This window comes from Microbacterium psychrotolerans (assembly GCF_031085295.1).
Classification (GTDB): Bacteria; Actinomycetota; Actinomycetes; order Actinomycetales; family Microbacteriaceae; genus Microbacterium; species Microbacterium psychrotolerans.
Window position 1 is genome coordinate 1 of the sequence record NZ_JAVFWO010000009.1, and the last position, 57,671, is coordinate 57,671.

The window sequence follows — 57,671 nt, forward strand, 5'->3', positions numbered from 1 at the left end:
GCGCGTCCCGTTCGAGTCTAAAACAGCTCTATATGAGAGCTATAGGTGCTCTATGCGTTCTGTAAGCTGTCTGTCAGAAACCCCTCAGCTGCTATGGTTCGGGTATGGCTCGCCCATATGGAGATCCCGTCGAGATAATCACGGCGCCCGTGCCCGCCGAATCGCCGTTCATCCCGACCGACGCGAAGATCGTCGTGGGCGCAGTGGCGCCCGCATCGCCGGATCCGATCCCGATCGTCCTGCTGCCGGGCTTCGAATATCGGATTCACGAGTGGCGACACCCGACCACGCACCAGATCCACTGGAGACTCGAACGCAGGAAGGCTGGTCGCCCGGGCGACGAATAGAGCGGCGCCGGCGCCGCCCGTAGTGTGGTGCGCCGGTCTCGGCGTCCATGAGTCCGGCGTACGTCACGGTGTGTGTGGCGGCGGGAGTCCTCGGCTACGTTTGCGGGCTGGGCGAGCAACACTCTCGGCTTCCTGGCCGGGTTCGGCTTCCGCTTCATTCGTCGGCCGGTCGATCTCCAGCTCCGCCACCAGCGTCCGCGCAGGTTCCGCGGCGCCGGTCGGTTCGACCTCCTCCCATTGCGACTCACCCGCTCGCCCGCTCGTCGACGCAGCGGTGCTCCACGCGAAGTCATGGTCAGCCTCGGCGGCAATGGGTGCGCGTGGGGGAACATCCGCGTTCGCGACGTCGTCCTCGGTCGGGCGGGTGGGTGCCTTGGCGGGGGCGTAGTCGTAGCGGGCGTCTTCTCGGGAGCGGGACATGTTGAACACGGCCCCTTCGACCGACGTCCCGAGGGAGGTCAGTCGGTCCAGTGCTCGCCGCAGTTCGCGCACGCGGAGCACGCGGGCGCCGATGACGAGGATGACGCCGCCGAGCATGCGCGCCACCACGGCGCCGTCCGGTACGGGGTTGATGGGTGGGCAGTCGATGATGGTCACGTCGAAGCGTTCGCGTATGCGTTGGAGTGCCGCGCTGGCCGCGGTCGACTCGAGCAGTTCGCTGGGGTTGGGGGGTCGGGAGCCGGCGAGGAGGACCTTGAGGTCGTCGGGGCCCCAGCTGACGATCGCGTCCTCGAGTGCGATGTCTCCGGTGAGCACGTCGGTGAACCCGGAGTACTCGGGAAGATCGAGCAGGCCGCTCAGCGTCGGTCGGCGCAGGTCGGCTTCCACGAGGCAGACCTCGAGGCCGGACGCGGCCAGCGCGGCGGCGATGTTGGCCGCTGTCGCGCTCTTGCCCTCGCCGGGGCGGGACGAGGTGATCGAGAAGACCTTGTGGACCTCGCCGGGCTGGAGGAATCGGAGGTTGGCGCGCAGCTGCCGGTATTCCTCGCCGCGCCGGGAGCCGGCCTTGAGGACGGCGATGGGGTCTCGTTGTGCGCGGCGGTCGAACGAGACGACTCCGAGCACGGGCAGCCCGGTGATCTCGGTGATCTGCTCCTTGTCGCGGACGCGGGCGTCGACGACGCCGCGGAGCACGACGAACACCGTCGCGGCGACGAGGCCGGCGAGCAGGCCGGTCAGCAGCAGCAGGGGGACGTTGGGTGAGGATGGCGCCGTCGGGGGCTTGGCGGACTCGATGACCTGCAGTCGGACGGGCGACTGGCCGTCCACGCGCGGTGTCAGCGATGGCACGACCTCGGCGAGGAACTTCGACACCGAGTTGGCGATCGCGGCCGCCCGGGCGGGGGACTCGTCGGTTGCCGAGATGGTGATGACACTCGTGTTCAACGGCACCGATGTGGTGACCTGCCGGCGCAGCTGCGAGATCGTGACGTCCAGATCGAGGGAGTCGATGACGGGGGCGAGCACCACCTCGCGGGTTGCGACCGCACTGAAGTTCCGAGCCTGCAACTGCGAGAAGTTCGACGTCTCGACAAGCTCTCTGGTGCTGGCTCCACCGGGCAGGGTCACGAAGACGTCCGAGCTTGCCGTGTACTGAGGGGAGGCCGCGATTGCCAGAGCCCCGCCGCCCAGCACCCCGAGCAGCATGCAGGCAACGACGATCGTCCAGTAGTGGCGGACGAGTCGCAGCATGGTTCTGGCGTCCATTGCATCGTTCCCGATCACACCGAGGTGATGACACCGTCGAGCTCGCGCCCGTGTCGCAGCATGGATTGACGCAGGAACTGATGCCGCATCAGTTCGATTGCTCCGCTCCGGATGGCGTGCCGCAACTCTGACTCAGCTCTGCGCCGCCGCCTCGGGGACATCGCCAGGACCGCATTCCACCGAGCGCTTCGGGTATACGTGGCTTTGGCGCTCGTCAGCGACTGTCCGCGCCGCTTGCGTCGTCGTCTGACGGCTTCTGTCAGCTGTGACGTTGTCGCGTAGCGTCCAGGGGCAGCGCCCAACGCGCGGCTGAACGGCTCCTTCGACGTGACGCTTCGATCCCACTCGAGCATCGGTTCCCTCTCCCGGAACCGATCGTCCACTGTCGTGTGCGGCAGCGGAACCCCTTGACATCTGTCGGCCCGCGTGCGCGGCTGACCGAACTCGCCGTCGGATGCCGCTCCGGGCCGTCCGCGCCGCCGGAACACGGCGTGGGCAGAAGAGACTGTGCGGGGGAGCAGCCGAAGCGCTGAGCTCGATCTCGTTGGACGGGTCGTCCCGCGTGACTTCGCAACAGCCGAAGACGGCGTGGAGGAGCTTCTGGTCCAGCTCTACCTGAACTCGCGGGCATAGGGCGTTCGGTGTCGAACGCTCCCGGCCTTTCGTGACGTGCCGGCCATCTCGCGGCATACCCAGGGAGACGGTAGCCCCGCGCTGCTCGGAGGTGCAGAGAGGTTGAGAAGCCCTCGCGTTCTGTGAATCCGCGCCGCTCGTGGTCGGCTACCGCAGCCTCGACAGGAGTGTCAACCCCTCACGCCTTGTTGCGCAGTGCGTCATGATCGCCAGCGGGCTGAATGCCCGACAAGGGGAGGGCGCGTCGTCCTGCCCGGAAAGGAACACCAATGAGTATCGGAGCTGGAATCGCGCTCTTCGCGATAGGCGCCATCCTGGCGTTCGCCGTCAACGTCGACATCGGGTGGGTGAGCCTTGACGTCGTCGGCTACATCCTCATGATCGCCGGCGCAGTGGTCTTCCTGACAGGCATCGTCTTGCTGTTCCGGCGTCGCCGGACCGACTCCGTCACGCGCACGGTAGCCGATCCCGCGGTCGCGCGGCCGGTCGATGCGGGGGTGACGCAGCGCGTCACGCGCGAGACGGATGACACCGTCGGACTCTGACCCAATCGCGAGAGGGGCGCAGCAGCCTGGCGGCGTCCCTCTCGCGAGCACTCGCGGGGGATCTCCGAGAGGTGTCACCGCAGTAGGCGTGATTCTTCACTCCTACTCGGCCTTCTTCCGCTCCTCCTGGGCCCGCTTGCGCTGCTCCTCGTCGAGCTTTTTCTGCTCCTCCTTGATCCGCTTCTGAGCCTCCTCCGCGGCCTCCCGCTCCTCCTCCGATAGGCCACTCTGGTCGTCCACAACGACATCCTCGTCGCCCGGGTCTTCGACCTCAGTCGGCGCCGGTGGTTCGGACGGCACCGTGTCTGCCGGCGTGGTCGCTGCCGGCACCGGCGCCTGATCCGGTCCACCCATAAAAGAGAAGCCGATGATGGCGGCGCCCGCGATCACTACGGCGGCGATCGATGCACCGACCACTGCAACCAGCCCGGTCCGACGCCCGGTACGCCCGGAGGATGGGGCGGGGTCCTCGGGCGCTGGGAGGAGTCGGGTGCGCGTGAGGGGCTCACCCTCAGTCGAGTCATAGACGTCGGTGGCTCCGGCATCAGCGCCGGCCTCGGCGGCCGCGGCAAGTGCGACGGGAACGGTAGCCCGGGTGCTCGATGCCGGTTCGGGCTGGCTGGGCACTGCGAGCCTTCCAGCTTGTGTCGCCACTTCGGCCGCAGTCGGCCGCGCGCCGGGGTCCGGGTCGAGCATGCGGGTCAGCAGTCGCGTCCAGCGCCGATCCACCGAGTCGGGGATGGTCGGCGGGTTCTGCAGCCGTCGGAGCGCCACCTCGGCGCCCTGCCCGCCGGCCTGGTCCCGGCGCCCTGTCAGCGCTTCGAGCAGCACGAGGCCGAGCGAGTAGACGTCTGCTGGCGGCGCCGGGTCTGCTCCGCGGACCTGCTCCGGCGCGAGGTACGCGGCGGTGCCGATGACCATGCCAGGGGAGGTGATGCGAGACGCGTCGAGCAGGAGCGCGATGCCGAAGTCCGCCAGCTTGGCATGAGGGCGCGCGCCGGGCAGCTGGGGAGGGGTGAGAAGCACGTTGGACGGCTTGATGTCGCGATGCACGATCCCAGCGCTGTGGACCACGTGCAGCGCCTCGCCGAGCTCCGCGGCGAAGTGGCCGACGATCTCAGGCGGAAGCGTCCCTTGGGCAAGCCGTGCGGCCAGCGTCGGGCCCTCGACGAACTCCATCACCAGATACTCGGGACGTTGCGGCACGAGACGCGCGTCGTAGAGGGTGACGAGCGAGGGATGATTGAGCGAGGCCAGCACGGCCATCTCGCTGCGCGCGCGTTCCGAGGAAGCTCCGTCTATGCCGGGACGGATGACTTTGATCGCGACAGTGCGGCCGAGCACGACGTCCTCGCCTCGGTAGACCCGGGCCATTCCGCCTTCACCGACGCATTCCCCCAACCGGTAACGACCGTCGAGAAGCGCGGCTGTCGATTCAGCCTCCACGTTCGCCATCCGCTCCTTCCGTGGGCCCGCGAAGGAGCGGATCCGATTCGAAACTAACCCCTCAACCTCCCGGCTGATGCGCCTTGACCATAGCCGGTTGACGTGCAGTCGTCGCGCGCTGCGGCTGCAACTGCGCGGCGATGCGTACCGGTCGGTCGTCATCCGCGTTCCCCTGACCTTCTCTGCGTCGGTTCACTTCGATCGGGTGCTGACTCCTCGCGTGAGGTCGACGAGGCCCAGCCGCCAAGGAGCTGGAGCGCTTCATGGTCGGGTGATCCCGGTTCCTGCGGTGAGAACGGTCAGTTGCACCCCTGATTCACCCACCAGGTCGAGCCCGTTGAAGTGGAGAGCCAGGGCACCGACCGCGCGGTGGTGAAAACGCTTCCCTCCGGACTGGTGCTCCCAGACGTCGTGGCGGCGGCCCCACAGGGTCAGGAGATGATCGCTGCGTGTGGACAGCTCTCCGACGAGGTCGTGCAGCGGTTTGCTGTGCGGGTCGCGTCCGGCTTCGGTGCGCAGGTGGGCCACGTTGATGCCCGCGATCGCGGATCGGGTGTGGCAACTCACCGTGACGTGCGGGTCCAGGCGGCTCAACCGCGGCCGCGAGCTAACGCCGGGATAGAGTGCCGCGCAGGAGGATGCCCGTGGTTGCTGCAGGTTTGGCTGTCCGGTCTTGAGCGTCACTGACCTCGCCGCCGTGACGGCGCTCGTCGCCGGTGGGGTCACGGTTGCGCTGGTCGCGATCCTTCATGTGCTCGAGCCGGAGTATGACCCGTCTTGGCGGATGATCAGCGAGTACTCCTTCGGGCGATATGGGTGGGTCATGCGCCTGGCCTTCATCACGATGGCGATCAGCCCGGCGGCGTTGTGCGTGGCGTTGTGGCCGTTCGGTGGCGCGTGGACGGTCGGCCTTGCCGCTGTCGCGCTGGGTGCGCTTGGTGCCGCGTTCATCGATGCCGATCCGATCATGACTCCGCGCGCTCAGGGGACGCGTGTCGGCAGGGCGCATACGGTGCTGGGCGCCGTGTTGCTCGCAGGCTTTCCTCCTGCCGCGCTATTGGCAGGGTTCGGGGTGGCGCCCGCGTTCGGATGGGCGCTGGCGGTCGCCTCCGTTGTTCCCTTCGCCGGCCTGGTGTGGTTCCTTGTCGCTGCTGCTCCCGCGCACGGGCGGGGCGGTTCCCCTGAGATTCGAATCGGGTGGCCGGACAGGTTCTGTCTTGTCGCCTACCTGGGATGGGTGGTGGTTGCCGCTCTGGACGTTCTTACGTTCGTGTGATGCAAGAGCGCCGTTTCGGAGGCCGAGGCTGCACCGAGCGCTACCTCGCGGCATCTACCGCCCTGTTCTCGTTCACGAAGTAGCAGAGCGCACGGCAAATGCGGTGTGTGGTCTCTCGGCCGCACACCGCATTTCGCCGCGTCCCCCCTACGGTTCGGCGCGCGCATGTCGCGGTGATCACCACGCGGTGTCAGGGAGGAACTGTTCCCACGCCCGTCGTCGGGCACGGCGGGGATCGTGTTCGACGCGATCCGTCACGTCGATGATCAACGTGGATCGGTCGGGCTCGCGGTAGGACGGCCACGTCTCCTCGGGTGGAGCGCCCGCTGCGAATCGCAGCCACATGGTCCGCATGCGCTGGCCGGCGGCCGCGTACTCCTCCGCCCCGCCGAACGCAGTGATGAGCCGTGCCATCGCGAGGTCAGTGCGCGCGAAGAGGGCGAACATCTCGACGCCATGGGTGGCGTCCAGGCCGAGGATCTCCAGTAGCCGCGGTGCCACGTCGAAGCGGTAGGCCCACGTGGGCGCGAAGCGCGAGTGGTAGTCGGTCACGCGTGTGCTGGGGAACCAGAAGCCGAAGTCCCCTCCGAAGTCCGCGGCGGCCCGTCGTGTGGGCAGTCCGGGATAGACGGCGCGCATGCGCCGTCGCGAACCGGCGGGGGCGCGTGCGAAGAGCGCCTCGATTCGCGGGGGAGTTCGGGGCAGGATGTCGACGCGGCCCCGGAAGATCGCCCCTTCGCGATTGTTCGTTCCGATGATGAGCGGAACGCGGTGCGCAGTTCCCGCGCGGAACGCCCGCAACGGGTGGTGGGGCAGGAAGTCGCCGTCGATGACCGGCGCCAGGCAGAAGGTGCCGGGGTAGGCGTCTGGCGTCCGGATCTGGAGTACCGTGCACGCTGCGACGAGATCGCTCGGCGATGCGGTCGTCAGCAGCTGGTGCGCCGTACGGGGGACAGGGAGTGCTTCCGCGGACTCCTCTGCGTCGTGTCTCCCGCGAGACTCGAGCGTCTGGCGGAGGATCTGGACGTACTCGCCTGCCCATCGCCGACTCATCGAGGGCGGGTAGACGGCGCCCGGTGGCGGGCTCTGGGCGATGGCCCGAGCGAACAGCCCGCGCGCCGACGGCGTTGCCATCAGCGTCGTCACCGCGTTGCCACCCGCCGAGGCGCCGAACACCGTCACGTTCTCGGCATCGCCGCCGAAGGCACCGATGTTCTCTCGCACCCATCTCAGCAGTGCCACCTGGTCGCGGAGCCCGAGATTGCTCGTCAACGGTCGATCAGGGGTCGAGTAGTCACTGAAGTCGAGGTAGCCGAGCGGCCCGAGGCGATAGTTGAAGCTGACGTACACGACATGGCCGTCGCGGACGAATCCCTCGCCCTGCCCCGAGAAGTCTCGCGACGATCCGACGCTGTAACCGCCGCCGTGGATGTACACCATGACGGGCAGCGGGTTAGAGCCGTGATCGTCCCAGATGGGCGCGTGCACGTTCACCGTCAGGCAGTCCTCGTCCGCTGCGATCACCACGGATGGTGGATGGACGAGCGGATTGCGGAACGCCTGCGGGGCGGCCGAACCGAAGTCGATCGCGTCGCGGGTGCCCTCCCACGGCACCACAGCGGCGGGACTCGCGAATCGCCGTCCCCCTACGGGCGGCGCGGCATACGGGATTCCGCGCCAGGCAAGCAGCCCGCGTTCCCGCACGCCGCGTACCACGCCACCGACGACCCGCACGTCGACCGTCTCGTCGTCGTGCCGCCGGCGGCGGCCGATCACGATCGCACGCTGCTCACTCCTCTACCTCAGCCTGATCGGGCGGTATCCGCAATGGGCAGCGTCGACGGCCGCCCGGCGGGCACACGGGTGCGAATGCGGAATACTGCCCCGAGCGCCGGTCAATCCCCGGCACGGTCAGGTGACCGCGGAGGTGGGGGGCGATGCCGGGCGAGTGAGCGGCATAGCCGCGAGCGGATCCTCACGCTGCTCGTTGAGGCACTCGGTGGCATCAGTCCACGCCAGAACTAACACGAGGACCGCCGCAACCGCCGGGGCTCCCGCCCGATCCTTCAAAGGAACTCGCTACGACTGGCCTGTCTCGGGACGGCGGTGGCAGTTCTGCATCAGGACATCGGCGACGCTGGGCGTCACGAAGCCGCCTATGAACCGGGGGCGGATGTTGCGCAATAGTCCGCTCGTTCGTTGCACGGTAGCTGTGCCCACGCTTACGGTCGGTCGCTGTTCGGCATCCTTCGAAGCTGGGGAGATGCCGTTCCGCCACAGAAGTCGTGGCACACCCATCGAAGACGCTGGAGGAGCCCCGTGCCCAAACCACCCCTCGTGCGCCGTGCGCCCATCGCGCTCGGCGCCGTCGTTGCGCTCACCGCCGCGCTGCTGCCGGCTGCCCCTGCCATGGCCGAGTCGGCACCGTGCATCGACCCCGGCTTCGGCAAACCGATGCAGGTGACCGCCGACTGCAACGATCAGACCTACGCGGATCCGGTCATCGACGCCGAGACCGACGAGACCTCGCCAGTGCCGCATCACCGGCTCGCGGGTCACTTCGAAGGAACTGACATCCAGTTCACGATCTACCTCCACGCAGAGGCGGACAAGAATCAATGGGAGGGCCGCTTCTTCCAGTACACCTACCCGACCGTGTTCACGCCGGGCGTGAACCTCGCCGAGGCGACGGACCGCGCAATCGGGTTCGCGCCGGCCAGTGGCGGATACGCGGTGCAGGCCGGCAACACCTCCCTGTCGCTCGGTTACCGCCACGCGGCAGCGGCAGCCAAGTTCGCCGAGACGGTCGCGGCCGAGTACTACGGCACTGATCGCGTCATCTACGGTTACCTCTACGGTCCGAGCGGCGGGTCGTTCCAGACGGTCGGCGCGGCCGAGAACACCGAGGGCGTGTGGCAGGGCTTCGTCCCGATGGTGCAGGCCGTGCCGACGCCGAACAGCTACAACTTCAACGGGCGCGCGGCCGCTGAGTTGATCCTCGGCGAAAAGGCCGCTGAGATCCGCGACGCGCTTCTGCCCGGAGGGAGCGGCGATCCGTACGCGACGCTCGACGAGGCGGAGCGCGCGCTGCTCACCGAGGTGCACAAGCTCGGCATCCCCTGGAAGGGCTGGGAGAACCCCGACTACCTGCTCGGCAGAGACCCGCAGTTCTACGGAGCGGGGCTCGACTCCGACAGTCCCTTGTCCTACGACCCCACCTACGTCGACGACTTCTGGAACGCGCCCGGCCACCTCGGCACGGAGAACACCCCGCTCGGGCAGCGGGTTCGTGCGGAACTCGCCGAGATGGGAGACACCGTCGGCCACCGCTGGAACATCGCGAAGCGGTTCGCGTACCGCTACCAGCTCCCCCCGGCAAGCACCGGGTGGATAGCACTGGACCAGTTCCGCGTCGCCGACGGCACCCCGATCTATCCGCAGCGCCCGGTCGCCGAGCCCGGCTTCTCAGGCTTCGTCTCCGGCTTCGCGGCGTTCGACGGGTCGATCAACGGGAAGGTGATCGTGGTGTCCAACCTCTACGACACCGACGCGCTGCCGATCCACACCGACTGGTATCGAAAGCAGGATGCCGCTGCGATCGTGGTGTCGTCGTACGGCGGGCCCTTCGGGCCGGCGGCTGTCGCCGACGTGCTGTTCGGAGCGGTGAACCCGAGCGGAAAGCTGCCCTACAGCATCCCGCGCCATACGGGTCAGATCCCCGTCTACCACCACCAGCGGGCAGGCACTGGCTACCGCAACCCGCTGCCGCCTGACGTCGATCGGCACTACCTCGACGTGCCCGCTACGCCGCTCTTCACGTTCGGGCACGGCCTGAGCTACACGAAGTTCGTGCTGTCGGACCTGGTTGCGGATGCCGAGATGACGACCAGCGGATCGGTGCGGATCGCGGCGACCGTGGAGAATGCGGGCGAGCGCAGCGGAGACACGGTCGTGCAGCTCTACGCCCGTGTGAACACCGTCGGGGCCACGCGCCCTGCTCAGCAGCTCGCGGGATTCGCACGGGTCTCGCTCGATGCTGGGGAGGCGCGGCGGGTGACCTTCACGCTGGATGCCGCGCAACTCGGGTGCACGGACATCGGGGGCGAGTTCGTCGTTGAGCCGTCGCCGGTGAACGTGTGGGTGAGCTTCGACGCCGCGTCGCGACCGCTCGAGACTGTGGTCGACGTCATCGGACCCCGCCGTCGGCTGAGGAGTTCCGAACGGACCTTCCTGTCGGCGTCGGCTGTCTCTGCCAGCTGACTCAGGAACATGGATGACCGGGCCCGCCTCGAGATAAATCCCCGGTCAGAATGAGAAAATGCACCAATGCCCCTGGAGGGACTCGAACACGACTGAGCATAATGCTCAATCGGACCCGAACCTGCAAGAACCGCGGAATTACGCGGATCTTCGAGGGCTCAGGCAACACTGACCGACCATCGAAGACAGTGTGCCGCAAACAGTTTGCGGGCAAAATGCGGGCAAGAACCGTTGAAAAATCAGGGGTCGCGAGCATCCAAGACGTGAGCCTGGCGAGCGTTGGAGGTCGACCCTACGGCAATGAGCGGCAGATGAGCACATTGCTGAATGCATGTCGCCACACCGTCGCCTAGGTGAGCATTATGCTCAAAACCAAGTTTTGGCGACGTTGTCCTCCGAGTGGGCCGTGAAGCGGCAGCGCCGGCAGGCCGCTCAGCGTCCGATTGACGGGCCTCCGGGCTGCGTCGGTCCCTGGTGGGGCGCCGCAGGGTCGTTTGGCTTGCCCGGGTTGTAAGGGTCAACCGCCGGCGCCCGTCGGGGTTCCTGAATACGGACTTCTGGAGCCAGACCCGAGTCGCGCGCGCGACTCATGAGGCGGGTCGCGGTGCTCTGGCTGATCTGGAGAGTGTCGGCGACGAGCTTCAGTGGCGGATAGCTGATTGCGGTCGCGACGCGATAGACGGAGATCGCGGCGTGGAGGGACTCCAGGGGCTCGCGCTCCTCACGTGCCCGCACGCGACTGAGAAAGTCGCGCACCGGTATGCGGTCGCGCTTGTCGCCATTCTCCGTGCCGACGTCGACGGTCACGACATCGAGAGCAGACCTCGTCATGATCCAGTGGGTTCGCACCTCGCGGAGCGCCTGGCTGGTGATGTCGACGCCCTCCGCTTCGCGCTCCAACGCAGCGAAGACCACCGCGGTGCGTCCAAGCGTGTCATCCCACTCCACGCGGACGGTGATCGTGCCGGGCACATCCTGCTCACCCGACACGCGCGCGCGCCAGGACTTCGGAAGCGTCACCCCGCTGCCGAGATCTATGCGTTCGTCGCTGAAGTCGTAGGTCTCGACGTCTGCCATGGAGCCCACTATTCCAGGTCATCGAAGAATCGCGAAGAAGACTGTCGATCTTGGCTCACGCGTGTGGTACCTTCCCACGAAGGGAGAGTGACACTGCTGGCTCAAAGAAGGGTGGGACCATGAACCGGTCACAAGATTCTCTGGCACTGACGATGAAGGATGCCGCAAAGCTCGTCGGTGTCGACTACCGCACGATCAAGCTCGGCATCGAGAGCGGGACCATCCCCACAGTCCAACTCGGCCCGCGCCGGATGATCCCTCGCGTGCCGCTCCTGCGCGCCTTCGGCGTCGATGCCTGATAGCGGCGCCACGGGCGGCGCTGCCCATCGTCCAAATAGCCGACAGGCACGGCGTGATCCCCAGGCGTGTGGTGAACGAAGACGCTCCCTCGTCGGGCTTTGCTCAAGGCGCTGGCCCCAGCCAACGCATCCGCCCCTGCGAGCGGAACCAACGGTCAGCGCGGGGTCGTAAGCGGGATGTGCCCGTCGAGGGCCTGGATCTGTGGCATCGATCTGGTCACGTGCGGATCGCTCAGCTAGCAACACGACGGAGAATCCAGTCAAGTCGGCTCGGCACCGGCGCAGACCGGCGCCGCTCATACTGCCGAACCCACTCGTGATGTGGCCTCGGTCCGGCAAGCCACAGGCCCTCTACTCGCTGCGACCGATCCATGCGCTGACGCAGTCGATGTACGCGATGGCGGCGTCCCACCCGTCTTCGGCGGGTTCGCTCAGCGGCGCCGACGCCCAACGCAGGTAACTGTGCGCGCCGGCGACAACACCGAATTGCTCCGCGCGAGTGTCGACGATACTCCGCCGGATGTAGCACGTCGTCCCGACCGGGCGCCGGCGCTCCATACCGCTAGAGTCATGGGAATTGGCCGAATCCTGGGGGATCAGTTGATCGAGAAGACCACGCTCAAGGGCGAAGACCTGTGGAAGCTGCGTCTCGACGAGGAGAATCCGCGACACGAACCGAAGTCGCAGCAGCAGGACGTCATCGACTACCTGGCGGCGAACGAGGATGTGCTGCCGCTGCTCGAGGACATCGCCGATCTACGCTCGCTGAGCCCGTTCGACCGCTTCGGCGCGGTCCGGTCGGGAGAGATTCTCATCGCGCTGGAGGGTAACCGTCGGTTGTGCTCGCTCATCCTGCTGAACGACCCCGAGCTCGCGCCTGCGAAGTACCGGGCTCGGGTCCGCACGGCCGCCACCGGATGGAATCCCGGTGACATCGAGATCGACGTCGCCGTCTTCGAATCCCGCGAGGAGGCTGACCCGTGGCTCGAGCGGCGACACCAGGGCGCACTGGCGGGAAAGGGGCTGCGGCAGTGGTCGCCCGCGGCGAAGGACCGTCACTTCGGCGTATCCGCGAACGCGCTCGCGCTGCGGCTCCTCGACGACGGGGTCAGGTTGAACCTCATCACGCCCGAGCAGCGCCGCAAGCGGGTCGTCACGACGGTGCGCCGGTTCTCCGACCGGGTCCCCTTCCGAAGGGGCTACCTACGGATCTCCACGGCCGCGGACGATCCCAACTACATCACGGATCTCGATGGCGACCTCTACAAGGAGCGACTGCGTGTCTTCCTCTGGGGGTTGTTCGCGGACGAACCCACCGTTCACTCCCGCATGTCGGCGCGAGACATTCAACAGTGGGTTGACGACCAGTTGAAAGACCCGTTGCTCGGCGATGGAGCTTCGGCGGGAACCGCAGGCTTCGTCGAAGATCCGCGCGACGAGGCGGGAGCCGAGAGCTTCGAAGCTGAACAGGGCGCACGGACGGCGGGGATCAACGGCGCTGAAAGCGGTGGCTCGGGGCGCGACTCGTCGGCGGAGAACGCCCCGACCGGGGGCGACACCAAGGTACCGAAGCCCCCGGCGCCGTCCAGTCGTTGGACGCTCGTGGACGGCGGCTCGTTCGCCACCCCAACTGCCGATTCCGTCCGTCGCCATGTGATCTACGAGCTCTCACGGGTCACGAAGAACACCCCGCTAGCGGCGTCCGTCGTGGCACGCGTGTTCCTCGAGGGCATATACGTCGACATGTGGCAGAGGACCTGCGTGGGCAAGGCCGAGTCGAAGCTCCACGTGAAAGTCCTCGACATCGTCAAGGTGATCGGCGCGTGGCCGGACCTGACTCGCGCCGAGAAGAACGCGCTCAACGCACTGCAACGGAGCGCCCAGAACCCCGGCCAGCTGCTCAGCCCCGCAGGACTGGGGGCGGCCGCGCACGGGGCCGCCATACCCGCCTGGGCGACGTTGGTCGCGGAATGGGATTCACTGCTCCCGATCACCCGGAGGATTTTCGCGTTCGTAGAGGACGTCGCTGGCCAAGAGCTGTTCTGACCGCTAGCGTCACAGCTGGAGGAAACAGCAACGTGCCCAACACCTACTCACCGCTCCGATATCCCGGCGGAAAGAGCGTCCTGCTGAAGGCAGTCGTCGACGTCATCGAACGCAACGACCTACGAGGGCACCGGTACGCCGAGCCGTACGCCGGCGGCGGCGGCCTAGCGTTGGCGCTGCTGTACGGACGCCATACCCACCGCATTGCCCTCAACGATCTCGACCCTGCGATCTACTCGCTGTGGTGGTCAATCCTGAATGCGAACGACGAGCTCCTCTCCAAGATCGAGACCACCGCCATCACAGTCCCGGAGTGGCATCAGCAACGCGAGACTTACTTCCTCGGCGACGCGAGCGATCCTGTGTCGCTGGGGTTCGCCGCGCTCTTCCTGAACCGCACCAACCGCTCGGGGGTCATTAAGGGTGGTGTGATCGGGGGCCTCGATCAAACCGGCAACTACCTGATCGACTGCCGGTTCAACCGGGAGACGCTCGCACAGAGAATCGAACGGATCTGGAAATACCGGGCCCAGATCGAGATATCGAGCCTGGACGGGCGTGCATTTCTCGAGCAGCACGACGAGCGAGCAGAGCCGACCCTGTTCTTCGTGGATCCGCCGTACTTCGTGAAGGGCCGGGGGCTCTACTCGAACTACTTTGAAGAGGATGACCACGACCAGCTAGCCGAGCAGGTGCACGCCCTGAAGAACCCATGGCTGCTCACCTACGACGACGCCGAAGCCATCGCCGCCTTGTACGGCACTGACCCGTTGTACAGATACTCGATCAAGTACTCGGCGGCGGTGAAACGCACCGGCACCGAGTTGCTCGCCACGTCCAAGGACCTCGAGGTCGAGTTCCCGAACATGACGCGCGTCGTGCATCCCGAGCGGTTAACCGCCTGACTGTACTGAGCGAACGAATCGTGGCGTGCTCAGCGCGCGCGTGGCTCCTGCCCGCGCAGGAAAGCAGCCCGCCGGCTTCACCCCGTCCGATCGAGACCTGCTCGGCGGGAATCGGCCGGCGTCCTCAGGCGGCAAACCGACCTCGTGGAGCATCAGCGTCTTGCGTATGGCGAGGATGGAGTCCTCACTGATGTCATCGGCCAGCTGTAGAGCGGCCTCCATGGCGCGGACGTTTCCAACGACGGTGAGCGCGTTCGCCTTTCGCCCTCGTCGATTTCGGCCCCGTGAGACTGCTTGGGCGCGCGGTCCGCTGCCGCGGTGGATTGTCTGAGATGCTTAGCGATCTGCGCTTGCAAACTTACATCTAGGTGTAATATTAGAAGCGCCGATGAGGGGGTGTGGTGATGCGTGCTGTTGATGCTCTGGAAGTTCTCGAACTGCTCGGTTCGACGCAACGTGGTCTGGTGACGACCGCTCAGGCTCGCGAGGCGGGTCTGTCGGGCGTGGACCTGACGCGCCTTGCCGCCTCCGGGAAGGCACTCCGTGTTCGCCACGGAGTATATGCACTGCCCTCGGCGGGCGTAGACCGGCTGCAGGACCTGCGTGCGGCGTGGCTGGCGGCCTCTGCGAATGGCGATGTCGTCGTCTCTGGCGCTTCGGCGGCCGCCGTGCATGGTCTCGGTGACCTCGTTCCCGCGGCCCACGACTTTACCGCCCCGGTGCGCCGCCAGAGCACGCTGCCGGACGTCCGATTCCACCGCGCCAAGCTGAACGACAACGACGTGACCGTGGTCGACGGGCTTCCGGTGACCACGGTGGTGCGCACGGCCACCGACCTCGCTGCGTCGTCGCTGGATTCCGGTCACCTCGCCGGCTTTCTCTCCGCCGCGGTCGAGGATCGGGATGTGGATGTCGAGGAGCTCGCGCAGGCGCTCTCCCCACACGCCGCGCACTACGGGTTCGACACGGGACGAGCGCTTCTCGCGGGGTTCGCTCCCGAATATCTGACGGCGGCGCTCCGTAGCGCGGTTCGCACGGCGGTCACGCGCTCCACCAAGTTTCGGAAGCAGGCTCTAGAGCTTCTCGAAGAACCCGACGGCGCGAAGACGCTACTGTCTCTCCTCGAGAAGCGTCTCGCGTCGTAGCGGGCCGCAACCTCGAACGGGGGAACAATGGCGCTCACCACGCTGCAGCTGGCAGCCCTCGCCCGGTCGCTTCAGGCCAGGCTGAACAACGAGGCGCGCAGGCGCGGCGTGACTGCGGATGTCATCCGCAAGCAGTACGTCTTCACGCTCTTCCTAAGCAGGCTTTTCGACACGGACCCGCAGCCGCCGTGGGTGCTCCTCGGCGGGAACGCGTTGCTGATTCGCACCGGCGGCGGACGGTTTACGCAGGACATCGACTTGGCCCGCGAGAGCGAGTGGGAATCGACGGAGGACGTGCGCGCCGAGCTGCAGTCGCTCGTTAACGCCGGCGCGGACAGGGACCCGTTCACCTTCGTGGTCGTCTCCGTCGAACCGCACTCCGAGCCTGACCCGTACGGCTACGGCGCGAAGACGGCGAACGCGAAGGTGCAGGCGAGTCTCGGCGCCCAGGTCTTCGACACATTCACCATCGACCTCACCGAGAGGCGTCACCTCGACGTTCCTGTCGACCAGGTCCCGCTACGTGCCGTCATCGAGCACGACACGCTCGCCGACCTACCGTCGGTGCCAACGACTCCGCTCGAGAACCACCTGGCCGACAAGGTGTGCGCGATGTACGAGCGACACGGGAGAGGCGGCGAGTCGCCCTCCACCCGGTACCGTGACCTCGCCGACATCGTCCGCATCCTGGACGCCGGCCCCATCGACGCCGCCCGCCTGAAGGAAGTGCTCGCACGCGAATCGGGTCGGCGCCGGGCGACGCTGCCGAGCCGCATGGAGGCGCCCGCCGAGGAGTGGCGGGTTGCGTTTCCGCGCCAGGCGCGGACATTTGCGGAGTACCCGAGCAGACTCTATGAACTCGACGCATCCCTGGACGAGACCCGGCCCTGCCTGGACCCCGTCCTCTCCGGAGAGCGGATGTCCGGCACGTGGGACCACGAGGAGCGGTCCTGGTCTGACTAAGGGGACGCCTCTCGTCCGAGGGGCGATGGGGGTGGCATACGTCTTCTGCACGCCGTCGACGCTCGCATCGACCTCGACGTCCACGGTGGTCCGGAGGCTCAACCCAGCAGTCGCCCGGCACCTCGCCGAGCAGGCCGTGGAACTGGGCGAGAACGCGTTGGTCTCCTCCGGTGACGAGTTCCGCAGTGGGAGCCCCTCCAATGAGGCGCTGCTCATGCCGCCGACGCGCTGACGCCCTTCGCAGGCGCCCGCAAGGCGGTCGTTCAGCGGACCGGGCGAGGAGATGCGCGAGGGAGCCCGACGCAGGCGCCTCGAACGCTCGACTAGCCCGGCCGAGCACCTGCCCGCCGCGCTCACGAATCGCACGCCGCTATATCCCGATCCCGCGCCGCGCGCTCGGCGCCCCCACCGTCGGCCCGGTAGCCATCGCCGCCTCCCGGTCACTCGCCGCACGCCGCATTTCGGCCTCGGCTGCGCGCACAGCATCCTGCATCGTCAGCTCCGGAGTGCCACGCTGCATCGACTCGGCGAGGCACTCGAGGGCCGCGGCATGCGTCCGCGCCACGACGATCGCGACGTTATGCACGCGCCCTCTCGTGAGGCCAACGTAGAGCCCTGCGGCATCGACGTCCGGCCCGACCACCGACGCATCGGCGGTGTCGCCCTGCACGCCGTGCACGGTGGACGCGTAGGCGAGCTGCAGGTGCTCGCGCGCGTACTCGGTGGACACACGCGCCAACTCGCCACTGTCGCTCACGGAGACAAGAGACAGGTACTCGTCGCGGATTCCCCGCACGATCCACTGCGCGCGATTCTCCACTCCCGTGAGCCGGTCGTTGCGACGAGTCTGGACGGTGTCACCGACGAGGATGCGCTGCTGCGCCATTCCCCACGCGGCGACGCGGACGTCGAGCTCGCCCTGATCGACTCGCCGCTGCTGGATGGCGTCGTTGATCGCATCCGCCTCCGCATTCGTGCCAGATACCAGCGTCACCCGCTTGCCGCGTGCGTGCCAGTCGAAGTACGCATCGATCATCCGCTCACGCGCCGCGTCGTGATGTTCGACCCGGTCGACGTGACCGTGTTCCGCAAGCTCGCCCGCAACCACCAGCGCACGCTCGCGATCACCCGCATCCCGGATCCGCAGTGTGAGCGCCGCGTAGTCGGGATCGCGGAACCGGTGCACCGTGTCGAGCTCGACCGCAGCGTTCGCGTGCCGGATCGCAGAATCCATCGCACCCGCATGTCCAACCGGCAACGCCTGATGCGTGTCACCCACGAATGCGAGCCCGACACCTTGCTCGATCGCGAGCTCGACGAGGACGTTCGCGGTCTGCAGGTCGACCATGCCGGCTTCGTCGACGACGATCCGATCGCGAGCACGCAACACGTAGTGGGTTGGTCCGCCGTATTCGCCGCCCGTGCTGGGATCGACTTCTCCTACTCGGAGTCTGGTCCACACCTTCGCGCCGGCGTTGAAGGTGCCCCATCGGTAGCCATGGTCCGAAAGCAGGGCATGAATACTGGATGCCGCGGCCCCGACCTCGCGAGAAGCCACCGATGCCGCCTTTCGCGTGGGAGCAACGACGAGCATCCGCCGTCGTTGCGATGTGAGCGCCGCGAGCGCGGCGCGCAGCATCGTCGTCTTGCCCGCGCCCGCGGGTCCGGTCACGGAGACGAGGCCGTCCGTGCCGGCGATGGCGCACGCGGCAACGCTTTGCGACGCATCCAGCGCCGACAGATCCGCGTTCGGGGCGAGCCGGTGCAACTCGCCGGGCAGCAGGGAGCGCCCGAGTCGGGCGAGCACGTCCAAGCGGCCGGCGAGACGCACCTTGGCGCGTACGGTCTCGGTCGCCATGAACGCCTTCACTTGCGCCGGCGGCTCCGCAACGAGCCGATAGGCGGAGCGCGTGGCACGCTCCGTGACCTCGGCGATCACGCCATCGAGCTCGTCGCGCTCCGCAACAATGCCCGTGCGCGAGAGCGCGCGTATTGCACCGGCGCGGATGTCGAAGATGCTGAACCTCCCGCCGCGTGATGTGGACCGTTCGTCCGCGTCGACGACCGCCTGTGAAGCGAGCAGATCCAGGTCGACGGCACGGGGGTCTGTTGTAACAACGGCAGTCGGTGCGCGAGGGGTGGTCAGACTCGGATCGATCCCTGCGATCTCGTCGCGGACGCGCGCCTCCCAAGACTTCTCGTCGAGCTCGGCCGGTTTGTTCGGACGCGACACCGCCCACGCGCGCCGATCGATCTGCTGCAGCACCTCGACGCTCGGATCAGATCCTCCGTGCGCCGCCGACCACTCCGCGATCAGGCGGGCGCGGTTGGTCTCGATTTGCGCTGACCGACGCGAGACGGGTCGGACGGCGCTGGCGAGTTCGGCGATCTCGCCGGTGTCGTCGAGCGTGTATCCGTGCCGGGCGAGCGCGGCGATCCAGGCGGGGTCGGTGCGGGCGGCGAGCTCGCCCTCGGCGTTGACGACGGTGTGCAGTTTCATCGCGACGCGCGAGTCCAGGTTTGACCACTTGCCGTCCGCGCCGAGCACCTTGATGTTCAGCCAGAGGTGACGGTGGATGTGCGGGTCGAGCGCGCGCGAGCGCCGATGCTGCAGCTCGACGACCTCGATGCGGGTGATCTCCTCGCGAATGAGCCCTCCGTGCCCGCGCCGCGCGTTGAGCTCCGTCTGCCACGTGAGCAAGATGCGTTCGCGTAGCCGGTCCTGGAGCGCTTCGAACTCGGTGGCGAGTTCGGGATTCAGCAGCGCGGCGATGCTGTAGGACTTCGGGTGGTTGAGCGTTCCGTCAAGCAGCAGGTCGGCGTCGGCGCTCAGCCGTTGATGGCCGCGCTCTTCCCCGGTGACCGGATCGTGGCCGGTGAGCCAGACCCGAAGGCCGCCGGCGGTCAGCTCGTCGGAAGTGATGACGCCGTTCTCGACGATGAACCGCGAGACGGTTGAATCGGAGGCGGCACTGTACCTTTCGAGCGCGTCAACGCCGGGGGAGTGCTGCAGGTGAGCGTCGCAGGTGCCCTCAAGCGCGTAGCCGATCGCGTGTCGAACCCCTCTGGATTCGACGCCTCGCTTCCATCGCTCGAGGCCTCCTCGCATGCCGCCAGAATAGGATGCGTTTTCCTGTTTATCCAGGGATTTTTCTGGTATGCAGGTACGTGTAGGGGAGTGCTACTAAAGGGTGTCGCTCACGCCGGGTGCCTGCGTGCATCGCGGTTCTTCTATCGCGGTTTTCCTAGTCTCGCTTCTCCCAGCGATCGCGACTCAAAGGAGAGTGAGTCGGGCTCGTCTCGCGTAGCTGCCACTATCGTTCGTACAACTGCTTGGGGGTCTGGTGTCTGGCGATCGATGGAGAAACACCGGTTGGTATCTGTCACCAACCACGACTGGAGCGCTCCTTGCGGATATCGCAGGCATTGGCGCATACAGCGAGAAGGCCAACTACGCATGGCGCGGCATGAGGAGCATCGACTACGACCTGGTCTCCTCTCTCCAGAGAACGAACATCGACGCGACGGAGGCCATGCTCCGCGAGCGCGAGTCGGCAATCCTCGACGAGGCGCGGTCTTGGGGCTTGGGGTACGGCGTTGGAGGCTGGTCAACTGACCTGCAGCTGCTCGCCGATCTGCAGCACTATGGCACGAGCACTCGCCTCATCGATGTCACGAGCGATCCGATGACAGCACTTTGGTTCGCGTGCCAGGATGTTGGAGAACCGGACCTAACCAACTCGGGCGTGTTGATCGCCATCGACACGGCGGGCTGGCCACGTTTTGGGAGGAGCCAACCACCTGGCACCTGGCGCTCTGCAGGGAACCCGATGGGGTGGGAGCTGGAAGCCGGGCTCGAGAGTGGGCAACCATTCGTAGTCCATTCGCTGCATCCGAACGACCGACTCCGCGCACAGAATGGGTACTTTGTTGCGTCGCGTGTGCCGGATCGGCCGAACGAAGGTAGCCCGCTGGCAGGCCTTAGCCTCGAGTTCGAAGTGGTGCCCTACAAGTACCCGCGCCACCTGCTCGACGACATGCTGCACAACACCCACCACGTGGCGAGGCGGCGAATTCCCTTCATCGCAGTCCGGGTCCGGTCCGAGCTCAAGCCGAGACTGCGCCGCATCCTTGAAAACTCGTACAACCGCAGCTCACGCGTTCTCTTCCCAGACTTTGCAGGGTTTCGAGACTTTTCTGAGACCGCTACCCCGCGGTCGAGTGAGGAGGAGATCGATTCGAAGCGGCCTCGAAAGGGCGGCTCTGTTTAGCCCGCGGGCTCCTACCCGAATCCCGCGTCGACGAGGGGTGTCCGGGTTTCGGTGATCACCCACGCGCGACCGGAGCCAGGCGATGCCGTGCTCCAGCTTTCGAAGTGGAGGCGCCCATTGGACAACTCGACGGCGAAACCGGCGACCATGCCAGGGATCGGAAACCACACCCGGTCGCCCCGATCCGCGAGGCACGCGACGTCCAAGTGGCGCACGGCGGAACTGCACCTCACCTCGCATCGCCACGGTCACGAGGTCGGCCAATCGCGCAGACATCGAGCTGGCCACTCGCTCCGGTAGCACATGATCGAACTTGGGTTGCAAGGCATCGCGGAGATGAGCAGCGGAACGATCAATCGCGATGTCAAGCGGACGCTTCCCCTGCGTGTCAAGCAGTGCGCGCCATGCTCCCCGGCTCACGAGCTCGATGGCGTATGGTGTCGTGACCTCCGAGCCAAGCAACCTAATGCAATGGGGAGGTCCAACTCGTCTCTCCTCTTCGCCACGAATTGGGTCCGGGAGCGACCGCAGTCTCCTCACCATCGAGGACTCTGAGCACCAGCTCCCAATTACCCTCGCGGGCAACATCGGCCAGGAGATCGGCGCTGCGAACCAGCTCCGCGTTGAGGTCCTCACGCGGGACGAGGACCCCAAGCCGCTCGACCTCGGCGACTCTTCTCACTTCTCGCTGGCGCCACGGCGGTCACCGCCATTGCAAGCTTGCGCGATCCGCTCTCCGCCGTTCACGGCGGCGAGTTCCTAGCCGTCGGTCCGCACTCACGCGCGTCTCGCCACGAAATCGCGCAGGGCAGAGACATTCGTGAAGACGTCGTACCCCAGCACCTTGAGCCGATCAACGGCATCATGCTCGTCGCGCTCCAGCACGACGGGGTTTCCGATTCCCTCCTGAACCCCGGCCGGCCAGAGGGCATCCGCGTTGCAGATGATCTGTCCGTTGGCCTCGTCAACGACCTCGACGCCGAGGTCAGGGGTCGCGTACCCCTCGGATTCCATCCATGCGACGAGCGCGGCTAGATCGTCGTCTTCGACATCTCGCTCGTCATGAGCAAGGGCAACGGCGGCGCCTCGAACCAGTTCGTTCTGCGCACCACGTCCGGACTCAAGCTCACCGAGGAAGGCGTTCATCGAATCTGCGAGGAGCTCGCGCCGGGAGGCAAGGAAGTCTCGGAAGGCCGAGATCTCCCAGAGTTCCCGATCGCTCGGCACCCACTGGCTCTCGAGGGCCCCCGGGAACGCAGCCTCCACCTGCGGCATGTACGTCGCTGGCGGGGTGGCGCTGATATTGATGTTCGTGTGCTTGGTGAGGAAGCAGAAGTTGGCGACGGCGTTCACCTCGCCGCGGCTGTAACCGGCGGCATAGAGCTGAGCCTTCGGGAAGATGTGGTGCACATCCAGCGATGTGTTGTGCCCCAGAAGAGAACTGGACAGCGGAACACCGGTCCCGAAGTCACGCGCCGAATGGGTTCGCGTGAGCAAGTAGAGCGTCGGGTAAAAGCGTGATCCCATGGAGTTGCCGGCGAAGTCGCTTGCGCGGACGGTCAGGTCGCCACGCGATTGACGCAGTGTGCCGAAGAGGCCGTCAACGCCATCTCGGTCGACGGCCTCAAGATCCTGAGCCAACGCGGATTCGGACGACCCCGCGTAACGTCCCCACATGCCGGTGTGCACGTACCAGGCGAGCAGTCGGCTCTGGGCAGCCGCGTCGGGGAGCTTGCTGCCGTTGAGGTGCGAGTATCGTGCGAGCAAGACGAGCGCGTACTTGCTGAACAGAACGCGGTCGTGGTCGAGGCCGAGCCGCCCCGAGATCACGTCCAGCCATCCGCTCACGTACCTTTTCGCAAGCTTGAGGCCCTCCCGGACGTCTGCAACTGGCACGCTCGCGAGAGCTGTGAACGGCGCATTCCCAGTGACAACGCCGTTGACGACTCGCAGCAGCCAGTCGAGCTTGAACCAGTAGCCGGCCTCGCGCCAGGTCGCGAGTACCGCGTTGAACTCCTGCCGCGCCTCCGGCCACGAGGCACACACCTTGGCGAGCGCGAGGTCACCCTTTGAGAGCTTCGTGCCGCCAGAGTTGACTCTGTTGAAGATGTCGACAACGACATCGATGGTCATTCCCGGACCGACGACCTCCTCGATGTGGAAGTCGCGCTTGTCGATGTTCGCCACGCCCATCAGGCGATTGAAAAGCACGCCCTGACGCTGGGCATCTCCTCCAGCCAATTCCATCATTGCCGGGAAAAACGCCCCCGGTCCACCACTAAATAGTGCGCTCACATCAATCCATGCGGGATCGTTCTTCATCTTTACTGGGGCGTAGAACTCGAAGGACTCGTCCTCGACGTTGAAATGAAGCCCCGTGAACGCTTTGGCGTTACCCTCGAAGAACTTCGGAGCCTCGCCGCGGATCACTCCGTATAAGGACGTAACCCTTTGCTGTCCGTCGAGCAGGAGCTTGACAGTGCCGTCAGTGTTCACTCCGCCACGCGCGCTTGCCGTGTCAGCGGGCGTGTTCCAGGTCATGAATCCGCCAACGGGGTAGCCACGATAGAGCGAGGTGAACAGGCCGCGCACCTGGTCGTTGTTCCAGACATACCCTCGCTGAAACTCGGGAAGTGCGATGTCCCCCGAGTCCACCTGATGGAGGAGGTCGCTGACCTTCATTGATATTCCCTTCGGTCTGTTACGACGTCAGCGTCGTAGTCAGGTGCTTGCCGATGTAGCCGATATAGATCTTGCCGGTGTTGTTGGTGTCGTCGAAGTAGTGCATGCGCGGGGCGAACATATCGCGATGAGTTGGCTTGAAATGCGCGTCCATGAGCACCAGTCCGGTCGGTTCCACTTCCGCGGGTACGGGGTGCACGCGCTCCGCGCGCCACTGCGGGTTTCCAAGCACCGAATCGCTCTCACGGCCCGCGTGCCGCTGCGGATTGCACTTGTGACCTCCCGTGGTGTCGTCCGAAAGGTACATGTGCACGTTCCCGGCGAAGCCGCCCGCTGCGCGTAGCTGCGCGTACTCGAAGAGGACGCGCACGTAGTCCCAAAAGTCGCGCGCATACTTCCCGTAGGGGTCGCGCCGACTCACCTCGATCACCACGTCGAGCTTGCCTGTGAACCGGACGCGATCAAATGCAGGGTGCTGACCCTCCCCAGCGGTAAGCCGGGTCACAAGTTCCTCAACGTCGGTGGGGGGCGTCCAGTCGACTGACGTGTCGTCGGCAACGTAGAAGATCTGTGCGTCGCGGAGCTGGCGCTTCAGGCGCTGGTTCTCGTGGTCGAGTCGGCGGATCTCGTCGGCGATGATCGCTGACTCGAGGTCGTCGTTGTCAATAGCCGCGCGCAGCTCTTCGACCTCACGACGGAGCGACTCGTTCTCGCCGACGACCTCGTCGATCTGCTCGGTGGCCACAGCGACCTCAGCGACCTGACCCTCGACGAAAGCGTCGAGCTCGTCGAGCGAGGCGCGAGAGACCTCCGACCGCTTGACCCACTTTTGGATTAGCCGACGAATGGAAGCGACGAAAGCCTGGATGCCGGCGCCAGTCGCGCCCGCGAACACCGAATCGTCAGGACGAGGGGCATGGGGCGCCGCAGTCGGCGGAAGAGCGGGCGCAACCTCGCCGTCGATCGACGGTCCCAGGTCATCCCTGGCAATGTCCGGAGCAACGTCAACGGCTGGAGCCACCGGCAGCTCCGACCTCTCCGCTACTCGACGTCGAACTTCGATCGCACGCAGCTCAGCCAGCTCCGCGCGCATCAGCAAGTCGATCGTGCGACGCGCGTCGGCCGGCACGCCGCGCTCAAGCAGTCGCGATCGTGGCCCACGAGCGTGGACCGCGGGAAGCGCTCCACGGACACGACCATTGCGGATCGACCGACCAAGCGTGGCCGGGCCAAGGAACCTGTGAGCAATGCCGTCGTCGAGATCTTCGAGCCGCACCCCGGGCGCGAAGGTTCGGACTTGACCACCTGGAACACGCAGAGAAAGCGGTAGGACCCGATTCACCTCCTCGACCGCGTCCGCGAACACGACGAACACCGTCGCGACACCGACGCTGTAACGCGTGAGTTGGTCGATGATCTCAAGCCATCGCGCGTCGACATCGGCCGTCAACGATGAAGCGACGATCACGGACATAGTCCGCTTGCCGTCGACGATGGCGTCGATCACCTCTGATTCGTCGCCGGGCCGGATCACACGAGGTGTGCCCGTAATCTCGGTCGCCCCGTCCAGCACAGTTACATCGCCGAGGATCTGACGCACGATGTTGGGCGTCGCCACTCCGTCGATCGCGCTCTCGGTGGTGGCACCGTCGCGAGCACCTTCGATAACAATGTGGCCAGCGCCCGCACTCGCCGCAACAAACAGCGAGATCTCGAAGCGCCCACCCGGGTTCTGATCAATCAGTCGGTACAGGCGGCGATGCGTGCGGCCCGGCTGGCCAAGATCGACGACGACGATCGAAAGCTGCGAGTTGAAGGTACGCGACGAGAGACCGTTCCAATCGTCCAGCGCGCCGGCGGCCCCGAGCTTCTGGGTGAGCCAGGCGCGTACATTCCGCTCCGCCACGGCCACCGCGTCATCGCCTGCTAGTCGGAAGACCGTGCGGTACCCGACCGTGACGGGGTCATCGGAGCGCTTCGGAAGAGTAACCGTTGACTCGCCTTGGACTGCAGCACCCGCATCTGTTCGTTCCGTGCTCATCCTCGGTCCTTCTCTATCGCGCCTGCCGTGCCCTCAGCGTAGAGGGATCGCGGCGGGCCGTTAGGCTCGGACACGGGCATCGCCGGGTCCATCTGTGCGAGGAGGCGCGTAAGTCTGAGTGGCGGCTGGCCGCTCGGGACATCGGCATCCCCGCTGACGAAAATGGCCGAGTTGTCTCCCACGCGCCTACCTAAGGAGACTCTCCGGCACGTCATCATGGTCAAAGTGTGCGGCGGACGTGCGGATGCGCTCGTGATGCCGACGGATGGTGAAGGGGAATCTCGCGAATGTCGGCGGCCGGGTATAGCCTGTTCGACTTGCCATTTTTCAGGAGAGGGACCACGTGGATGCACCCAAAGTGAGACTCGCTTCGCTACGTGCCGGGCAGCGTGTGCGGGGCGTCCTCCCCGGCCAGCCCGTCACTCTCATCGGAGTCAGCCCGCTCGACGACTCGCTGGTTGAGATCTTCTTCCGCGACGACTCCGGCCGAACCGGCGAACGCACCATCACCGATGCGGATGCCATCAAGCTCGAACTGATCACGGAACTGGGCAACGCGCCCGCGTTCGACGGCGACCCTGACGAGTTCCGGCTTGCGGCAGAGGCGCTCCGCATCAAGTACGCGGCGCTCTACGACCCGATGGCCGCCGTAAACAGCTCGGACGTCGACCCGTTGCCGCATCAGATCCGCGCGGTCTACGAGGAACTGCTCCCGCGGATTCCCCTGAGGTTTCTGCTTGCCGATGACCCCGGCGCGGGCAAGACGATTATGGCGGGGCTTTACCTGAAGGAGCTCATCCTCCGCGCCGACTGCGAGCGTGCGCTGATCGTCGCCCCGGGTGGTCTCGTCGAGCAGTGGCGGGAAGAGCTGTCGCAGAAGTTCGACCTCGCGTTCGAGATCTTCAACCGTCAGATGGTCGACGACGCACAAGGCCGCAACGTGTTCGCCGAGCACCCATTTCTCATCGCACGGATGGACCAGCTCTCCCGCAGCGACGACCTGATCGAGCAGCTCTCCGACGTCACCTGGGACGCTGTCGTGGTCGACGAGGCGCATCGCATGTCGGCGCACTACTCTTCCTGGGCGGGTCAGGTCGACGAGACGAAGCGGTTCCGGCTGGGGCGCCTGCTCGCCGAGACCGCGCACAACTTCCTCCTCATGACCGCGACACCGCACGCGGGCAAAGAGGAGGACTTCCAGCTGTTCATGTCGCTCCTGGACCGCGACCGGTTCGAAGGCCAGTTCCGCGCCGGCGTTCACCGCACCGACACCCACGGCCTGATGCGGCGCATGGTGAAGGAAGAGCTTCTCACCTTAGAGGGAAAGCCTCTGTTCCCCGAGCGGCGCGCGTACACGGTCGAGTACGAACTCAGCGACCCCGAACGCGAGCTATATGAGCTGGTGACTGGCTACGTCCGCACCGAGATGGGGCGGGCGGAACGCCTCGCGCGGGCCGGCGACAAGAAGCGCGGCAACAACGTGGGATTCGCGCTCACCGTACTGCAGCGACGCCTCGCCTCGAGCCCCGAAGCCATCCTCCGATCACTCGAGCGACGCCAAGCGCGACTCGAGGCGCGCCTGCGGGAATGGCAACGCGCGACCGACGACGCCCGCTACAGCACCTCCATGACGGCGACGATCGACGAGTGGTCGACCGGCCGGGTCGCACTCGACTTCGAAGACGCGTCCGCTTCGGCGCCAAGCTTCAACCCCGACGAGTTCGATGACCTCGACGAAGAGGTCGCCGAGGAGGAGCGTGCCCAGTTCGAGGCACGCGTCGACGAGGTCGTCGACCTCGCCACCGCTGCCGAATCCATCGGCGAACTCCGCGCAGAGATCGCGATCCTCGAAGACCTCATCCGCGTCGCACGCCGCGTACGGCTGCTCGACGACGATAAGAAGTGGGTGCAGCTCCGCACCATCCTCGACGACCAGCTCCTCGTCCACGACGACTCGGGCGAACCGCGCAAGATCATCATCTTCACCGAGCACAAAGACACCCTCGACTACCTGCGGCAGAAGATCACAACGCAGCTGGGTCGCCCCGAGTCGGTCCTCACGATTCACGGTGGCACCCGCCGTGAAGACCGCAAGGCGGCACGCGAGCAGTTCACCTTCGACCGCAACACTGTCGTGCTGCTGGCGACGGATGCCGCGGGTGAAGGCCTCAACCTGCAGCGTGCGCACCTGATGGTCAACTACGACCTGCCGTGGAACCCGAACCGTATCGAGCAGCGCTTCGGCCGCATCCACCGCATCGGCCAGCGCGAGGTGTGCCACCTGTGGAACATGGTCGCGAAAGACACCCGGGAAGGGGACGTGTTCACCCGGCTGCTGTCGAAGATCGACCAGATGTCGATCGCGTACAACGGCAACCTCTTCAACGTCCTCGGCGATGCAGATGCCTTCCAGGAGAAGTCGCTCCGCGAACTGTTGATCGAGGCGATCCGGTACGGCGACGAGCCGGAACGCAAGGCCGAGCTCGACCGAGTCATCGACGCGAGCGTCGCCCACGGGCTCGACACCATGGTCGCCGAGCGCGCACTGCACCCCGAGATGTACTCCTCGCTCAACCTCGAAGAGATCCGTGAGCGGATGGAGAGGGCTCGCGAGCGACGCCTACAGCCCGGATACGTCGCGGCGTTCTTCCTCCCCGCCTTCGAACGCCTCGGCGGTCGCATCCGTCGGCGCGAGAAGGGCCGATACGAGATCACGCGGGTACCGCAGCGCGTCATCGACACGGCACGCCGACTCAACCGGTGGGCGCCCGTGCCGGAACGGTATGAACGAGCCACGTTCGAGACCGCACTCGTTCGCCCCGAGAATCAGACTCAGGCGGCACTCCTCGCCCCCGGCCACCCGCTGCTGCAAGCGGTCATCGAGCTCACCATCGAAGACCTGGGGCCGGTGCTCAAACGCGGAACGGTGTTCGTCGACCGTCGCGAACAGCAATCCGAGCACACTGCGCTGCTTTACGCGGTCGAGCAGCGAATCCAGAACGCCACACCCGACGCCGACACCGTGTCGCACCACTTCGACTACCCCGTCCTCGACACCACGGGGATTGTGACGCTCGCGGCCGCGCCGCCCTACCTCGACTACGACGCACCACACGCTGGTGAGGCTGCGGCACTCGCCGAGGTCCTCGCCGAGGAGTGGACGAATAATGACCATGAACGCTCCATCCGCGCGTGGGCGTATCGCGACGGTCTCGCACCCCGCATGGACGAACTCGCCGCGCGCATCGCCGTGGATGTCGACCGCACCCGGGGTCAGGTCAAGGAACGACTCCTCGCTGAGATCAACCACTGGGACCGCGAACACAACCGCCTCGAAGCACTCGAACGCGCCGGCACAATCGGCCGCATCCGCGCAGACGTCGCGCTCCAGCGGGCGCGCCAACTCGACGAACGTCTCGACAAGCGGCTCCGCGCGCTCGACGAAAGCACGCAACTCGTCGCACTTCCCGCGGTCGTCCGCGGATCAGCACTCATCGTGCCGAGCCAAAGACTGTTGACTGGCGACGAGGGCGCCGCACCCCAGACCTTCGCGCGAAACACCGAGCTCGTCGAACGCCGCGCCGTCGAGGCCGTTCTCGCCACCGAACGCGCACTCGGCCGCAAGCCACACGAAATGCCTAGGAACAACCCCGGATACGACATCCACTCATTCGATGCAGACGGGCGCATGCATTACATCGAGGTTAAAGGTCGGGTCGAGGGATCCGACACCTTCACCATCACGACGAACGAAGTCACTTTCGCCCAGACGCAAGGCGACCGCCACCGCCTCGCGCTCGTGCTCGTGTCGCCCGACGGCGAGAAGCATGACCAGCTTCGCTACGTGCTCGACGCCTTCACCCACATCGAGCCCTCCGCGACGACCCGTTCGTACAACGAGGAGTGGCGCGACTACTGGGATCGCGGAGGTCCACCGCGATGACTGACCCGATCGAGACGACCAACCAGCCCACGAGAGACGCACTAGTGAACGCGACACCCAAGAAGAAGCTCATCGAGACGTCTCTGCCGCTCGAAGCCATTAACGCCGAGGCATCGCGAGAGAAGTCCATCCGGCATGGGCATCCTTCGACCCTGCACCTCTATTGGGCGCGCCGGCCGCTTGCGGCAGCACGCGCTGTCCTGTTCGCGCAACTTGTGGACGATCCGGCCTCGCGACCTGAAGAGTTCCCCACCGTCGAGGAGCAGGATGCCGAGCGCGCCCGTCTTCACCGGCTTCTCGAGCAGCTGGTCATCTGGGAGAACAGCAATGACGAAACCCTGCTGAGTCAGGCCCGCGCCGAGATCCGAAAGAGCAATGGCGGTCAACTGCCAGCCGTCCTTGATCCGTTTGCCGGCGGCGGTGCCATCCCGTTGGAAGCGCAACGGCTCGGACTCGAGGCGCACGCGAGCGATCTGAACCCCCTCGCTGTCCTGATCAACAAAGCACTCATCGAGATTCCACCCCTGTTTACCGATCGTGAACCCACCTATCCCGGCGCCGCGCAGACGCGGATTACCTGGGCGCGGGCAGAGGGGCTCGCTGAAGACATCCAGCGCTACGGCGCTTGGATGCGCGAGGAAGCCATCAGGCGCATTGGCGGCTTGTATCCTCCGGTCGTATCACCGGACGGAGTCGAACACACGGTGATCGCCTGGATCTGGGCACGAACGGTGAAGAGCCCCAATCCAGCGAATCCCGTTGAGGTTCCGCTTGTTCGGTCATGGTGGCTCAACAAGAAGAAGGGCAAAGAGGCCTGGATCGAAGCCTCCGTCGCTAACGGGGAGGTGCGTTACGAGGTTCGACACGACGCCGACGGACCGGTTGGCAACGACGACGGGACTGTGGCCGGCGGGCACGGTCGTGCAGTCGGCGATGGGACAGTGATTCCCAACTCGTACATTCGCGCCGAAGCCCAGGCGCAACGTCTGGGAGCGCATCTCATGGCGATCGTCGCGGAGGGAAACCGAAGCCGGCTCTACTTCAGCGGCGACGAGCTGCATGAAGCTGCAGCGGTGGTCGATCGGCCATTTGACGTTCCGAATCAGGAAGTCCCCACCCGGAACCACGACGTCGATCGAATGCCGATGTACGGGATGCCCACGTGGGCCGACGCGTTCACAAACCGCCAACTCGTCGCTCTCACGACGTTGAGCGATCTTGTTGGCGAGGTGCGCCAGCGAGTATTCGCCGACGCCATCGACAATGGCATCGCGGCAGGCGACCGGCTCGAAGACGGTGGTGAAGATGCAGCGGCCTACGCGGACGCGGTTGCGACGTATCTCGCGCTTGCGGTCGGTCGCCAGACCGACCGGCTCTCGTCGCTCGCGAGCTGGCAATCCCAAGGTGAGAAGGTGCGTAACGTCTTCGGCCGCCAGGCAATCCCGATGGTGTGGGACTACGCCGAGGTGAATCCGTTCTCGGACTCTTCCGGCGGATTCGCCGGAAACGTCGAGTGGGTGGCGAAGGCAGTGGCCCACACTCCCGCGAGTCCTCCTGCCGAGGTAATTCAAGCCGATGCGGCGGCGCGTACGTACGAGGGCCTCGCCATTTCGACCGACCCTCCGTACTACGACAACATCGGATACTCCGATTTGTCCGACTACTTCTACGTGTGGCTTCGACGGTCTCTGTTGCAGATCCAATCGAAGACTGTCAGCACGATGCTCACGCCGAAGGCCGAGGAGCTTGTCGCAAACCCGTACCGGCATAACGGGAAGGCCGGTGCGGAGGCGTTCTTCGTGGACGGCTTCAATTCGGTCTTCGCGAGGATCCGCCGCGAAGCCAACCCGGACATCCCGTTGACCGTCTACTACGCGTACAAGCAGCAGGACACCCGAGACGCTGGAACATCTTCAACCGGCTGGCACACGCTGCTCGGTGGGTTGATCGACGCGGGCTGGGAGATCACGGCGACCTGGCCGATGCGCAGTGAGCGAGGGGGGCGCCTCATCAGCGTTGGAACCAACGCGCTCGCCTCGTCGATCGTTCTCGCTTGTCGGCCCCGACGGGAAGATGCCCCCTCGACGACCCGTCGGGCGCTGTCCGCCGCGCTGCGCGCCGAACTCCCGCAGGCGCTCCGCACCCTCATTCAGGGCTCAATCGCAGCGGTCGACCTTGATCAGGCTGCTATCGGACCAGGGATCGCAGTGTTCTCTCGATACTCGCGAGTTCGCGAGGCCGACGGCACCGATATGTCCGTTCGCGACGCGCTGGAGTTGATCAACGCGACTCTTGATGAGGTCGTCGATGAGCTTTCTGATTCGGATCCGGACTCCCGGTTCGCGGCGAAGTGGTATCGGCAGTTCGGCTGGGGCACTGAAGTTTCCGGCACGGCCATAACGATGGCTCAGTCAGCCGGAACCTCACTGGGAGCACTTGAGCGCGGCGGCATTTTCGAAGCGAAGGGCGGGCGGGCCCGGCTCCTCTCACCGACGGTTCTTGAAGATGAGTGGGACGTTGCGTCCGACGAGCGCGTCAGCGTCTGGGAGGCGACGGTTCGCCTGGCCGCGGTGATGGCGCGGGACGGCGTCGATAAGGTTGCCCAACTGCTGCCCGCTGTACAGACTCGCGTGAGCCTCGACGCAGTCAAGCAGATGTCGCTCTGGTTGTTCCGTGAGGCGGAGAAGAAGCGCGACACCAAGGACGCCATTCTCTTCAACGGACTGGTGAGTGCGTGGGGTGATGTGAACGAGCAGGCGCGGATGCATGCCGGTGTTCCGCGCGCCGTCCAGCAAGCGTTCGACTTCGATGAGGATGGGGACTGAGTTCGATGGCGATGAATAACCGTGACCGCGTGGGGAAGGCCTTCGACCTGTTATCGGAGGGTTTGCTTGATTCCGTCGACGAAGTGATGACCGCCGCCTACGGCACGTCGGACTGGCCCGCCGCGTGGGCACAAGAAGATGCTCAGCGTCGGGGTGGGCCAGCCCGGACCTTGACGAAGCACGATGTGCAGGTGCAGCTTCGCGCGATCACCGAGCAGGGCTACCGATTCAAGGACGTGCTGTCGCGTGCGCAGCAGGGGTTCGGCTCCGAACTGCGCGAGACCCGAAATCTGTGGGCGCACAACGAGCCGTTCAGTTCTGATGATGCGGCGCGCGCGCTCGACACGATCGAGCGGCTGCTCCACGCCGTCGGCGCGGTCGACTCCGCCGAAGACGTCCGCAAGCTCCGCGTCGACCTGCAGCGCACGGTCTTCGAGGATCAGACGCGCAAGCAGGTCAAGCGGACGACGGTGACCCTCGACCCGGGTTCGGGCCTGCGACCCTGGCGCGAGGTGATCCGCCCGCACGATGATGTGGCACGGGGCGAGTTCACGGCATCCGAGTTCGCCGCGGACCTGCATCTCGTACGAACGGGCCAGGCGACGAGCCCCGAGTATGGCGACCCAGTCGAATTCTTCACCCGGACGTACCTCACGGAGGGCCTGCGGGATCTGTTGTCGCGCGCGCTCCGTCGCGTGGGCGACGGCGACGGAAACGCAAGCCCCGTCGTCAACCTGCAAACCAACTTCGGTGGCGGCAAGACGCACTCGATGCTCGCTCTATACCACCTCTTCAGCGGCACGCCCGCGAAGGCCTTCCCTCAGGAGCTCCAGGAGCTCATCGCTGAGAGCGGGAACCCGGATCTTGCTGCGCTGGGAGTGAGGCGCGTCGCGCTCGTCGGCACGTATTTGAAGGCGGGATCCCCGCTTGTCAAGGACGACGGGACTGAGGTGCGCACGCTCTGGGGTGAGCTTGCATGGCAGCTCGGCAGCCGCGAAGCGTACGACCTGATTGCTGAGGACGACCGAGCAGGGACGAACCCGGGCGAGGCCTTGCGGACGCTGATCGCGAAGTACTCGCCGGCGCTGATCTTGATCGACGAATGGGTCGCGTACGCGCGGCAGCTAGTCACCGACAAGGAGCTCCCGTCTGGTTCGTTCGAGACGCAGTTCACGTTCGCTCAGTCGCTGACAGAGGTCGTTCGGTCAGTGCCTGGCGCGATGCTGGTCGTCTCGATCCCGGCATCCGACACCGGTGAAGCGGGCAGCGGAAGCGACATCGAGATCGGTGGCGCAAACGGCCAGCTCGCGCTGGAACGACTGCAGAACGTCATCCGCCGAGTCGCCGACCAGTGGCGCCCGTCGAGCAAGGACGAGTCCTTCGAGATCGTGCGTCGTAGGTTGTTCCAGGCGCCGAACGCTGAGGGGCTGACAATAATCTCCGCCGTTGCCCGTAGCTTCGTCACCCTTTATCGGAGCAACACCGCCCTGTTCCCGCGGGATGCCGCGACACCGAGCGATGACTATGAGCAGCGCATTCGCGCGTCCTACCCGCTGCACCCCGAACTGCTAGATCGCCTGTACGAGGATTGGTCCACGCTGGAGCGCTTCCAGCGCACCCGCGGCGTGCTCAAGCTCGTGTCGTCGATAGTTCACGAGCTTTGGGCATCCAACGACACGTCGCCGCTGATTCTCCCCGGCAACGTGCCGCTGGAGGCCACGACGGTCAACACCGACCTCACCCAGTACCTCGAAGACCAGTGGAAGCCAATCATCGACTCCGACATCGATGGTCCGGGATCCATGGCGCAGCAGATCGACCTGGACCGCCCCAACCTGGGGCAGCGGTTCGTGACACAGCGGATCGCGCGAACGATTTTCATGGGAGCTGCCCCGAGGATCAAGGCGTCGCGGAAGGGGTTGGACAAGCAGTACGTCTGGCTCGGAACCGCGGCGCCCGGTGACACGCTCGGCAACTTCGGCAGTGCTATCGAGCTGCTCGCGCAGCGGTCGACCTACTTCTACGAGGAGCAGGGCCACTACTGGTTCGACACGCAGCCGTCAGTGACGAAGACTGCGAACGACTATGCCGAGCGACTCCGCGAGGACGTCGAGACCGTGTGGAACGAGATCACCGAGCGACTTCGCAGCGAGGAACGTGCACGAGGTGTCTTCGATCGGGTCCACGTCGCGCCGGCATCCAACGCCGACATCCCCGACCTCGAGGACGCGCGACTGGTCATCGTCCACCCGCGCCACTCGCGGAGGAAGTCCGACGGTGCGGACTCGTCCGCCCACCAGTGGGTGCGCGACGCGATCGAGGCCAAGGGCGCCAGCCAGCGCGTGCACCGCAACACCCTCGTCTTCCTCATCGCGGACAAGAGCGAGCTGGAAAGCCTGGAGGCCGCCGCGCGCAGCTACCTCGCGTGGAAGCGCGTGCAGGCCACCAGCGAGAGCCTCAACCTGTCGGCGCAGCAGCGCAAGCAGACCGACGACTGGGTCACGCGTCTCGACCGGACCGTGTCGGATCGGATCCGCGACACATTCGTGTGGGCCGTGTACCCCGAGCAGTTCGACGCCACCAAGCCATTCGAGCTCATCACGGACAAGGTGCCCGACTCAAGCGGCCGCTCGCTCGCCGAGCGCGTCGCCGCGAAGTTGTCCCGCGACGACCAGCTCGTAACCGAGCTCGGCGCCCCCATCCTTGGTGCAACCTTGCATCAGGAACTGGGACAGCTGTGGCGCGACAAGGGCGAGATCAGCGTCGGCGAGCTGTGGGGCTACTTCACCCGGTACGTCTACCTGCCGCGCCTCGTTCGCCGAGAGACCCTCGACTCCTCGATCGAACGATCGCTGAACTCGGTGCTCGTCGACGGCGAGAAGTTCGCGATCGCGACCGCGAAGGACTCCGAGGCGGGTCGTTATCGAGGACTGATCGTGCCGCCGGCGCACAACGCCGCGATCCAGGTCACCGACAGCACTCTCCTGGTGGACTGGAACAAGGCTGAGGAGCAGGCGTCCGCCGATCGTGCCGCCGCCGCTCGTGAGGCTGCTGCGCGCGCCGCCGAGGAGGGTTCCGCGGAAGTCGGCCCAATCGACATCGTCCTCATCGATGAGGGTGCGGACGAGTCGCCCACGACGAGCGAAGAGTTCGCCGCACCGCGACGCCCGAGCCGCTACTTCGGCTCCGTGAAGGTCGACCCCGACCGGTACTCGCGCGACATCGGGAACGTGACCCGCGAGATCCTCGACCGCCTCGCCGGCGCCGGCGCCAAGCTCGAGATCACCATCGACATCCAGGCCAGCAAGAGCGACGGCTTCGACGAGGGCGAGGTGCGCACGATCTCCGAGAACGCGCGCGTGCTCAAGTTTGACTCGAGCTCCGGTTTCGAGCTGAGCTGATCAGATGGCACGACCACCTGCGTGGAGGTACACGCTCGACGAGGCGCGTCGGCAGGCGCTGGTCGCGATCGACTTCTACAACCGACCTGGTGACCGCCGCAGCTTCAGCGACTTCATCGTGCACATCCATCTCGCCTGGCAGAACCTCCTTCACGCTGATCGCATCCGACGCAAGGCCGAGATCTTCTATCGCGGGTCTGGCGGCCGTCGCCTGTTCAAGCGCAACCCTGACGGTTCGAAGAAGACGTGGGACCTCAGCCAATGCGTCAAGCACGAGTTCAAGGACAACGACCCGATCAGGGCGAACGTCGAGTTCTTCATTGGACTGCGCAATCGCGTTGAACATCGATTCCAGGACTCGGTGCTCGTTGCAACCGCGGCGGAAGCGCACGCATGCATCATCAACTTCGAGACCGAACTCGTTCGGCGATTCGGTGCGTCCGAGACCCTCGGCACCGAACTGAAGTTCCCCGTCTTCGTCCAGTCTCTGAGCCCGTCACGCTACGAGGAGCAGCGAGACTTGCGGCGGGGCCTCCCCGCAACGGTCTCCACGTTCATCACCGAGTTCCAGAGCAGTCTCACGGACGAGGTGCGTAGTGACGAACGGTTCGCGTATCGACTACTCCTCCTCCCTATGAAAGGGCCGAAGACTGAGGCAGATCTCGCGCTGAACTTTGTGCGCCAGGATGAGCTCAGTGAGGAGGAGCTGCAGGCACTGCTCGGGCAACAAGGCAGCGTGATTGTCGCTGAGAAGTATCGCGAAGCTGTACACGGCGACGAGATGTTGCCGAAGGCTGCAGCGGATGCCGTGATGGCGCGTATTCCGTTCGTCTTCGGCGTCAATGACTTCACCATCGTGCGGAAGGCTTGGGAGATTGGTCCGGCCAAGAGCGGCTCGAAAGAGCAACTCCCCAAGTCGGACGGCTATTGCGTCTACTCGCCCGCGTTCAAGCAGTTTGTCTACCGTCCGAAGCTCGTTGATCGCATCGTCGAAGCGACATCGAATACGGAGGACTTCGAGAAGCTAATCGGACGCACTCCGATACCGAAGCCTGCCAACTGACGATTCAGCGATGACGAGCCTCCCGAACCAGCCGAGAATCCCAGGCGATGAGCGCGCGCGCCAACAGCTTTTTGGAGACGACCCGCAGTGCGAGCCTTCGCCAGCCACGTTGAAGGCCCGTTTGATCGAGCTCGCTCGAGCCGTGGAACAGACACTCTCCCGGTCGACAGAGGCGCTCAGATCCCAACTGGATTCGCCAGAGGTTGTTGCGATGCGTGACGCGATCCTCGCTCCTCTGACCGAGGCGACTCATCGCGTGGCCGAGGCTCGCCGTCAACTGCTGGGTCGTGACGTGGATCGCCCATTCCGGATCGTCCTGATGGGGCGGACGATGGCTGGTAAGAGCACCTTGTTCGAGTTTCTGACGGGTGGGGATGGTGCGAGCGTCGGTCGCGGAGGCCAGCGCACGACTCGTGAGTCGCACATCGGGGCGGTCCTTGGTCACGACATAGAGATCGTTGATACGCCCGGAGTCGGCGCGATGGACGGGGACGCCGACTACGAGGAAGCATTCAGCCAGGTTGCCGACGCGGACTTGATCCTTTGGGTCGCGACCAACGAAGCCACGCAGGAACGAACCGGCCGCGCGCTGGAGCAACTCGGCGATTACGGCAAGCCGATCCTGGTGGCGCTGAACTGCCTCAGGGACGTCACGGACCAGCTGGACTTGCTTGAGCTGTTGGAGGACCCGGACTTCGTGTTCGGCGGCGACACTCTCGGCAATCTGAAGCCGATTGACCGCCACCTCGCGCGCGCTGGCGGTCGCTACATCTCGGCAGTGCTGATTCATGCGCAAGCCGCGCTGATGTCTCAGTCCAGCGATCTGACTTCCAACGACGCGAGCGACATACGTCGAGCGAGTATGGTCGAACGCCTTCTCGCCGAGATTGGTGTTCAAAGGGACCGCACCGCCGACACTCGACGTGCAGCGAGCATCGGAGACTTCATCCGCGGGGAGCTGCTCGAGGCTGCAAGCGCAACCGCCACCTCGGCCAGGATCGCTCGCGCCATGCTCACCGCCAGCAGGGGAAGCCTCGACGACTTTAAGAGGCGCGCGGATCGTCGAGTTGATGACGCGCACAACGAACTCCTGTCCGCGTTCTCTGTCGCTCTCTCCCGTCGAGAACGGTGGATTGAGCGGATCGACGTCGGCCTGAGCGACAAGAAGATCAACGCGGCGTGGGCCAGCGAGATGGCAGTGCTCAAGGAAGAGATCAGCGCCGACGTCGACCACGCTGGCCGACGCCTGGAGCGACATCTCAAAAGAATCGCACTCGACGTCGCCGATGACTGGGCACACTTCGACGTCGGCGAGTTCCAGGAACTCGGGGGTCGGGGCGCGATCTGGGGCAATCGTCTGGTGAAGGTCGGGGGTAGATTCGGCGCGGCGATCGGTACGACCATTCTTGGCGCGAAGATAGGCGCAGTTGCCGGGACTGCATTAGGCCCCGGGTTGGGAAACGCCATCGGGCTCGGCCTTGGCGCGATCGTCGGTCTCCTTACTGGACTGCTCGGCTTGAGTCGTGGCATCGACTGGGTCAGTGACAAGGTGTTCCAAAGCGCCGCCGAAGTTCGCGAACGGCGGCGAGTGAAAATACGCGACCAGCTGTCGCCGCTGCTGGTTCAGGTCAGCGAGCGGTTGACGCAGTCGGGCGAGGTGGTCCGTGCCGCGTGGCAGCAGGCAGTCGATCAGGAGGCGGCACGACACGCGGTCTGGATTGACATGCTTGAGCGGGCCGAGCGCACCTTCAACCACACCATCGCGTTGGAGCTAGAGCCCATACTCTCCCAAGTCGATACCGAGATCGCGCGTGAGCTCTTGCGGATCATGGGGCGCGGGCGGGCGGCCTCGGCACTGATACGCGCCACTCGTTGGCGTGGCGCAGGTATGGCCGTGGAGCTCCCCGAGCCTGAGTTCAGCGAACTGGTCCTCTTCCCAATCGCGGAGGACACCGAGCGCGTGCTACCCACGGCGGCATCTGCAACGTCCTCGGCCAGCGCCATCCAGCTGGTTCGGAACTTGACGGACGGCGTGCTGACGGCTCATGGGTGGAAGGACCATGAAGTGAGAGTCGAACTCACGCATCCGTTGGCACCCGGCGCTCAAGAAGCATGGCAGTCCTTGGCCAGAACTCACGCCGGAGTCAGCTTAAACATCATCCAGTACATCGAAGGAGACGCGTCGTGACGAAAGTTCTCATCCACGAACTGCCACGGCAATCAGAACGGCTGCTCACGCGACTTCGGGCCGTCCTGGGTGAAGCATCGGGCATTGCGGCAGGAGGGTTGCTCGCGCGCGCGACGATCCATCACGCCGAGAAGCCGCGCATGGTTCTCACCGGCCAGTACAGCAGCGGAAAGTCGAGTCTCATCAAGGCGCTGACCGATGGTTCGGTGGAGCCGCTCATCGACGCGGACATCGCCACAGGCGAAGTCACCGAATACGAGTGGGACGGCGCAGTTGTGCTCGTCGACACACCCGGCGTCCAATCGGGTCTGCGCAGCCACGACGAACTCGCGATGGATGCGATCGGCCACGCCGACTTCATCCTGTTCGTCGTCACCGTCAGCCTCTTCGACGATGCTTCCCGCGACTTCCTCCGACGCCTGGCCAATGGGCTTCAGCTGCATGGGCAGATGATCGTGGTCATCACACAGACAAGCAAACGCGCCGCGGCGGAAGGCGTGAGACAGCAGGCCGTGCAAGATGCGCTGGGGACCGCCACCTTCAACTTGCCCATCGTCGAGGTCGACTCGGTCGACTACCTGCGAAGCCTCCAGGGTGGAAGCCGGGCCGAGGCATTCAGGGACAGGTCCCGAATCGAAGACCTGCGGGCGATGATCAACCAGGTAAGCGCTGAACGAGGCGAGCTCGCTCGTCTGCGCCAGCCGCTGCATCTGATCCGACAGCTCTGCGATGAGGCGCAAGAGCTGTTCACGCCCGATGACACATCTCGCGCCGCCCTTGCACTACTTGCCGCACAGAGCCGTGCAATTTCACAGCGGCGCTTCATGCTCGATCAGAGCTTCGCAAGAGCGGATGCCGAATTCAAGCGGGACTGTCTCGTGGATGTCGTCGGATTCGTCGACACGGCCTCCACGCTGCCGGACGACCAGACGCAGGCTCGCGGGATGCTCGCCGACGCAGAGGCTCGTCTCATCGAGTCTCTCGAACGTCACGCGACGGCGTTTGCCGAACGGATCAACAGGCTTGCCGACTCCGAGTTCGACACATTGTCCGAAGAGCTACTGGAGATCGGCGAGAGCAATCGACTCGATCTGCTGCTCCGGCCGGCAGGCGCGGTCTCGCTCGATGCTCCCGATCGAGTTCGCTCCGGTGCTTCGGCATCGGCTGCCCAAGCGGCGGCGCCGATCGCGGTGGATTGGCAGAAGATCGGCGACCTCATCAAGCGCGGACAGGGCTGGTGGGGCGCAGGCGACGGACTGCGTGAGGCTTCAGGCTCACTCGGACACAAGCTCGTCAAGGACGTTGGCCACACGTTCGGCTACAAGTTCAAGCCCTGGCAGGCGCTGAAGATCGCAGACAAGATCGGCAAAGCCGCGAAAGTCGGTGGCTTCGTCATCTCGGCCGGGACAGCGGGCTACGAAGTCTGGAAGAACGAACGCGAAGCGCGAGCCGCGCAGATCCAAAACGAACGCCAGCACTCCGCGCTCGTCACCGAGATCATGGGTCAGGCCGACAAGATCGCATCCGATGCGCGTCGCGAGCTGGCCGCCATCATCGATCCGCCGCTCGACGAACTCCTGGATGAGATTCGCGCGGCACAGGACGAGATATTGAGTGCTGACTACGCCCGCACGTCGGCTGCTGACGAGCTTCGGGCGATCGCGACCGAAGTGGACCGACTTCTGTTGGGGAGTATCGACGACGGGCTCGCGTATGCGGGACTCTGATCCGCTTGACGGGAGCGGCGCGAAGGCATCGGCCAACCCGCATGCGTTCACAAATGGCACCCACAAGGCGACTCCGTCTAGCACGTGACGAGCCAGAATGGATCGATGAGCGACCTGCTGTCAGTATTTGATGAGAACGACCCTGGCGCGCGGCCGACCGAGGTTCGTCCACTCCCAATGACGGGCGAGCAGCGGTCCGAAATCCGCGAGCTCTTCGCGACCCTGGATGTGGCTACCGCTTCGCGGCAGTTCGAGGTCACGGCCGAACTCACTGGTGTCCGAATTACTTCGGTTGCCGAACTCGACGCAGCGACGGCCCATCGCCTGATCGGCGCGCTCAAGCGGCGTGTGGAGACGTCCGGTCGATTGATGACCGGTAACTCGTGGGACGACCGCGAAGAAGACACATGGCTTGACAGGCTGTAGGGCGTATCGACTACGGGACATAGTGCCTGTTTTGAGGGGAACCCCATCACTATCGTGAAGGGCGGGGCAACAACACGACGCTGGCGCGAGGCCGCTCAATTGTCACGCCGTGACGGTACCGCAGAACTCTGCTTCGCTCCGACAATCAGCCCCCGCGAGCGGGCGTGGCGCAGTGCTCGTCGTCGAACGGCTGCTAAGCGATGCGCGCCAGCGCGGAGTCTGCAAGGAGTGAGCGGCGAGAACGGGAGACGGGACCGATCGGTACACTCTCGGCGTCGGAGGGAGACGCCCCTTCGCCTCAACCAATTGACGACGTCTTCCGACATCTGTCCACATCCGTGATCGACCACGTTGACGGCAACCGATCAGTGTCCGACACTGGCCCGACACTGACTGTCGAACCAGCTACGAGCGGAGGTCGAAATGGGCAGCATCACGCCGTACGAATCGGCAAAGGGCCGCCGCTACCGTGTCCGCTATCGCAAGCCGGATCGCACCGAGGCGGAGAAGCGCGGCTTCACGACGATGCGCGAGGCGAAGCTGTACCTCTCGATGGTCACGGTGTCGAAGTCGAAGGGCGAGTACATCGACCCGTCCTCATCGCGGGTCCCGGTCCGGATGTTCGCGGACAGCTGGCTGCGATCCAAGCAGCCACCAATGTCGAAGCCCTCGTATTACATGACGCTCGAGCGCGCGTGGAAGAACCACGTCGCGCCGGTCTGGGCCGACAGAGAGATCTCGTCGATCCGTCGCTCGGAAGTTCAGGATTGGGTATCCGACCTTGCGACGCAGAAGTCGCGCACGGTCGTTCTTCGAGCACTGGGAGTCCTCGCCGGCATCCTCGACGTCGCCATTGACGATCGCCGCCTCGCGAGCAACCCAGCCCGCCATGTGCGCAACCTCCCTCGGCACGGGCCCGGCAAGCGTCGCGTCTACCTCTCGCACGACCAGGTCGCGACGCTGGCGGCGTGCTCGGCGTATCCGACGCTTGTCCTGACGTTGGCGTACACCGGCCTCCGCTGGGGCGAGGCGACGGGACTGCGCGTGCGCAGCGTGAACCGCCTCCGACGGCGCTTCGTCATCGAGGAGAACGCGGTGATGATCGCGTACGAGATCCACGTCGGCACGCCCAAGACGCACGAGAAGCGGTCGGTGCCCTACCCCGAGCGGCTCGCTCCCATGATTGAACAGGCCTGCGCCGGCAAGGGCCCCGAAGGACTGCTTTTCGGCGACGGGGTCAATCACATGCGCAACTCGGGCAGCAAGGGATGGTTCGCGAATGCGGTGCGGCGTGCGCAGGAGTTCGATCCGTCAATCCCGCGGCTGACTCCTCACGACCTTCGGCACACCGCCGCGTCGCTGGCGATCAGCTCGGGCGCGAACGTGAAGGCCGTGCAGCGGATGCTCGGGCACGCGTCCGCGGCGATGACGCTGGACACCTACGCGGACCTCTTCGACGACGATCTGGATGCCGTCGCGACGCGACTGAACGACCAGATGCCGTTGGTGGCGCTGCCGTCGGGACCGCAGACTCGCTACGCCCGACCCCAATGACCCCAGAGAGCAGATTGCTCAGTTTTTCGACGAGGCAGATTTCGCCCGAAGCGCTCGGTTTCGGCGCTCTCAGACGTCGTGCGCAGGCCGTTGAAGACGTCGTTTTCGGCCTGCCGAAATTTTCAGAATGCGGGCAAAAAGCGGGCAAAAACGCCTTCTGAGTGGTCAACCACAGAAGAAATACCTGGTCAGAGGCAAAAAGAGACTGTGCCCCTGGAGGGACTCGAACCCCCAACCGTTTCCTTAGGACGGAACTGCTCTTCCATTGAGCTACAGAGGCTGGCCCCTCGAGTCTACCTAGGCGCGCCGGGTGCGCCGTGTACCCTCGCCCCGTGGTGATCCGCTCCCGAGATGTCGGCCGGCGCGCGGTCCGCCCGGCGGCGATGCTTCTCGCGACGGTGCTTCTCGCGGCCGGGGGAGTCCTCGCCGGCTGCGCCGCCCCGACGCCTCCGATCTCCCTCCCGCCCGAGGCTGCGGCGCCCGACTACCAGCTGGGGACGGCGTACGAACCGGCATCCGAGGTCGGCATCGTCGTCCGCGATCGCACGGCGAAGCCTGCCGCCGGCATCTACTCGGTCTGCTACATCAACGCGTTCCAGACGCAGCCGGCGGAGCTCGACGCGTGGCCGACCGAGGTCCTGCTCACCGATGGCGACGACGAGATCGTCTTCGATCCTGCGTGGCCCGACGAGGCACTGCTCGACACCTCTTCTGCCGCACAGCGCGACCGGATCGCGAACCTGGTCGATCCCTGGATCCGCGAGTGCGCCGAGTCAGGATTCGACGCGGTCGAGTTCGACAATCTCGACACCTACGCGCGCAGCGACGGCGCGCTGACGTTCCACGACAACCTCTCGCTCGCTGCGCACCTCGTCGACACGGCGCACAGCGCGGGACTCGCAGCCGGCCAGAAGAACGCGGCCGAGGATGCCGAGGCCCTGCGCGCAGACGCGGGCTTCGACTTCGCCGTGGCAGAGGAGTGCCTCGCGTTCGACGAGTGCGAGCTCTATACCGCCGCGTACGGCACACGGGTGATCGCGATCGAGTACTCCGACACCGGGCTCGACTTCGCGGAGGCGTGTCGCACCTCCCCGGCTCCGGCATCCGTCGTCCTGCGGGACCGCGCGCTCGTCGCGCCGGACGAAGACGGATACGTCTTCGCACTCTGCGATGGCCGCGCCGAGACGGGATGACATGCGAAGGCCCCGGCACCCATGAACGGATGCCGGGGCCCTCGTGAGATCGTCAGCCCTGGTTTCCGAGGGCGAAGCGCACGGCGCCGTCATTCGACAGCTCCGCGTCGAGAACGCGGTTCTCGAGGATCGACGCAGCCGTCGCGTCGAGGAAGACGCGGGCGCCGCCCTCCACCACGACGGTGTCGGTCGCCTCGGGGACCGGCACGACGCTCAGTTCGAATCCTTCGGAGCTTCCGGTGTCGCGGATACGCACACCTCCGTCTTCGGCGAGCGGGACGCGGGCGATGAGTTCTTCGACGGCCTCGGCGGCGGTCTGGGTCAGCGTAAGCATGCTTTTCCTTTCCTCGTGCGGTTCCGAGTCGGCCACGATTCCGAGATCCCACCGAGGATGCAACCCCTACGCGCCGAGAGCCTCGCATTCGGAGGGAGTTCCCACGTTCGGCCGCCGCCGGGCGACGACACCCAGCGGCGACCGAGAATGGGGATAGGCGGCCCGCTTACGACGACCTTCGCCGTGGGCTATGAAACTTCTTGGTGGGGATGCCGCGACGCCGGGCGGCCGGAACGGCCGAAGAACCCGGATTGTGGTGCGCCGAGCGCAAGATCTGTGATTCTTGTCATCGTGTCGGGCGCAACGCGGGGCTCATCCGCGCTGCGGTCTGACATGGTGGAGGCGACGTCGCGGGCGCCCGGGAAGGTGCTCGCCGGCTTTTGTCTCGGCAGCAGCGCGCTGCCGTCCCGACCGTGCCCACCCGACCGTGAGGAACGCATGACCCGCATTGGCATCGTCGCCGAAGCGCCCGGAGAGAACCGGGTGTCGGCGACCCCGAACACCGTCCCCAAACTCATCGCGCTGGGCTACGACGTCGTCGTCGAATCCGGCGCGGGCGCCGGCTCATCGTTCCCCGACTCCGCCTTCGCGCAGGCCGGCGCGACCGTCGTCGACGGCCGGACCGCCTGGGCGTCGCCGATCGTGCTCAAGGTCGTCGCGCCGGCGCCGGCCGAGATCGACCGTCTCGCCGACGGTGCGACGATCATCGCGACGCTGAGCCCCGCACTGCGCCCCGACCTCGTCGAGGCGCTCGCCACCCGGGGGATCACGGCCATCGCGCTCGACGCGGTGCCACGGATCTCGCGCGCGCAGTCGATGGACGTGCTGAGCTCGATGGCCAACATCGCCGGTTATCGGGCGGTCGTCGAGGCCGCGCACGAGTTCGGCCGCTTCTTCACCGGGCAGGTCACGGCGGCGGGCAAGGTGCCGCCGGCGAAGGTGCTCGTCGCGGGCGCCGGAGTCGCGGGACTCGCGGCAATCGGTGCGGCGTCCAGCCTCGGCGCGATCGTCCGCGCGACCGACCCGCGGCCCGAGGTGGCCGATCAGGTCGCGTCGATCGGCGGCGAGTTCCTCGAGGTGGTCGTGCCTGACGAGGCGAAGCAGGTCTCCGCCGACGGCTACGCCAAGGCCACGAGCGAGGCCTACGACCGGCGTGCCGCCGAGATCTACTCGGAGCAGGCCGCCGACGTCGACATCATCATCACCACGGCGCTGGTTCCGGGCCGGCCCGCACCGCGCCTCATCACAGCCGCGGACGTCGCCTCGATGCGGCCGGGCAGCGTGATCGTCGACATGGCGGCGGGGCAGGGCGGCAACGTCGAGGGGTCGGTCGCGGGCGAGAAGGTCGTGACCGCCAACGGGGTCGTGATCCTGGGCTATACGGATCTGCCCGGCCGCCTGCCGCAGCAGGCGTCCCAACTGTTCGCGACGAACCTCGTCAACCTGCTGAAGCTGCTCACCCCCGGAAAGGACGGCGCGCTCGCGCTGGACTTCGACGACGTCGTGCAGCGCACGGTCACCGTCGTGCGGAACGGCGAGATCACGTGGCCGCCGCCGCCGGTTCAGGTCTCCGCCGCACCGGCCCCCGCGAAGGCGGCAGCGGCACCGGCGGTCGCGGCGAAGAAGCCGATGTCGGCGGGAGCCCGCACCGGGCTCGTGGTCGCCGGTATCGCCGCGCTGTTCGCGATCTGCGCGTTCGCGCCCCCACCGCTGCCGCAGCACTTCCTCGTGCTGACGCTCGCGATCGTCGTCGGCTTCTACGTCATCGGCCATGTCGCCCACGCGCTGCACACGCCGCTCATGAGCGTCACCAACGCGATCTCGGGCATCATCGTGGTCGGCGCGATGGTGCAGATCACGCTGCCCGATCTGACCGTTCAGATCCTGGCCGCGGTGGCCGTGCTGCTCGCCAGCATCAACATCTTCGGCGGCTTCGCCGTCACGCGTCGCATGCTGGCGATGTTCCAGAAGGGTGAGACCCGATGACCGTCGTCGCCGGCCAGGTGGCGGGCGCCGCCTACATCGTTGCCGCGCTGCTGTTCATCCTCAGCCTCGCGGGACTCAGCAAGCACGAGACCAGTCGCCGCGGGGTGACGTTCGGCATCGTCGGCATGGCCATCGCCCTCATCGCCACGGTGTGGGTGACGGCCGCCGGCGCGTGGGACTCAGAAGCCGGGGGAGCGGCGGTCACCGGACTGGTGATGCTCGTGGTCGCGGTCGTCGTCGGCGGTGCGATCGGGCTCTGGCGCGCCCGGGTGGTGGAGATGACCGGGATGCCCGAGCTCATCGCCCTGCTGCACTCCTTCGTGGGGCTGGCCGCCGTCTTGGTCGGCTGGAACGGCGCCCTGTACGACACCGGCCTGGAGGGTGCGCTCGCCGACATCCACCACGCCGAGGTGTTCATCGGCGTCTTCATCGGCGGCGTGACCTTCACCGGATCGATCGTCGCGTTCCTCAAGCTGTCGGCACGCATCTCGTCGAAGCCGCTCATGCTGCCCGGCAAGAACGCGCTCAACATCGGCGCGCTGGTCGCGTTCCTCGTCCTCACGGTCTGGTACGTCATCACACCGGAGCTGTGGCTGCTCGTGGCCGTGACACTGCTCGCGCTGGCGCTCGGCTGGCACCTGGTCGCCTCGATCGGCGGCGGCGACATGCCCGTCGTCGTCTCGATGCTCAACAGCTACTCCGGATGGGCGGCCGCCGCCGCCGGGTTCCTGCTGAACAACGACCTGCTGATCGTCACGGGCGCGCTCGTCGGATCGTCGGGTGCGTACCTGAGCTACATCATGTGCAAGGCGATGAACCGCTCGTTTCTCTCGGTGATCGCCGGCGGCTTCGGCATCGAGGCGCCGACGAGCAGCGACCAGGAGTACGGCGAGCACCGCGAGATCGACGCCGAGAGCGCGGCCGACATGCTCGCCGGCGCCCAGACCGTCGTGATCACGCCCGGCTACGGCATGGCCGTCGCCCAGGCGCAGCACGGCGTCGCCGACCTCGTGCAGAAGTTGCGCGAGCGCGGCGTCGACGTGCGGTTCGGCATCCATCCGGTCGCCGGCCGCCTGCCCGGGCACATGAACGTGCTCCTGGCAGAGGCGAAGGTGCCCTACGACATCGTCCTCGAGATGGACGAGATCAACGACGACCTCTCAGCCGCCGACGTCGTGCTTGTGATCGGCGCGAACGACACCGTCAATCCGGCCGCGGCGGAAGATCCGGGCAGCCCGATCGCCGGGATGCCGGTGCTGCGGGTCTGGGAGGCCCAGAATGTCATCGTCTTCAAGAGGTCGATGGCATCCGGATATGCGGGCGTGCAGAATCCGCTCTTCTATCGCGACAACACGCAGATGCTCTTCGGAGACGCGAAGGAGAAAGTCGAGGAGATTCTCTTCCAACTCTCGCGCGTCTCGGAACTGCGCTGAATCGTGAATAGCCGCGAGGCGGCGTGCGTCAGTGCGCCGCCTCGTAGGCCTCGAGAACGGATGCCGGAACCCGGCCCCGCTCCGATACCTGATAGCCGTTCTGCTTCGCCCATTCTCGGACGGCGCTGAAATCCTGCTGCCCGCTGCGGCGGCGCTTTCGCCCGGCCGACGCGGCGCTGGATGTCGCACGGGTGGAGGAGACGGTGCGACCCGCCTTGGTGTACCGCTCGAGAGCGCTTCGCAGAGCGTTGGCGTTCTCGTCGGTGAGGTCGATCTCGTAAGCGACGCCGTCGAGGGAGAACAGCACTGTTTCGCCTTCGCCGACTTCCAAAAGGGTACCGTCGATGTCATCGACGAGCTGGTGAACGATTCTTCGGGCCATGGTGGCACAATACGCCGAATTGTCGCTCCCGACCATCGAATAGTTTCGCGGTGGGGAGAACTTTTATCGGGTGGAATTGGGACTGTCCACCGAATGCCGATGTTTCGCCCTGACGGCAGCGGATTTCGCGATATCTCCGATCGTGCGACCGGGGTCCGCGCGACTCAGGGGAGAAGGCCGGCGCGACGAGCGGTGACGACCGCGGCGTGCCGGGTCGAGGCATCCAATTTCGCCATCGCCGACTGCAGATATGACTTGACGGTGCCCTCTTTGAGGTCGAGCGTCGACGCGATCTCCGCGTTCGTCGCGCCGAGCGCGGCGCACGCCAGCACGTCGATCTCGCGCGGCGACAGCCGCACGTCGAGCTCGAGCGACGGCTCCGTCGCATCGTGCGAGAGGGCCGCGAGGCGCTTCTCGAGGCGATCGAGGCGCGCGCGCAGCGCGGGGTCGTCGACGACGGCGGCGATGCTGCGCAATTCGGCGTAGGTCTCACGCAGCTCTTCGCGCGTCGTGGCCGGCATGGTGACCTGGCCGGCGGGGGCGGGGGAGAGCGTCAGCCGGCGCTGGACCTCCTCGCGGATCCGCAGTTCGGCCGACAGTTCCTCGGCGACCGCGAACGCGGGCCGGGCGACGACATCTCCGACGGGAGACTCGGCCCACGACCCGCAGTAGATGACGCCGCGCGCGCGGTTGCCGACCATCACCGGAACGGCGAACAGCGTGGAGATGCCCTCGCCGAGGACGGCGCGGTCGTAGTCGTGCGTGATGCTGCGGGAAGACCTGTAGTCCAGCGCGAGGCGCGGGCGCTTCTCGACGAGTGCGCGGCCGCCGAGCCCGCGGGAGGCCTCGACCACCAGGCCCTCGAGCCGGCGTGTGCGAGCGCCGTGGATGGAGGTGACATAGATGGTGTCGCCCTGCGCGAGTCCCCCGAAGCCGACCGGGAAGCGCGTGCGGCGCACGAGCTCTGCGACGGCGTGATCGAGCGCCCGTGCATCGCCGGCATCGCCGTCGAGTGCGTCGACGGCCGAGCCGACCCCCGCGCGAGTGCGATCGGGGTTCGGCGCACGTTGTGGGAGGGACGCGCCCACGACTACCTACTTCCGGGGGTGACGGCGTCCTCGCCGCCTTCGTAGCGTCGACCTTACCACCCGGGGCACGGCCCACACGTGGTCCGGGTCCCCCCGATGGGCGCGACGAAGCGCCCGTTCATGAGGCAAGGAGGCCACATGTCCGAATCGACGACCGAAACCGCCCCGCCGGGCGGTATCGACTACATCGCGGTGGAGGAATCACCGCGATTCATAGAGCTCAAGCGGCGGCAGCGCGGGTTCGTCTTCCCGCTCGCCATCGCGTTCCTCGTCTGGTACTTCGCCTACGTCCTGCTGTCGTCCTTCGCACGTGACTTCATGTCGCAGCGCGTCTGGGGCGACGTCACGGTCGGCCTGCTGTTCGGGCTCGGCCAGTTCGTGACGACGTTCGCGATCACCATGACCTACGTCTGGTACGCCAACCGCAAGCTCGACCCCATCGCCGAGGAGATCCGCGGCGAGCTCGAGGCGCAGGAGCAGGAGGTGCGGTCGTGAACGAGGTCTTCGGCGCGATCCATGCGGCCGTGGAGACGGTCGAGAACAACCCCATCCTGAACATCTCCATCTTCGCGGCGTTCGTCGCGGTGACGCTGTTCATCGTCATCCGCGCCAGCCGCAACAACCGGACGGCCGCGGACTATTACGCTGCCGGCCGCTCGTTCACCGGCCCGCAGAACGGGTTCGCGATCTCGGGCGACTACCTGTCGGCGGCCTCCTTCCTCGGTATCTGTGGGGCGATCGCGATCAACGGATACGACGGCTTCCTGTACTCGATCGGGTTCCTCGTCGCGTGGCTCGTCGCGCTGCTGCTCGTCGCCGAGCTCATGCGCAACACAGGCAAGTTCACGATGGCGGACGTGCTGTCGTTCCGGCTCAAGCAGGGACCGGTCCGCATGGCGGCGGCGATCACGACGCTGGCGGTCTGCTTCTTCTACCTGCTCGCGCAGATGGCGGGTGCGGGCGGCCTGGTGTCGCTGCTGCTCGGCATCAAGGAGACGCTGGGCCAGTCGATCGTGGTGGCCGTCGTCGGCGTGCTGATGATCGTCTACGTGCTCATCGGCGGCATGAAGGGCACGACCTGGGTGCAGATCGTCAAGGCGTTCCTCCTCATCGGCGGTGCGCTCGTCATGACGATCTGGGTGCTGGCGCTCAACGGGTTCAACTTCAACGCCCTGCTCGAGAGCGCGGTCGCGGCATCCACCAGCGACCCGCAGGACGCGATCCTCGGACCGGGTCTGCAGTACGGCGCCAACCCGTGGGACTTCATCTCGCTGGCGATCGCGCTCGTGCTCGGAACGGCGGGCCTGCCTCACGTGCTGATGCGCTTCTACACGGTGCCGACCGCCAAGGAGGCGCGGCGCTCGGTGGTGTGGGCGATCTGGCTGATCGGCATCTTCTACCTCCTGACGCTGGTGCTCGGCTACGGCGCCGCGGCGCTCGTCGGACCGGAGGAGATCAAGGCAGCCCCGGGTGGCGTCAACTCCGCGGCACCGCTGCTCGCGCTGCACCTCGGTGGGCCACTGCTGCTGGGGTTCATCTCGGCGGTCGCCTTCGCGACGATCCTCGCGGTCGTGGCGGGTCTCACCATCACGGCGGCGGCGTCGTTCGCGCACGACATCTACGCGAACGTCGTCAAGAAGGGCAATGTGCCGCCGGACGGCGAGGTCAAGGTCGCCCGCCGCACCGTGGTCGTGATCGGCCTCGTCGCGATCGTCGGCGGCATCGGGGTGCAGGGGCAGAACGTGGCGTTCCTGGTGGCCCTCGCCTTCGCGGTGGCGGCATCGGCGAACCTGCCGACGATCCTGTACTCGCTGTTCTGGCGCCGCTTCACCACGCGCGGCGCGGTGTGGAGCATGTACGGCGGCCTGGCCGCCGCGGTGATCCTCATCTTCCTGTCGCCGGTGTTCTGGGGCACGGAGACCAGCGTGTTCAAGGTGGGCACGGCCATCTGGCCGCTGAACAACCCGGGCATCGTCTCGATCCCGCTCGGGTTCTTCCTCGGCTGGCTCGGCTCGGTGACCTCGCGCAGGGCGGAGAGCCGGGTCAAGGCGGCCGAGATGGACGTGCGGTCGCTCACCGGGTTCGGCGCCGAGAAGGCGACGCATCACTGACCCCTTCGGTGGACTGCGAGGCCCGGGCGGACACCCCGCCCGGGCCTCGCGGCGTGCGGGCGGCCTACACGCCCGCCGCCAGCTTCGCGTCGACCGGGGCGCCGGGCGCTTCCGTCGCGTCGACTGGGGCGCCGGGCGCTTCCGTCGCGTCGGCCGCGTTTGCATCCGCCCCGCCCCCGTCGGCCCCGCTCGCGTCGGCCGACCTCGGCGCCTGCGGAATGCCGGGCCCCTGCTCGAGCTCGATGAGGAACCGCTTCATATCGGGACGCCCGCCGTACTCGCCGAGCGATCCGTCGGCACGCACGACACGATGCACCGGCACCACGATCGAGAACGGCGTCGTCGCGCACGCCGTGCCGACGGCGCGGGCCGCGCGCGCCGTGCCGGCCATGACCGCCACTTCGCCGTAACTCGCCGTCTCGCCATAGGGGATATCGCACACCGCCTCGAGCGCCGCACGCGTGAAGCCGCGCACCAGCCGCCAGTCCAGCGGCAGGTCGAACTCGCGGCGGTCGCCCTCGAAGTACTCGTCGAGCTGGTCGATCGCCACCTCGAAGACGCTGTCGGCGGCATCCGTCCCCTCGTCGGGGACCGGCACCGCGCGCAGCTGCAGCGCGACGCGTTCGATCTCGCTGTGCAGGGGGCCGTCGAAGGGATGGAGGGTCACGATGCCGTCGGCGGTCGTGACGATGAGGATGTCGCCGATCGGCGACGGGTGGACGCGGAAGCGGGGCGGTTCCTCGGGGGTCATGCGACCATCCTGGCCCCGTGCGCGCACGCGGCGGGGGCTCCGGCATCCGATCTGTGGGATGCCGCACGGCCGGCCGGTCTGGGGAGGAGGGGCTGCGCGAAGGTCGATCCGGCCGCGTCCAATACCGCGAAACTCAGGTCCATTGCAAGTGCCCGGCAGTCGTCGCCTTTAGGGTGGCACGTGTGTGGCGAGCAGAACGGAGCGCCGTGCTGGGCCCAGAAGACGCCGAGCGCGGGTACGACGTGACCCCGGGCGATCTGGGTCTCGCCGAACCCGACGTCACCGTCGTGCACGTCGCCGAGTCCGAGCGCGATCGGCTCCGTCTGCAGTCCGCCGCTCTCGGCGGCCGGTCGACGCTGCTGCACTTCACGGACGGCCAGGACGCGTCCATCGAGATCACGAAGGCGCATCCCGGCAGCCTCCCCCAGTTCATCACCGGGCGGTCGACGCTGCTGTCGAACCTGTTCCGCGACGAGGTCGCGCTGCGCAACGCGCGACTGGCGGCCGAACGCATCACCGCGAAGGACCAGGAGCTGCGCACGACGCGCGGCCTGGACGCCGTGCGCCTCGCTGTCGGCCTGGCGACCTTCCGTGTCGGCGGGATCGGCTGGAGCGCACCGGTGCTGCTGCGGCCGCTCGCGATCCGCCGTCACCACGGCGACTTCGAGCTCAAGCTGCACGGCACGTTCTCGGTCAACCCCGAGCTCGTCCGCGCGATGCGCACCCATTTCGGCATCATGATCGACGCCGGCGGTCTCGCCGCCCTCGCGTATGACAACGGCGTGTTCAAACCGCAGCCGGTCATCGACCATATCCGCGCCCTGACCGCATCCATCGACAGCTTCGCGGTGAAGCCGCGCCTGCTGGTGTCGAGCTTCGCCGACGTGGGCGGCGACATGGCGCTCGACGCCGCGAACCTCGATCATCGTGTGCTGAACGCGCTGGCCGGCCACGTCGCCGACCGCGAGTCGCTCACGCTCCACCGCCGCGGACCCGTGCCCACCAGCCCCGACGAGCGTCCGCCGGCGGCCGACATGCTGCTGCTCGATGCCGACTCCGAGCAGGAGCGCGTGCTCGCGCGGGTGACCGACGGGCAGTCGCTCGTCGTCCACACCCTGCCGGGCACCGGCGGCACCCAGACCGTGATCAACGCCGTCGGCGCGCTGGTGCGCGACGGCAAGCGCGTGCTCGTCGTGAGCGCCCGGCGCTCGACGCTCGACGGCGTGCGCCACCGGCTCGCCGGCATCGGGCTCCCGGGGCTCGCTGTCTCGCCTGACCGCCTCCAGCGCGATCTCATCCGCGCCATCGGCCGCAACGAGAAGGCCCAGGCGCCGAAGGTCTCCGACATCGACGACGCGCTCGTGCGCCTGCGCGGTGTGCTGCGGGACTATCGCTCGGCCGTGACCGCCGAGCATCCCGCGTTCGGCGTGTCGGTCCTCGACATCCTCCGCGAGCTCGCGCAGCTCGCCGAGCGCGGCGTCGCGCCGGTGACGGAGGCCCGCTTCGACGCGGAGGCGCTCGCCAGCCTGGCCACGACCCGACAGGATGCCGCAGCCAAGCTCGCCGCCGCGGCGCGGCTCGGCGAATTCCGGTTCGGCCCCGACGACTCGCCCTGGTACGGCGTGACGTTCGCGACCGTGGAAGAGGCGCGCGGCGCCCACGGGCTCGCCGGCAAGCTGCACCGCAGCGACGTGCCCACGCTGCTCGAGCGCGGCTACGAGCTCATCGCGCAGACGCGCATGCGTCCCTTCCGCACCATCGCGGAACTCGGGGTGTACCTGCGCCTGCTGCGCGGCATCCGCGACTCCCTCGACCGGTTCAGCCTCACCGTCTTCGAGCGTCCGCTCGGCGAGCTGATCCAGGCGCACGCGCCGCGGCGCGACGCCCCCGACATGACCGGCGCCAACCGCCGCCGGCTGCGTCGGCTGTCGCGCGAGTACCTGCGTCCGGGCGTGCACGTGCCCGACATGTACGAGGCGCTCGTGCGCATCCAGCAGCAGCGCACCGAGTGGCAGCGGTACGTCGACACCGGGGTCACGCCCGAGCTGCCGCTCGGGCTCGCCGACGTGCAGGTCGCGTGGCAGCGCGTGGATGCCGAGCTCGCCGAACTCGACGCCGCGCTGGGCCGCAGCGAGGCCGACCGGCTCTCGACGCTGCCCGTGAAGCAGCTGGTGCGCACGCTCGCCGGCCTCGCCGCGGACTCCGACGTCTTCGACAACCTCAAGGAGCGCGCGACGCTGCGCACCGAGCTCGCCGCGATGGGCCTCGAGCCCCTCCTGCTCGAGCTGTCGGTGCGACACGTGCCCGAAGACCAGGTGGCCGCCGAGCTCGAGTACGCGTGGTGGCAGTCAGCGCTCGAGCTGCTGCTGCGCACCGATCGCGCCGTCCTCGGCGCGAACACCGCCGTCGTCGACCGGCTGGAGCGCGACTTCCGGCTCGTCGACGAAGCGCATGCCTCGGCATCCGGCCCCCTCCTCGCCGCCCACCTCGCCACGCAGTGGCGCATCGGGATCGTCGACCACAAGAGCGAGGCCGACGGGCTGAAGCACGCGCTCAAGCGCGGGGCGATCACGCCCACCGAACTCGCGACCGTCGCTCCGGTGCTCTCGCGCACGCTGGCGCCGGTGTGGCTGGCGTCGCCGTACGAGGTGCCGCGCATCCCCGACGCCGTCGGGTTCGACGTCGTGATCCTGGCGGATGCCGGAGCCCTCTGCCTCGCCGAGGCCGCACCGGCACTCCGCCGCGCGGGGCAGGTCGTGGCGTTCGGCGATCCGGTCACGCAGAAGCCGACGCCGTTCCGCGTCGCCGCCGGATCGGCGGTGTCGGGCGCCGCCACGCCGCCGCAGACCAACGGGACGGCGACAGCGGCCCCTGCCTCAGGGGACGGGCCGGAGGACGACGAGGTTCCCTTCGATTCGACGAGCGTGTTCGAGCGTCTGGCCGAGCTGCTGCCGGTCGAGACGCTCACCCGCAGCTACCGCGCGGGCGGCGAAGACCTGGCGGCGCTCGTGAACGACGCGTTCTACGGCGGCGAACTCGTGTCGCTGCCCTGGGCGGGCTCGTACCTCGGCCGCGGCAGCCTCGCCGTCGACTATGTCGAGGGCGGCCACGGCACGCCCGACCCCATCACCGGCGCCGTCGAGAGCCCCGACTCCGAGGTGGCCCGCGTCGTGACCCTCGTGGTCGAGCACGCGGTGAACCGGGGGAGCGAGTCGCTCATGGTGGTGACCGCGAGCGCGCGTCACGCCGAGCGGATCCGCGCCGCTGTCGAGGCCGCTTTCGCCGGACGTTCCGACGTCGCCGACTTCGTCTCGCGCGACACCGCCGAGCCGTTCGCCGTGCTGACACTCGAGGAGTCGGTCGCCGAGAGCCGCGACCGCGTCGTCTTCTCCCTCGGCTTCGGCCTCACCAAGCACGGCCGCGTGCTGAGCGACTTCGGCGACCTCTCGTCGCCCGACGGCGAGCGGCTGCTGACCGTCGGCATGACACGCGCCCGCCGGTCCATGGTGATCGTGTCGTCGATCCGGCCCTCGGCCTTCGACGACGGGCGCCTGGAGTACGGCGCCGCGACGCTCATGACGATCCTCGGCGGGATCGCCGCGCGCTCGCGTGAAGCGCGCCTCGAAGACCTCGCTGATCCGCTGACCCGCGGCCTCGCCCGCGAACTGCGCCGTGCCGGGCTCTCGGTCGACGTGCACTACCGCGGCCTGCTGCCGCTGGTCGCGCAGTACGACGGCAAGGCGGTCGTGGTCGAGAGCGACCCCGAGACGATCGGGGAGTCGCTGCGCGAGTCGCTGCGCCTGCGCCCGCAGATCCTGCGGCGCCTGGGCTGGCACTACGTGCGCGTGCACTCGTTCGATCTGTACCGCGACCCGGCCGACGTCGCGCAGCGCATCGCCGCGATGCTGGGCGTGCCGCCCGACGCGCCCCGGGTCGACCACGAGACCCAGCCGATCGATGTCGTCGAGTGACCGACAGCGCATCGAGCGGGTCAAGGGCTCCCGGCGGGCGAAGCTGACGCCTGCGCCAGGAACGAGCGCCGAGCCGGTTCCCGGTGATGACGAAACGGATGCCGCCACCGCGGCGCCCGACGCGAGCCCCGGTTCAGCGGGGCCGAACGACGAGCGCCTGCGGCGCGACGTCCCGCCGCACTACTAGGGCCTCGAGGCTGCCTGCTTCTCCAGGATGTCGCGGATCTGCACGAGGATCTCCTGCTCGGTGGGAAGCTTCGGCTCCTCGTCGGCGGGCGTGATCCCGGCCTTGGCGGCTGCGCGTTCCTTGAGGACGTTCATCGGGTGCACGAACACGAAGTAGACGACGATCGCGACCGCGAGGAAGGCGATGATCGCGTTGATCAGGTCGCCGATGGGGAAGATCACCTCGCCCCACAGGCCGTTCACGGGGATGCCGATGGTGCCGTTCTCGTCCGGCTTCCAGACGAGGGCGATGAGCGGATTGATGATGCTCGAGACGATCGCATTGACGACGGCGGTGAACGCGGCGCCGATGACGACGGCGACCGCGAGGTCGATGACGTTGCCGCGCAGGATGAATTCTTTGAAGCCCTTGATCACGCGTACCCCCTGGGTGTCCGCCCGCGCCGGGGGCTCCGGACGATCAGGATCCGGACGACGCGGGTGAGGCCTTCGCCTCGGACTTCGATGATGTCGAAGTCGACGAGGAGGCGCCACTCGACGCATCCGTGCCGCCGCCGGCCGCCGCTCCGCCGGTCTTCGCGCCGGCGCGCGAGTCGGTGCGGTAGAAGCCCGAGCCGTTGAAGGTCACGCCGATCGAGCCGTACTCCTTGCGCAGCGCACCGCCGCACTCGGGGCACTCGGTGAGGGTGGGGTCGGCGAAGGACTGCACCGCGTCGAAGCGGTGACCGCACTGCTTGCAGGCGTAGGCGTAGGTGGGCATGGCTCTCTCGGTGGGTGTCAGCGCCGGCTGGGCGCGAGGGTGATGGTGCGCGTGGGCGTGACGACGCCGGTCACGGGCTGGTCGAGTTCGTCGCTGGGGACCTGGTCGACGAACTCGGAGTCGAAGACGACCGCGTAGACGGGAGGGCAGCGCTCCATGGACCCGAGGGTCTTGTCGTAGAAGCCCCGGCCCCAGCCGAGACGCATGCCGCTGCAGTCGACCGAGGCGGCCGGGATGATGAGCAGGTCGACGTCGTTGACGGCGATCGGGCCGAGCAGCTCGCCGACCGGCTCGGGCAGTCCGAACATGCCCTCGGCGATGTCGCCGTCGTCGGTCGCGACGGCCCAGTCGAGGAGGCCGTCGGTGCGGGTCACCGGAAGGAGGACGCGGATACCGCGGGCCACGGCATCCGTCACGAAGGAACGGGTTCCCGGCTCGGTGGTGGTCGACAGGAAGCACGAGATCGATCGCGCACCGTGCTCGGCGACGAGGGCGTCGAGTTGATCGCGGATGCCGGCCTCGGCGAGTTCGCGTGCCTGCGGCGTGATCAGCTGGCGGCGCTCGCGCAGCTCGGCGCGCAGCGCGCGTTTCGCATCGGCGATCGCGTCGGACATGCAGTCGATTCTACGGCGCGCTCGTCACACCGGCCGGTGCGACCGAGTCGGGTGGGCCGTGCCACCTAGACTCGGGGAATGCCCCATACCTC

At 66.7% G+C, this 57,671-nt stretch carries 41 protein-coding genes and 1 tRNA gene (1 of these 42 running past the window's edge); 26 read left to right on the top strand and 16 right to left on the bottom strand.

Annotation, left to right across the window (positions count from 1 at the left end):
* The first annotated feature begins 149 nt into the window (after positions 1–149).
* On the top strand, positions 150–347 hold the full coding sequence (locus Q9R08_RS20155; protein ID WP_308870000.1) for a hypothetical protein: 198 nt from the start codon (positions 150–152) through the stop codon (positions 345–347).
* A gap of 63 nt (positions 348–410) precedes the next feature.
* Here the strand turns inward: Q9R08_RS20155 and Q9R08_RS20160 are convergent, their stop codons facing one another.
* Positions 411–2,054: a tyrosine-protein kinase domain-containing protein gene (locus Q9R08_RS20160; protein ID WP_308870001.1), complete on the bottom strand. Its 1,644-nt coding sequence runs from the start codon at positions 2,052–2,054 to the stop codon at positions 411–413.
* Positions 2,055–2,956: 902 nt separating this feature from the next.
* On the opposite strand from Q9R08_RS20160, the gene Q9R08_RS20165 reads away from it, so the two are divergent.
* A complete protein-coding gene (locus Q9R08_RS20165; protein WP_308870002.1) occupies positions 2,957–3,232 on the top strand; it encodes a DUF6458 family protein in 276 nt (91 codons plus the stop codon).
* A gap of 102 nt (positions 3,233–3,334) precedes the next feature.
* On the opposite strand, the gene Q9R08_RS20170 is transcribed toward Q9R08_RS20165, so the two are convergent.
* Entirely contained in the window at positions 3,335–4,687 is a 1,353-nt protein-coding gene (locus tag Q9R08_RS20170) for a serine/threonine-protein kinase (RefSeq protein ID WP_308870004.1), read from the bottom strand.
* 252 nt (positions 4,688–4,939) lie between these two features.
* The gene (locus tag Q9R08_RS20175) at positions 4,940–5,362 is read right to left on the bottom strand and encodes an MmyB family transcriptional regulator (RefSeq protein ID WP_308870005.1); all 423 of its coding nucleotides are present in this window, start codon (positions 5,360–5,362) and stop codon (positions 4,940–4,942) included.
* Here Q9R08_RS20175 and Q9R08_RS20180 point away from each other — a divergent pair.
* The gene (locus Q9R08_RS20180) at positions 5,352–5,954 is read left to right on the top strand and encodes a DUF998 domain-containing protein (RefSeq protein WP_308870007.1); all 603 of its coding nucleotides are present in this window, start codon (positions 5,352–5,354) and stop codon (positions 5,952–5,954) included. The genes Q9R08_RS20175 and Q9R08_RS20180 overlap by 11 nt on opposite strands.
* Positions 5,955–6,131: 177 nt before the next feature.
* Here Q9R08_RS20180 and Q9R08_RS20185 read toward each other — a convergent pair whose 3' ends face one another.
* A complete protein-coding gene (locus Q9R08_RS20185; protein ID WP_308870008.1) occupies positions 6,132–7,730 on the bottom strand; it encodes a carboxylesterase/lipase family protein in 1,599 nt (532 codons plus the stop codon).
* A 543-nt stretch (positions 7,731–8,273) separates the two neighbouring features.
* Between Q9R08_RS20185 and Q9R08_RS20190 the strand changes: the two genes are divergently transcribed.
* Positions 8,274–10,214, top strand: a complete 1,941-nt coding sequence (locus Q9R08_RS20190) for a fibronectin type III-like domain-contianing protein (protein WP_308870010.1) — start codon at positions 8,274–8,276, stop codon at positions 10,212–10,214.
* Positions 10,215–10,646: 432 nt separating this feature from the next.
* Here the strand turns inward: Q9R08_RS20190 and Q9R08_RS20195 are convergent, their stop codons facing one another.
* Positions 10,647–11,291: a hypothetical protein gene (locus tag Q9R08_RS20195; RefSeq protein ID WP_308870011.1), complete on the bottom strand. Its 645-nt coding sequence runs from the start codon at positions 11,289–11,291 to the stop codon at positions 10,647–10,649.
* Positions 11,292–11,410: 119 nt separating this feature from the next.
* Here Q9R08_RS20195 and Q9R08_RS20200 point away from each other — a divergent pair, with 119 nt between their 5' ends.
* The 6 genes from Q9R08_RS20200 (at position 11,411) to Q9R08_RS20225 (ending at position 16,881) form a co-directional block, all read left to right on the top strand.
* Positions 11,411–11,590 carry a helix-turn-helix domain-containing protein gene (locus Q9R08_RS20200; protein ID WP_308870012.1) on the top strand — a complete coding sequence of 60 codons (180 nt, stop codon included), beginning with the start codon at positions 11,411–11,413 and terminating at the stop codon, positions 11,588–11,590.
* Positions 11,591–12,052: 462 nt separating this feature from the next.
* Positions 12,053–13,636 (top strand): hypothetical protein, encoded by a 1,584-nt coding sequence (locus Q9R08_RS20205; RefSeq protein ID WP_308870013.1) that lies wholly within the window; start codon positions 12,053–12,055, stop codon positions 13,634–13,636.
* A gap of 32 nt (positions 13,637–13,668) precedes the next feature.
* Positions 13,669–14,541: a DNA adenine methylase gene (locus Q9R08_RS20210; protein WP_308870014.1), complete on the top strand. Its 873-nt coding sequence runs from the start codon at positions 13,669–13,671 to the stop codon at positions 14,539–14,541.
* Between the two features lie 404 nt (positions 14,542–14,945).
* Positions 14,946–15,686: a type IV toxin-antitoxin system AbiEi family antitoxin domain-containing protein gene (locus Q9R08_RS20215; RefSeq protein ID WP_308870057.1), complete on the top strand. Its 741-nt coding sequence runs from the start codon at positions 14,946–14,948 to the stop codon at positions 15,684–15,686.
* A gap of 27 nt (positions 15,687–15,713) precedes the next feature.
* Positions 15,714–16,649: a nucleotidyl transferase AbiEii/AbiGii toxin family protein gene (locus Q9R08_RS20220; protein WP_308870015.1), complete on the top strand. Its 936-nt coding sequence runs from the start codon at positions 15,714–15,716 to the stop codon at positions 16,647–16,649.
* Positions 16,650–16,680: 31 nt separating this feature from the next.
* A complete protein-coding gene (locus tag Q9R08_RS20225) occupies positions 16,681–16,881 on the top strand; it encodes a hypothetical protein (RefSeq protein WP_308870016.1) in 201 nt (66 codons plus the stop codon).
* Between the two features lie 138 nt (positions 16,882–17,019).
* On the opposite strand, the gene Q9R08_RS20230 is transcribed toward Q9R08_RS20225, so the two are convergent.
* Complete coding sequence (locus tag Q9R08_RS20230) at positions 17,020–19,758, bottom strand: AAA family ATPase (protein WP_308870017.1); 2,739 nt, start codon at positions 19,756–19,758, stop codon at positions 17,020–17,022.
* A gap of 235 nt (positions 19,759–19,993) precedes the next feature.
* Between Q9R08_RS20230 and Q9R08_RS20235 the strand changes: the two genes are divergently transcribed.
* Positions 19,994–20,920: an FRG domain-containing protein gene (locus Q9R08_RS20235; RefSeq protein ID WP_308870019.1), complete on the top strand. Its 927-nt coding sequence runs from the start codon at positions 19,994–19,996 to the stop codon at positions 20,918–20,920.
* A 777-nt stretch (positions 20,921–21,697) separates the two neighbouring features.
* On the opposite strand, the gene Q9R08_RS20240 is transcribed toward Q9R08_RS20235, so the two are convergent.
* On the bottom strand, positions 21,698–23,602 hold the full coding sequence (locus tag Q9R08_RS20240; RefSeq protein ID WP_308870020.1) for a GmrSD restriction endonuclease domain-containing protein: 1,905 nt from the start codon (positions 23,600–23,602) through the stop codon (positions 21,698–21,700).
* A 19-nt stretch (positions 23,603–23,621) separates the two neighbouring features.
* A complete protein-coding gene (locus Q9R08_RS20245; protein ID WP_308870021.1) occupies positions 23,622–25,643 on the bottom strand; it encodes a hypothetical protein in 2,022 nt (673 codons plus the stop codon).
* A gap of 343 nt (positions 25,644–25,986) precedes the next feature.
* On the opposite strand from Q9R08_RS20245, the gene Q9R08_RS20250 reads away from it, so the two are divergent.
* From Q9R08_RS20250 to Q9R08_RS20285, 8 genes are all read left to right on the top strand, one after another.
* A complete protein-coding gene (locus Q9R08_RS20250) occupies positions 25,987–29,586 on the top strand; it encodes a helicase-related protein (protein ID WP_308870022.1) in 3,600 nt (1,199 codons plus the stop codon).
* Entirely contained in the window at positions 29,583–32,411 is a 2,829-nt protein-coding gene (locus Q9R08_RS20255) for a DUF1156 domain-containing protein (protein ID WP_308870023.1), read from the top strand. The genes Q9R08_RS20250 and Q9R08_RS20255 overlap by 4 nt, the downstream gene beginning before the upstream one ends.
* An 11-nt stretch (positions 32,412–32,422) precedes the next feature.
* Positions 32,423–35,812 carry a DUF499 domain-containing protein gene (locus Q9R08_RS20260; protein WP_308870059.1) on the top strand — a complete coding sequence of 1,130 codons (3,390 nt, stop codon included), beginning with the start codon at positions 32,423–32,425 and terminating at the stop codon, positions 35,810–35,812.
* 4 nt (positions 35,813–35,816) lie between these two features.
* Positions 35,817–36,875, top strand: coding sequence for a DUF3644 domain-containing protein (locus Q9R08_RS20265; RefSeq protein WP_308870025.1), 1,059 nt, complete (start codon positions 35,817–35,819; stop codon positions 36,873–36,875).
* Positions 36,876–37,086: 211 nt separating this feature from the next.
* The gene (locus Q9R08_RS20270; protein WP_308870026.1) at positions 37,087–39,063 is read left to right on the top strand and encodes a GTPase; all 1,977 of its coding nucleotides are present in this window, start codon (positions 37,087–37,089) and stop codon (positions 39,061–39,063) included.
* Complete coding sequence (locus tag Q9R08_RS20275; RefSeq protein ID WP_308870027.1) at positions 39,060–40,790, top strand: GTPase; 1,731 nt, start codon at positions 39,060–39,062, stop codon at positions 40,788–40,790. Before Q9R08_RS20270 ends, Q9R08_RS20275 begins: the two co-directional genes overlap by 4 nt.
* Positions 40,791–40,895: 105 nt before the next feature.
* Positions 40,896–41,216, top strand: coding sequence for a hypothetical protein (locus Q9R08_RS20280; RefSeq protein WP_308870028.1), 321 nt, complete (start codon positions 40,896–40,898; stop codon positions 41,214–41,216).
* Positions 41,217–41,639: 423 nt separating this feature from the next.
* Entirely contained in the window at positions 41,640–42,770 is a 1,131-nt protein-coding gene (locus Q9R08_RS20285) for a tyrosine-type recombinase/integrase (protein ID WP_308870029.1), read from the top strand.
* Between the two features lie 208 nt (positions 42,771–42,978).
* On the opposite strand, the gene Q9R08_RS20290 is transcribed toward Q9R08_RS20285, so the two are convergent.
* Positions 42,979–43,050, bottom strand: a tRNA-Arg gene (locus Q9R08_RS20290).
* Positions 43,051–43,102: 52 nt separating this feature from the next.
* On the opposite strand from Q9R08_RS20290, the gene Q9R08_RS20295 reads away from it, so the two are divergent.
* Positions 43,103–43,963, top strand: coding sequence for an endo alpha-1,4 polygalactosaminidase (locus Q9R08_RS20295; protein ID WP_308870030.1), 861 nt, complete (start codon positions 43,103–43,105; stop codon positions 43,961–43,963).
* 52 nt (positions 43,964–44,015) lie between these two features.
* On the opposite strand, the gene Q9R08_RS20300 is transcribed toward Q9R08_RS20295, so the two are convergent.
* The gene (locus tag Q9R08_RS20300; protein ID WP_308870032.1) at positions 44,016–44,297 is read right to left on the bottom strand and encodes a Fe-S cluster assembly protein HesB; all 282 of its coding nucleotides are present in this window, start codon (positions 44,295–44,297) and stop codon (positions 44,016–44,018) included.
* Positions 44,298–44,735: 438 nt separating this feature from the next.
* On the opposite strand from Q9R08_RS20300, the gene Q9R08_RS20305 reads away from it, so the two are divergent.
* On the top strand, positions 44,736–46,283 hold the full coding sequence (locus tag Q9R08_RS20305) for a Re/Si-specific NAD(P)(+) transhydrogenase subunit alpha (RefSeq protein WP_308870033.1): 1,548 nt from the start codon (positions 44,736–44,738) through the stop codon (positions 46,281–46,283).
* Positions 46,280–47,716: a Re/Si-specific NAD(P)(+) transhydrogenase subunit beta gene (gene pntB, locus Q9R08_RS20310; protein WP_308870034.1), complete on the top strand. Its 1,437-nt coding sequence runs from the start codon at positions 46,280–46,282 to the stop codon at positions 47,714–47,716. The genes Q9R08_RS20305 and pntB overlap by 4 nt, the downstream gene beginning before the upstream one ends.
* A 28-nt stretch (positions 47,717–47,744) precedes the next feature.
* Here pntB and Q9R08_RS20315 read toward each other — a convergent pair whose 3' ends face one another.
* Positions 47,745–48,098, bottom strand: a complete 354-nt coding sequence (locus tag Q9R08_RS20315) for a histone-like nucleoid-structuring protein Lsr2 (protein ID WP_308870036.1) — start codon at positions 48,096–48,098, stop codon at positions 47,745–47,747.
* A 164-nt stretch (positions 48,099–48,262) separates the two neighbouring features.
* Positions 48,263–49,186, bottom strand: a complete 924-nt coding sequence (locus Q9R08_RS20320) for a LuxR C-terminal-related transcriptional regulator (RefSeq protein WP_308870037.1) — start codon at positions 49,184–49,186, stop codon at positions 48,263–48,265.
* 138 nt (positions 49,187–49,324) lie between these two features.
* On the opposite strand from Q9R08_RS20320, the gene Q9R08_RS20325 reads away from it, so the two are divergent.
* Both Q9R08_RS20325 and Q9R08_RS20330 read left to right on the top strand, forming a co-directional pair.
* Positions 49,325–49,681: a DUF485 domain-containing protein gene (locus tag Q9R08_RS20325; RefSeq protein WP_308870039.1), complete on the top strand. Its 357-nt coding sequence runs from the start codon at positions 49,325–49,327 to the stop codon at positions 49,679–49,681.
* Positions 49,678–51,297, top strand: coding sequence for a solute symporter family protein (locus Q9R08_RS20330; protein WP_308870040.1), 1,620 nt, complete (start codon positions 49,678–49,680; stop codon positions 51,295–51,297). The genes Q9R08_RS20325 and Q9R08_RS20330 overlap by 4 nt, the downstream gene beginning before the upstream one ends.
* Positions 51,298–51,361: 64 nt before the next feature.
* Here Q9R08_RS20330 and Q9R08_RS20335 read toward each other — a convergent pair whose 3' ends face one another.
* A complete protein-coding gene (locus tag Q9R08_RS20335; protein ID WP_308870041.1) occupies positions 51,362–52,048 on the bottom strand; it encodes a methylated-DNA--[protein]-cysteine S-methyltransferase in 687 nt (228 codons plus the stop codon).
* Between the two features lie 206 nt (positions 52,049–52,254).
* Here Q9R08_RS20335 and Q9R08_RS20340 point away from each other — a divergent pair, with 206 nt between their 5' ends.
* The gene (locus tag Q9R08_RS20340; RefSeq protein WP_418001385.1) at positions 52,255–56,019 is read left to right on the top strand and encodes an AAA family ATPase; all 3,765 of its coding nucleotides are present in this window, start codon (positions 52,255–52,257) and stop codon (positions 56,017–56,019) included.
* Between the two features lie 183 nt (positions 56,020–56,202).
* Here the strand turns inward: Q9R08_RS20340 and mscL are convergent, their stop codons facing one another.
* Genes mscL through Q9R08_RS20355 form a run of 3 tightly spaced genes read right to left on the bottom strand, consistent with a single transcriptional unit; the run spans position 56,203 to position 57,579 of the window.
* Positions 56,203–56,622 (bottom strand): large conductance mechanosensitive channel protein MscL, encoded by a 420-nt coding sequence (gene mscL / locus Q9R08_RS20345; protein WP_308870042.1) that lies wholly within the window; start codon positions 56,620–56,622, stop codon positions 56,203–56,205.
* Between the two features lie 43 nt (positions 56,623–56,665).
* The gene (locus Q9R08_RS20350) at positions 56,666–56,965 is read right to left on the bottom strand and encodes an FmdB family zinc ribbon protein (RefSeq protein WP_308870044.1); all 300 of its coding nucleotides are present in this window, start codon (positions 56,963–56,965) and stop codon (positions 56,666–56,668) included.
* A 17-nt stretch (positions 56,966–56,982) separates the two neighbouring features.
* Positions 56,983–57,579, bottom strand: a complete 597-nt coding sequence (locus Q9R08_RS20355) for a 5-formyltetrahydrofolate cyclo-ligase (protein WP_308870045.1) — start codon at positions 57,577–57,579, stop codon at positions 56,983–56,985.
* 78 nt (positions 57,580–57,657) lie between these two features.
* Here Q9R08_RS20355 and galU point away from each other — a divergent pair, with 78 nt between their 5' ends.
* Positions 57,658–57,671, top strand: partial view of a UTP--glucose-1-phosphate uridylyltransferase GalU gene (gene galU, locus Q9R08_RS20360; protein ID WP_308870046.1) — the start only. The gene runs 874 nt beyond the window's last position; 14 of the gene's 888 nt are visible here — the first part of the coding sequence; the start codon lies at positions 57,658–57,660; the stop codon falls past the right edge of the window.

What these genes read in the sequence shown, in the direction of transcription:
- Q9R08_RS20160 (WP_308870001.1), bottom strand. Translation starts at nt 2,054, where the DNA reads ATGGACGCCAGAACCATGCTGCGACTCGTCCGCCACTACTGGACGATC.
- Q9R08_RS20165 (WP_308870002.1), top strand. Translation starts at nt 2,957, where the DNA reads ATGAGTATCGGAGCTGGAATCGCGCTCTTCGCGATAGGCGCCATCCTG.
- Q9R08_RS20170 (WP_308870004.1), bottom strand. Translation starts at nt 4,687, where the DNA reads ATGGCGAACGTGGAGGCTGAATCGACAGCCGCGCTTCTCGACGGTCGT.
- Q9R08_RS20195 (WP_308870011.1), bottom strand. Translation starts at nt 11,291, where the DNA reads ATGGCAGACGTCGAGACCTACGACTTCAGCGACGAACGCATAGATCTC.
- Q9R08_RS20200 (WP_308870012.1), top strand. Translation starts at nt 11,411, where the DNA reads ATGAACCGGTCACAAGATTCTCTGGCACTGACGATGAAGGATGCCGCA.
- Q9R08_RS20215 (WP_308870057.1), top strand. Translation starts at nt 14,946, where the DNA reads ATGCGTGCTGTTGATGCTCTGGAAGTTCTCGAACTGCTCGGTTCGACG.
- Q9R08_RS20220 (WP_308870015.1), top strand. Translation starts at nt 15,714, where the DNA reads ATGGCGCTCACCACGCTGCAGCTGGCAGCCCTCGCCCGGTCGCTTCAG.
- Q9R08_RS20230 (WP_308870017.1), bottom strand. Translation starts at nt 19,758, where the DNA reads ATGCGAGGAGGCCTCGAGCGATGGAAGCGAGGCGTCGAATCCAGAGGG.
- Q9R08_RS20240 (WP_308870020.1), bottom strand. Translation starts at nt 23,602, where the DNA reads ATGAAGGTCAGCGACCTCCTCCATCAGGTGGACTCGGGGGACATCGCA.
- Q9R08_RS20245 (WP_308870021.1), bottom strand. Translation starts at nt 25,643, where the DNA reads ATGAGCACGGAACGAACAGATGCGGGTGCTGCAGTCCAAGGCGAGTCA.
- Q9R08_RS20255 (WP_308870023.1), top strand. Translation starts at nt 29,583, where the DNA reads ATGACTGACCCGATCGAGACGACCAACCAGCCCACGAGAGACGCACTA.
- Q9R08_RS20260 (WP_308870059.1), top strand. Translation starts at nt 32,423, where the DNA reads ATGAATAACCGTGACCGCGTGGGGAAGGCCTTCGACCTGTTATCGGAG.
- Q9R08_RS20265 (WP_308870025.1), top strand. Translation starts at nt 35,817, where the DNA reads ATGGCACGACCACCTGCGTGGAGGTACACGCTCGACGAGGCGCGTCGG.
- Q9R08_RS20270 (WP_308870026.1), top strand. Translation starts at nt 37,087, where the DNA reads ATGCGTGACGCGATCCTCGCTCCTCTGACCGAGGCGACTCATCGCGTG.
- Q9R08_RS20280 (WP_308870028.1), top strand. Translation starts at nt 40,896, where the DNA reads ATGAGCGACCTGCTGTCAGTATTTGATGAGAACGACCCTGGCGCGCGG.
- Q9R08_RS20285 (WP_308870029.1), top strand. Translation starts at nt 41,640, where the DNA reads ATGGGCAGCATCACGCCGTACGAATCGGCAAAGGGCCGCCGCTACCGT.
- Q9R08_RS20300 (WP_308870032.1), bottom strand. Translation starts at nt 44,297, where the DNA reads ATGCTTACGCTGACCCAGACCGCCGCCGAGGCCGTCGAAGAACTCATC.
- Q9R08_RS20305 (WP_308870033.1), top strand. Translation starts at nt 44,736, where the DNA reads ATGACCCGCATTGGCATCGTCGCCGAAGCGCCCGGAGAGAACCGGGTG.
- pntB (WP_308870034.1), top strand. Translation starts at nt 46,280, where the DNA reads ATGACCGTCGTCGCCGGCCAGGTGGCGGGCGCCGCCTACATCGTTGCC.
- Q9R08_RS20315 (WP_308870036.1), bottom strand. Translation starts at nt 48,098, where the DNA reads ATGGCCCGAAGAATCGTTCACCAGCTCGTCGATGACATCGACGGTACC.
- Q9R08_RS20325 (WP_308870039.1), top strand. Translation starts at nt 49,325, where the DNA reads ATGTCCGAATCGACGACCGAAACCGCCCCGCCGGGCGGTATCGACTAC.
- Q9R08_RS20335 (WP_308870041.1), bottom strand. Translation starts at nt 52,048, where the DNA reads ATGACCCCCGAGGAACCGCCCCGCTTCCGCGTCCACCCGTCGCCGATC.
- Q9R08_RS20350 (WP_308870044.1), bottom strand. Translation starts at nt 56,965, where the DNA reads ATGCCCACCTACGCCTACGCCTGCAAGCAGTGCGGTCACCGCTTCGAC.
- Q9R08_RS20355 (WP_308870045.1), bottom strand. Translation starts at nt 57,579, where the DNA reads ATGTCCGACGCGATCGCCGATGCGAAACGCGCGCTGCGCGCCGAGCTG.